The sequence below is a fragment of the Halorubrum sp. ARQ200 genome, assembly GCF_005435115.1.
In the GTDB taxonomy this organism is placed as follows: Archaea; Halobacteriota; Halobacteria; order Halobacteriales; family Haloferacaceae; genus Halorubrum; species Halorubrum tropicale.
In genome coordinates, this window is record NZ_SGTZ01000007.1 from 1 (window position 1) to 56,317 (window position 56,317).

General features: G+C 70.2%; 51 protein-coding genes, 3 tRNA genes and 2 pseudogenes (1 of these 56 cut by a window edge). 29 read left to right on the forward strand and 27 right to left on the reverse strand.

Annotation, left to right across the window (positions count from 1 at the left end):
- A pseudogene (locus EXE50_RS17755) lies at nt 1–120 on the forward strand (IS6 family transposase); the annotation flags it as partial.
- 126 nt (nt 121–246) lie between these two features.
- Here EXE50_RS17755 and pepF read toward each other — a convergent pair.
- The 3 genes from pepF to EXE50_RS09890 all read right to left on the reverse strand — a co-directional run bounded on the left by pepF (nt 247) and on the right by EXE50_RS09890 (nt 4,321).
- Nucleotides 247–2,046 carry an oligoendopeptidase F gene (gene pepF / locus EXE50_RS09880; RefSeq protein ID WP_137704986.1) on the reverse strand — a complete coding sequence of 600 codons (1,800 nt, stop codon included), beginning with the start codon at nt 2,044–2,046 and terminating at the stop codon, nt 247–249.
- 90 nt (nt 2,047–2,136) lie between these two features.
- Nucleotides 2,137–2,637: a ribosomal protein S18-alanine N-acetyltransferase gene (gene rimI, locus EXE50_RS09885; protein ID WP_053770375.1), complete on the reverse strand. Its 501-nt coding sequence runs from the start codon at nt 2,635–2,637 to the stop codon at nt 2,137–2,139.
- Nucleotides 2,638–2,704: 67 nt separating this feature from the next.
- Complete coding sequence (locus EXE50_RS09890) at nt 2,705–4,321, reverse strand: PAS domain-containing sensor histidine kinase (RefSeq protein WP_137704987.1); 1,617 nt, start codon at nt 4,319–4,321, stop codon at nt 2,705–2,707.
- A 188-nt stretch (nt 4,322–4,509) separates the two neighbouring features.
- Between EXE50_RS09890 and EXE50_RS17175 the strand changes: the two genes are divergently transcribed.
- Together EXE50_RS17175 and EXE50_RS09895 are read left to right on the forward strand one after the other, a co-directional pair.
- Nucleotides 4,510–4,677 carry a hypothetical protein gene (locus EXE50_RS17175; protein WP_158293541.1) on the forward strand — a complete coding sequence of 56 codons (168 nt, stop codon included), beginning with the start codon at nt 4,510–4,512 and terminating at the stop codon, nt 4,675–4,677.
- A gap of 27 nt (nt 4,678–4,704) precedes the next feature.
- A tRNA-Arg gene (locus tag EXE50_RS09895) sits at nt 4,705–4,777 on the forward strand.
- Nucleotides 4,778–5,321: 544 nt separating this feature from the next.
- On the opposite strand, the gene EXE50_RS09905 is transcribed toward EXE50_RS09895, so the two are convergent.
- A complete protein-coding gene (locus EXE50_RS09905; protein WP_199241339.1) occupies nt 5,322–5,765 on the reverse strand; it encodes a type IV pilin in 444 nt (147 codons plus the stop codon).
- Nucleotides 5,766–5,966: 201 nt separating this feature from the next.
- Between EXE50_RS09905 and EXE50_RS17760 the strand changes: the two are divergent.
- The 7 genes and pseudogenes from EXE50_RS17760 to EXE50_RS09940 all read left to right on the forward strand — a co-directional run.
- Nucleotides 5,967–6,182, forward strand: a pseudogene (locus EXE50_RS17760) (hypothetical protein); the annotation flags it as partial.
- A gap of 189 nt (nt 6,183–6,371) precedes the next feature.
- The gene (locus EXE50_RS09915) at nt 6,372–6,590 is read left to right on the forward strand and encodes a hypothetical protein (protein WP_053770377.1); all 219 of its coding nucleotides are present in this window, start codon (nt 6,372–6,374) and stop codon (nt 6,588–6,590) included.
- 139 nt (nt 6,591–6,729) lie between these two features.
- Nucleotides 6,730–7,608: a hypothetical protein gene (locus EXE50_RS09920; RefSeq protein WP_240471121.1), complete on the forward strand. Its 879-nt coding sequence runs from the start codon at nt 6,730–6,732 to the stop codon at nt 7,606–7,608.
- 202 nt (nt 7,609–7,810) lie between these two features.
- The gene (locus EXE50_RS09925) at nt 7,811–8,140 is read left to right on the forward strand and encodes a hypothetical protein (RefSeq protein WP_053770378.1); all 330 of its coding nucleotides are present in this window, start codon (nt 7,811–7,813) and stop codon (nt 8,138–8,140) included.
- 168 nt (nt 8,141–8,308) lie between these two features.
- Nucleotides 8,309–10,690 (forward strand): polyphosphate kinase 1, encoded by a 2,382-nt coding sequence (ppk1, locus tag EXE50_RS09930; RefSeq protein WP_077152241.1) that lies wholly within the window; start codon nt 8,309–8,311, stop codon nt 10,688–10,690.
- Between the two features lie 388 nt (nt 10,691–11,078).
- Entirely contained in the window at nt 11,079–11,651 is a 573-nt protein-coding gene (locus tag EXE50_RS09935; RefSeq protein ID WP_053770380.1) for a peroxidase-related enzyme, read from the forward strand.
- An 82-nt stretch (nt 11,652–11,733) separates the two neighbouring features.
- Nucleotides 11,734–12,738: a Gfo/Idh/MocA family protein gene (locus EXE50_RS09940; RefSeq protein WP_137704990.1), complete on the forward strand. Its 1,005-nt coding sequence runs from the start codon at nt 11,734–11,736 to the stop codon at nt 12,736–12,738.
- 86 nt (nt 12,739–12,824) lie between these two features.
- Here the strand turns inward: EXE50_RS09940 and kdgK1 are convergent, their stop codons facing one another.
- The 5 genes from kdgK1 to dgoD all read right to left on the reverse strand — a co-directional run bounded on the left by kdgK1 (nt 12,825) and on the right by dgoD (nt 16,909).
- Entirely contained in the window at nt 12,825–13,781 is a 957-nt protein-coding gene (kdgK1, locus tag EXE50_RS09945; RefSeq protein ID WP_053770977.1) for a bifunctional 2-dehydro-3-deoxygluconokinase/2-dehydro-3-deoxygalactonokinase, read from the reverse strand.
- 148 nt (nt 13,782–13,929) lie between these two features.
- Nucleotides 13,930–14,397 carry a PIN domain-containing protein gene (locus EXE50_RS09950; protein WP_241982670.1) on the reverse strand — a complete coding sequence of 156 codons (468 nt, stop codon included), beginning with the start codon at nt 14,395–14,397 and terminating at the stop codon, nt 13,930–13,932.
- Complete coding sequence (locus EXE50_RS09955; RefSeq protein WP_137704991.1) at nt 14,394–14,702, reverse strand: AbrB/MazE/SpoVT family DNA-binding domain-containing protein; 309 nt, start codon at nt 14,700–14,702, stop codon at nt 14,394–14,396. The genes EXE50_RS09950 and EXE50_RS09955 overlap by 4 nt, the downstream gene beginning before the upstream one ends.
- 184 nt (nt 14,703–14,886) lie before the next feature.
- Entirely contained in the window at nt 14,887–15,717 is an 831-nt protein-coding gene (locus EXE50_RS09960) for an SDR family NAD(P)-dependent oxidoreductase (protein ID WP_053770384.1), read from the reverse strand.
- Nucleotides 15,718–15,757: 40 nt separating this feature from the next.
- Nucleotides 15,758–16,909, reverse strand: a complete 1,152-nt coding sequence (dgoD, locus tag EXE50_RS09965) for a galactonate dehydratase (protein ID WP_053770385.1) — start codon at nt 16,907–16,909, stop codon at nt 15,758–15,760.
- 196 nt (nt 16,910–17,105) lie between these two features.
- Between dgoD and EXE50_RS09970 the strand changes: the two genes are divergently transcribed.
- Nucleotides 17,106–17,744, forward strand: coding sequence for a bifunctional 4-hydroxy-2-oxoglutarate aldolase/2-dehydro-3-deoxy-phosphogluconate aldolase (locus tag EXE50_RS09970; RefSeq protein ID WP_137704992.1), 639 nt, complete (start codon nt 17,106–17,108; stop codon nt 17,742–17,744).
- An 84-nt stretch (nt 17,745–17,828) separates the two neighbouring features.
- Here EXE50_RS09970 and EXE50_RS17180 read toward each other — a convergent pair whose 3' ends face one another.
- The 3 genes from EXE50_RS17180 to EXE50_RS09980 all read right to left on the reverse strand — a co-directional run bounded on the left by EXE50_RS17180 (nt 17,829) and on the right by EXE50_RS09980 (nt 21,393).
- Nucleotides 17,829–17,984, reverse strand: a complete 156-nt coding sequence (locus EXE50_RS17180) for a hypothetical protein (RefSeq protein WP_158293540.1) — start codon at nt 17,982–17,984, stop codon at nt 17,829–17,831.
- A gap of 119 nt (nt 17,985–18,103) precedes the next feature.
- Nucleotides 18,104–19,864 carry a phenylalanine--tRNA ligase subunit beta gene (gene pheT / locus EXE50_RS09975; protein WP_137704993.1) on the reverse strand — a complete coding sequence of 587 codons (1,761 nt, stop codon included), beginning with the start codon at nt 19,862–19,864 and terminating at the stop codon, nt 18,104–18,106.
- Nucleotides 19,864–21,393 (reverse strand): phenylalanine--tRNA ligase subunit alpha, encoded by a 1,530-nt coding sequence (locus tag EXE50_RS09980; RefSeq protein WP_137704994.1) that lies wholly within the window; start codon nt 21,391–21,393, stop codon nt 19,864–19,866. The genes pheT and EXE50_RS09980 overlap by 1 nt, the downstream gene beginning before the upstream one ends.
- A 123-nt stretch (nt 21,394–21,516) precedes the next feature.
- Here EXE50_RS09980 and EXE50_RS09985 point away from each other — a divergent pair, with 123 nt between their 5' ends.
- A complete protein-coding gene (locus tag EXE50_RS09985) occupies nt 21,517–21,822 on the forward strand; it encodes a HalOD1 output domain-containing protein (RefSeq protein WP_053770389.1) in 306 nt (101 codons plus the stop codon).
- 27 nt (nt 21,823–21,849) lie between these two features.
- On the opposite strand, the gene EXE50_RS09990 is transcribed toward EXE50_RS09985, so the two are convergent.
- The 8 genes from EXE50_RS09990 to EXE50_RS10025 form a co-directional block, all read right to left on the reverse strand.
- Nucleotides 21,850–22,545, reverse strand: coding sequence for a peptidase (locus EXE50_RS09990; RefSeq protein WP_137704995.1), 696 nt, complete (start codon nt 22,543–22,545; stop codon nt 21,850–21,852).
- 75 nt (nt 22,546–22,620) lie between these two features.
- Nucleotides 22,621–23,271 (reverse strand): chromosome partitioning protein ParA, encoded by a 651-nt coding sequence (locus EXE50_RS09995; protein WP_053770391.1) that lies wholly within the window; start codon nt 23,269–23,271, stop codon nt 22,621–22,623.
- Entirely contained in the window at nt 23,268–24,107 is an 840-nt protein-coding gene (locus tag EXE50_RS10000) for a hypothetical protein (RefSeq protein WP_137704996.1), read from the reverse strand. Before EXE50_RS10000 ends, EXE50_RS09995 begins: the two co-directional genes overlap by 4 nt.
- A gap of 24 nt (nt 24,108–24,131) precedes the next feature.
- Complete coding sequence (locus EXE50_RS10005; protein WP_137704997.1) at nt 24,132–24,941, reverse strand: hypothetical protein; 810 nt, start codon at nt 24,939–24,941, stop codon at nt 24,132–24,134.
- Nucleotides 24,938–25,276, reverse strand: a complete 339-nt coding sequence (locus tag EXE50_RS10010) for a hypothetical protein (protein WP_137704998.1) — start codon at nt 25,274–25,276, stop codon at nt 24,938–24,940. The genes EXE50_RS10005 and EXE50_RS10010 overlap by 4 nt, the downstream gene beginning before the upstream one ends.
- 106 nt (nt 25,277–25,382) lie before the next feature.
- Nucleotides 25,383–25,682 (reverse strand): hypothetical protein, encoded by a 300-nt coding sequence (locus EXE50_RS10015; RefSeq protein WP_053770395.1) that lies wholly within the window; start codon nt 25,680–25,682, stop codon nt 25,383–25,385.
- Nucleotides 25,683–31,322 (reverse strand): LAGLIDADG family homing endonuclease, encoded by a 5,640-nt coding sequence (locus tag EXE50_RS10020; protein WP_137704999.1) that lies wholly within the window; start codon nt 31,320–31,322, stop codon nt 25,683–25,685. It lies immediately after the preceding gene.
- Nucleotides 31,323–31,414: 92 nt separating this feature from the next.
- Complete coding sequence (locus tag EXE50_RS10025; RefSeq protein WP_053770397.1) at nt 31,415–31,777, reverse strand: TRAM domain-containing protein; 363 nt, start codon at nt 31,775–31,777, stop codon at nt 31,415–31,417.
- Between the two features lie 199 nt (nt 31,778–31,976).
- On the opposite strand from EXE50_RS10025, the gene EXE50_RS10030 reads away from it, so the two are divergent.
- Nucleotides 31,977–34,319 carry a DEAD/DEAH box helicase gene (locus tag EXE50_RS10030; RefSeq protein ID WP_137705000.1) on the forward strand — a complete coding sequence of 781 codons (2,343 nt, stop codon included), beginning with the start codon at nt 31,977–31,979 and terminating at the stop codon, nt 34,317–34,319.
- A gap of 88 nt (nt 34,320–34,407) precedes the next feature.
- Nucleotides 34,408–35,175, forward strand: a complete 768-nt coding sequence (locus EXE50_RS10035) for a topoisomerase DNA-binding C4 zinc finger domain-containing protein (protein WP_199241338.1) — start codon at nt 34,408–34,410, stop codon at nt 35,173–35,175.
- Nucleotides 35,176–35,196: 21 nt separating this feature from the next.
- Here the strand turns inward: EXE50_RS10035 and EXE50_RS10040 are convergent, their stop codons facing one another.
- The 3 genes from EXE50_RS10040 to EXE50_RS10050 form a co-directional block, all read right to left on the reverse strand.
- A complete protein-coding gene (locus EXE50_RS10040; protein ID WP_053770399.1) occupies nt 35,197–36,183 on the reverse strand; it encodes a tyrosine--tRNA ligase in 987 nt (328 codons plus the stop codon).
- 120 nt (nt 36,184–36,303) lie between these two features.
- Entirely contained in the window at nt 36,304–38,352 is a 2,049-nt protein-coding gene (locus EXE50_RS10045; protein WP_137705001.1) for a DUF460 domain-containing protein, read from the reverse strand.
- Between the two features lie 75 nt (nt 38,353–38,427).
- A complete protein-coding gene (locus tag EXE50_RS10050) occupies nt 38,428–39,612 on the reverse strand; it encodes a CBS domain-containing protein (protein ID WP_053770401.1) in 1,185 nt (394 codons plus the stop codon).
- Nucleotides 39,613–39,696: 84 nt separating this feature from the next.
- On the opposite strand from EXE50_RS10050, the gene EXE50_RS10055 reads away from it, so the two are divergent.
- Nucleotides 39,697–40,077: a cupin domain-containing protein gene (locus EXE50_RS10055; RefSeq protein ID WP_137705002.1), complete on the forward strand. Its 381-nt coding sequence runs from the start codon at nt 39,697–39,699 to the stop codon at nt 40,075–40,077.
- Nucleotide 40,078: 1 nt separating this feature from the next.
- On the opposite strand, the gene EXE50_RS10060 is transcribed toward EXE50_RS10055, so the two are convergent.
- Both EXE50_RS10060 and EXE50_RS10065 read right to left on the reverse strand, forming a co-directional pair.
- On the reverse strand, nt 40,079–40,882 hold the full coding sequence (locus EXE50_RS10060; protein ID WP_053770403.1) for a succinylglutamate desuccinylase/aspartoacylase family protein: 804 nt from the start codon (nt 40,880–40,882) through the stop codon (nt 40,079–40,081).
- 81 nt (nt 40,883–40,963) lie between these two features.
- On the reverse strand, nt 40,964–41,515 hold the full coding sequence (locus EXE50_RS10065) for a DUF309 domain-containing protein (RefSeq protein ID WP_137705003.1): 552 nt from the start codon (nt 41,513–41,515) through the stop codon (nt 40,964–40,966).
- A gap of 105 nt (nt 41,516–41,620) precedes the next feature.
- Between EXE50_RS10065 and EXE50_RS10070 the strand changes: the two genes are divergently transcribed.
- The 12 genes from EXE50_RS10070 (at nt 41,621) to EXE50_RS10125 (ending at nt 54,040) form a co-directional block, all read left to right on the forward strand.
- A complete protein-coding gene (locus tag EXE50_RS10070; RefSeq protein WP_053770405.1) occupies nt 41,621–42,502 on the forward strand; it encodes an EamA family transporter in 882 nt (293 codons plus the stop codon).
- A gap of 60 nt (nt 42,503–42,562) precedes the next feature.
- On the forward strand, nt 42,563–43,615 hold the full coding sequence (locus tag EXE50_RS10075) for a PAS domain-containing sensor histidine kinase (protein WP_137705004.1): 1,053 nt from the start codon (nt 42,563–42,565) through the stop codon (nt 43,613–43,615).
- 30 nt (nt 43,616–43,645) lie between these two features.
- Nucleotides 43,646–43,729, forward strand: a tRNA-Leu gene (locus tag EXE50_RS10080).
- Nucleotides 43,730–43,895: 166 nt separating this feature from the next.
- A complete protein-coding gene (locus EXE50_RS10085) occupies nt 43,896–45,221 on the forward strand; it encodes a PQQ-binding-like beta-propeller repeat protein (RefSeq protein ID WP_137705005.1) in 1,326 nt (441 codons plus the stop codon).
- Between the two features lie 111 nt (nt 45,222–45,332).
- A complete protein-coding gene (locus tag EXE50_RS10090; protein ID WP_137705006.1) occupies nt 45,333–46,988 on the forward strand; it encodes a CTP synthase in 1,656 nt (551 codons plus the stop codon).
- Nucleotides 46,989–47,906, forward strand: a complete 918-nt coding sequence (guaA, locus tag EXE50_RS10095; protein WP_137705007.1) for a glutamine-hydrolyzing GMP synthase — start codon at nt 46,989–46,991, stop codon at nt 47,904–47,906.
- Nucleotides 47,906–48,286: a CTP synthetase gene (locus EXE50_RS10100; protein WP_137705008.1), complete on the forward strand. Its 381-nt coding sequence runs from the start codon at nt 47,906–47,908 to the stop codon at nt 48,284–48,286. Before guaA ends, EXE50_RS10100 begins: the two co-directional genes overlap by 1 nt.
- On the forward strand, nt 48,283–48,591 hold the full coding sequence (locus EXE50_RS10105; RefSeq protein WP_053770411.1) for a glutaredoxin family protein: 309 nt from the start codon (nt 48,283–48,285) through the stop codon (nt 48,589–48,591). Before EXE50_RS10100 ends, EXE50_RS10105 begins: the two co-directional genes overlap by 4 nt.
- Nucleotides 48,592–48,671: 80 nt before the next feature.
- Entirely contained in the window at nt 48,672–49,871 is a 1,200-nt protein-coding gene (locus EXE50_RS10110) for an amidohydrolase family protein (RefSeq protein ID WP_137705009.1), read from the forward strand.
- Nucleotides 49,872–49,953: 82 nt separating this feature from the next.
- A complete protein-coding gene (ligA, locus tag EXE50_RS10115; protein ID WP_137705010.1) occupies nt 49,954–52,122 on the forward strand; it encodes an NAD-dependent DNA ligase LigA in 2,169 nt (722 codons plus the stop codon).
- A 71-nt stretch (nt 52,123–52,193) separates the two neighbouring features.
- Complete coding sequence (locus EXE50_RS10120; protein WP_137705011.1) at nt 52,194–53,228, forward strand: ABC transporter ATP-binding protein; 1,035 nt, start codon at nt 52,194–52,196, stop codon at nt 53,226–53,228.
- Nucleotides 53,225–54,040, forward strand: a complete 816-nt coding sequence (locus EXE50_RS10125) for an ABC transporter permease (RefSeq protein WP_137705012.1) — start codon at nt 53,225–53,227, stop codon at nt 54,038–54,040. The genes EXE50_RS10120 and EXE50_RS10125 overlap by 4 nt, the downstream gene beginning before the upstream one ends.
- A gap of 35 nt (nt 54,041–54,075) precedes the next feature.
- Here the strand turns inward: EXE50_RS10125 and EXE50_RS10130 are convergent.
- Nucleotides 54,076–54,149: transfer RNA gene (locus EXE50_RS10130), tRNA-Val, on the reverse strand.
- Nucleotides 54,150–54,210: 61 nt separating this feature from the next.
- On the opposite strand from EXE50_RS10130, the gene EXE50_RS10135 reads away from it, so the two are divergent.
- Nucleotides 54,211–54,690, forward strand: a complete 480-nt coding sequence (locus EXE50_RS10135; protein WP_053770416.1) for a DUF192 domain-containing protein — start codon at nt 54,211–54,213, stop codon at nt 54,688–54,690.
- Between the two features lie 64 nt (nt 54,691–54,754).
- On the forward strand, nt 54,755–55,168 hold the full coding sequence (locus EXE50_RS10140; RefSeq protein WP_137705013.1) for an SHOCT domain-containing protein: 414 nt from the start codon (nt 54,755–54,757) through the stop codon (nt 55,166–55,168).
- Nucleotides 55,169–55,216: 48 nt separating this feature from the next.
- On the opposite strand, the gene EXE50_RS10145 is transcribed toward EXE50_RS10140, so the two are convergent.
- Nucleotides 55,217–56,317 carry the 3' portion of an ABC transporter ATP-binding protein gene (locus tag EXE50_RS10145; RefSeq protein ID WP_053770418.1) on the reverse strand. It continues 18 nt past the right edge of the window, so the window shows 1,101 of its 1,119 coding nt (coding positions 19–1,119); the start codon falls outside the window, past its right edge — the gene reads right to left on this strand; its stop codon occupies nt 55,217–55,219.

Consider the following 56,317-nt stretch of genomic DNA (forward strand, 5'->3'; position numbering starts at 1 on the left):
TTTTGGGAGATAGAACGACGAACATCATCATTTGCGAATAGTTTCAGCAATGTCGCGCTAGAGACAGCTCAAAACTGGCTCGAAGCCTTCGCCGTCTACCACAATTCACGCCAAACTTAACGCGACCTGCTACACACGCAGTCCTCATCGACCGGTTGATTCAGACGAGAACACGTCTGACCAATGGGATTTCAACGGAGCCGTTTATTTATAAATGAGAGCGTCCGTCAGATCGCGCCGAGCCGACTATTCGAGGTCGAGCAGCGCCGCGATCTCGTCGAGGTAGTCGTCGTAGACGCCGACCGCGGACTCGATCGGGTCGGGCGAGGCCATGTCGATGCCGGCGAGTTCGACCACGTCGAGCGGGTACTCGGAGCCGCCCGCCTTCAGCATCTCGCGGTAGTCGGCGGCCGCGGACTCGCCCTCGTCGAGGACGCGCTCGACGATGGCGGCCGCGGCGGAGATGCCGGTCGCGTACTGGTAGACGTAGAAGTCGTAGTAGAAGTGCGGGATGCGCTGCCACTCGCGCTCGATGCCGCCGGTCAGCTCGGCGGGCGCGTAGTAGTCGCTCTTCAGGTCGCCGTACATCTCGTCGAAGGCGTCGGGCGTGAGCGCGTCGCCGGCCTCCACGCGCTCGTGGATCCGCTGTTCGAACGTCGCGAACATCGTCTGGCGGAAGAGGGTCGAGCGGAAGCGTTCGAGGTACTCGTCGAGGACGTGCGTCCGGAGTTCGTCGTCCTCGACGGTGTCGAGCAGGTGGTGGGTGAGCAGCGTCTCGTTGACCGTCGAGGCGATCTCCGCGACGAAGATCTCGTAGCTCGCGTCGTGCCACGGCTGCGCGTCGCCGGCGAGCTCGGAGTGCATCGAGTGGCCCAGCTCGTGGGCCAGCGTGTACATCGACGCGATGTCGTCCTGGTAGTTCATCATGATGTACGGCTGGGTGTCGTACGTGCCCGAGGAGAACGCGCCCGAGCGCTTCCCGCGGTTCTCGTACACGTCGACCCAGCGCGAGTCGAGCCCCTCGGCCAGCCGCTCTTGGTAGGCGTCGCCGAGCGGCGCGACCGCCTCGATCACCCACTCGCGGGCCTGCTCGTACTCCACGTCGGGGCCTTGGTCGCCCGTCAGCGACATGTAGAGGTCGTGGCTCTGGAGCTGGTCGACGCCGAGCGCCGCCGCCTTCAGCTCCGCGTGGCGGTGGAGCACGTCGAGGTTGTCGTCGACGGTGTCGACGAGGGTGTCGTACACCTCGACCGGGACGTTCGAGTCGTCGAGCGCGGCGGCCCGCGCCGAGTCGTAGTCGCGGATCTCGGCGCTCGTGACGTGCTCGCGGACGGCCTTCTCCAAGGAGGTGCCGACCGTGTTGCGCACGTCGGCCCACTCGTCGTAGAACGTCTCGTGGACGCGCTCGCGGAACCCGCGGTCCGGGTTCGTCTGGAGCTTCGTGAAGTTCGCCTGCGTGATCTCGACCTCCTCGCCGTCCGGGTCCTCGACGACGCCGTAGGTCATGTCGGCGTTCGTCAGCATCGAGTAGATCTCGCTCGGCGCGTCGGTGACCTCCGAGAGGTCCGCCAGCACCTCCTCGACCTCGCTCGACCGCGTGTGCGGCTTCTTTCGCAGGACGTCGTCGAGGTAGTGCTCGTACTCGGCGAGGGCGGGCTCGTCGTCGACGAACGCCTCGACGTCCGACTCCGTGAGCGACTGGATCTCCGGTTCGAGGTACGAGACCGCGCTCGACGCCTCGGAGCCGAGCGACGACGCCCGCGCGGACATCGCCTGGTACTCCTGGTTCCGCGTGTCCTCGGCGCTGCGCAGGCGGGCGTACGTCATCACCTGCTGGAGCTCGCGGAATATCTCCTCGCGCAGTTCGAGCAGTTCGAGGAGGGTGGCGGCGTCCTCGACCGCCCGCCCCTCGTAGGCGGCCAGCTCGTCGACCCGGTCGGCGACCGTCTCGTAGGCCGACTCCCACGCCTCGTCGTCGGCGTAGATGCCGTCGAGGTCCCACTTGTACTCGGTGTCGATCTCGGACCGCTCGGGAACCGAACTCATACCGTTCGGGTCGGCCTCCCGCACACTAAGCCTTGTCAAACCCCGCGCGGCGGACCGATATGCGTGCGAACCGGAACCACCCGTGGCGTGTCAACGCGGCTCGCCCCGTCCGCCGCTTTCATCGCCCTCGGCCCACGCCGCGAGGTCGACGACGAGCACGAGCGCGTCCTCGCCGTCGCGGTAGTAGCCGCCGACCCGGCGGATCGGCTCGAACCCCTCGTCGGCGTACAGCGACCGCGCCGGGTCGTTCCCCTCGCGCACTTCGAGCCGGACGACGGCCACGCCGGTCGCACGGAGGCGGGCCAGCGCCGACCGGAGGAGGGTTCGGCCGACCCCCTCGCCGCGGGCGTCGGGGTGAACGGCGAGGTCCTTGACGTGGCCGATGTCGCGGCCGTGGTTCGGGGTCCGGTCGGCGACGACGAACCCGACGACCGCGCCCGCCCGCTCCGCCACGAGGAACGCCGGCTCGTCGAGCAGCCGCTCGAAGGCGTCGTGCGGCCACGGGTCCGAGAAGCAGGCCCGCTCGATCCGGACCACCGCGAGGAGGTCGGCGGACTCGGCGCCTCGGATCGTGACGTCGGCGGCGCTCACGGGTCAGTTTGCGGCCCGCGGGGAATAAACGCGCCGGGTCGACCGGGGCGGCGGCGCGCCGCCTCGCTCACGCCTCGATCCAGGGCTCGCCCGGGTCGGCGTCGGCGGGGTCGGGCGCGCACACCTCGAAGCAGGCGCCGTCCGGCGGCCGGAGCCGACGGCCGTCGGCGAGGCCGACGGGGCCGTCCGCGGTCGTCCGAAGGTCGACGCGCCACCCGTGCGACTCGACCACCTCGCGGACGATGTCGAGCCCGTAGCCCGTCCCGTCCGCTCGCGTCGTGTACCCGGAGTCGAACACGGACTCCCGGTCGTCGGGGTCGATGCCGGTCCCGTCGTCGGCGACGAGGAACCCCTCGTCGGTGGCGGTGACGAGGACGGTGAGGTCGTCTGCGTCGCCGCCGGACTCGGGCACGTCTTCCCCCGATTCGGGTGCCTCAGACTCGTTTGCGTCCGGATTCGCGTGTTCGGTCGCGTTGCGGAACAGGTTCTCTAAGGCCTGTCGCACCCGACCGCGGTCGCCGTACACCCGGGCGTCGCGGGCGACGACCAACTCCGCGTTCTCCTCGCCCTCGGTGGCGGTCTCCCAGGCGTCGCGGGCGACGCTCGCGAGCGCGAACTCCGTCGGTTGGTCCATGCCGGTCCCCTGTCGCGCGAGGGTGAGCAGCTCCGAGACGAGCTGGTCGATCCGGTCGACGGCGCGCTCGCCGCGTTCGAGGGGCTCCGTCTCGCCGCGCAGCCGCGCCATCTCGATCGACCCCCGGATCACCGACAGCGGGTTCCGAAGGTCGTGCGAGACGATGCTCGCGAAGCGGTCGAGCCGCTCGTTCCGGTCCGTGAGCCGCCGCTCGCGCGCCTTCCGAGCGCTCACGTCCCGGGAGTTGATGAGCAGTTCGCCCACTGGGCTGTCGGCCGGCAGCGAGCGGGTCCGCGACTCCAGCCAGACCCAGTCGCCGTCGGCGGTGCGGTAGCGGTACTCCAGCGTCGGGGACGCGTCCGGCTCGTCGAGCGCGCGATAGAACCGCTCCGTCACGCGCTCGCGATCGTCCGGATGGACGTAGCCGAGCGGCGAGCGCCCGACGGTCGACCCCTGCTCGTAGCCGAGCACCTCCGCGACGGAGGGGCTCTCGTAGACGACGACCCCGTCTCCGTCGACGACTGTGACGAGGTCGCTGCCGTACTCCAGGAAGGCGCGGTAGCGCTCCGGGAAGGTGCGGTCGACGTCGACGCGCCGGACTGTGACGATCCGCCCGGCGAACTGCGGGGCGAGCTCCTCGTCGACGACGGACTCGACCCACGCGTACCCGCCGCTCGCGCGGCGGATGCGGTGGGTGACCGTCCGGCTCGTCGCGACCGCGGACAGCGCGTCGGCGACCGGCTCGCGGTCGCTCGGGTGGACGCGGTCGAGGAGGTCGCTGCCCACGAGTTCGCCGCGGTCCACGCCGACGACGTCCGGCGCCGACGGCCCCGCGAACAGGACTTCGCCGCCGACGGCCACGGCCAGCAGGAACCGGTCCGCCTCGGTGACCCGGGACCGGCTCTCGGCGGGCGTCGCGTCCGTGCCGGCCGACGCCGATGCGGTGTCGGTGCGGGGGGCGTCGACCGCCGATGCGGTGTCGGTGTTCGAAGCGTCGCCCTCGTCGGCGCCGCGGCCCGGCGTCGACGTGTCGGATGGCCGGAGGGTCACAGTCAGTTCTGCTAGATAGTACGACTACGATAGCATAAAACTGCGCGCCGTCGGAATCAGAATTGATAATTGACTGTCGCGCAGCCGATGGATCCCGGCCGCGTGCCACCGTTGGTGTCCGACGAAGCCTCGCGGATCGTGAGACGTCGCCGCTGCGAGGCCCACACCTCTCTGACGGCGGCGCGGACATGGTCGAACATACTTGGCGGGAGCGGCACCGAGACGTCGACGCCGAGGGCGACGCGACTGACCGCGCCCGGACCGACGGCGGTACTGACGCGGCGGTCGACGCCGACGCCTTCGAGTGGCAGACTGACCCGTGGCCGCCCGCCGAGGATCCGAGTCAGAAGGATTAAACGCGCGCCGCGGGTATCGCCTCGTGAGGGCGCGTAGCTCAGCGGACAGAGCACTTGGTTCCGGACCAAGATGCCGCGGGTTCAAATCCCGTCGCGCCCGCTTCCTCACGAACCGCTTCACGACTAACACCAATTCCGCCACAGCGACTCGCTAAGCCACTGAAGCAGACGAATCGCCTTCTTCGACACCCGGTCCTGAAATCGGGTTGAATGCGGCACCGATCGCGACCCCTTCGCGTCGGCCGATCGACCCGACCAACGTCGGGGCGATCTCCGGATGATGGACCTCCGGATCGAGTCGGACGAGTCCGGGGTCCGTCGGAAGTGCGGGTCGCACCTCCTGTCGCGGTTCGGTCGAGTTCACGGCGACGACAAGGACCGTGCTCACCGGTGTCCCGAGTACGACTCGTGGGTGCGGATCTGCGGGGGGAGCGCTCGTACCTGGTGCCCTTCCCCGAGAACGGTGAACTGCAGACGCTACTCGAACTCTTGGTGCGAGCGTGAAACCTCGCGGAAGTGGGTTCTTGACGCGACCCCGTGGGGTCCGACGCGGATGTATTCACGATCCAGAAGTTCAACACCGATGTACTCGGATTGCGGTATCGAACAATAATAGAAAGCCGATCGAGGGACTAACAGCCCGGTTACGTACTGAAGTCGGCTGTTGCTTCGAAGATCACGTTCCCACTCGGGTCGTGAACAATCTGAACCGTAGCTTCTCCGGACGGGAAGTCGTCTGCGCTGGCTTCAGTGTAGGTCCTTGTCTCACCAGTTTGCCAGTCGCCGCTACCACTGACCGTGGCATTATCATACCTTACCCCGTCAATCGACAAAACGAGATCACTGGTCGGAATATCCTGTCCTCCAGTTTTGGTAATGTTGAGTGTAGTATCGCCGGCAGCATTATCGCCGGCACTATCCACATCGAAACTCGCCTGCGGAGCGGTATCTCCTAACTGATCGCCGAGTCCGAGCACGAACGTCCCGATAACGGCCGCCAGGATGACAGTGATTGCGACCATGAGGATGACGCCGACGACGGGACTCACTGCCCTGTCGTCCGCGTTGGATTGGTTGCTTGGTTTCATTGTTTGAACCCAGCGGCCACCGACGAACGAGATCTCGGAGACGTAAGCGCCGCCGCCGACGCCTGTCTGTCTCTGTCTTCGTTCGGATCGGTTGCTGGTTGTACACCCATTCATCTAACTGCCTTATGTACTTATTGGCATGAGTATCAGCGCAGAAAATTGGACGGAGAGAGTCAAAATTGTTGATGTGTGTTAATTTCTCTGGACCCTACGGCGAAAGTTCCTGCTCGAACTCACGGCGATCGCGTGTATCCAGGGCCCGTGGGAGAAGGTTCTCCATTACCGCCGTGTTCGCGGGTACGCTGCCGAACACCGGACGCCGGACGGGCCCGCGTCGGTCGCGCGCTCGACCGCCCTCCCGAGCGCGTTCGCGGGTGGCTCAAGGACACCGTTCCGGACCACGTCCGAGACCGCGACATCGGCGTGTTACTTTGACCGAAGGCAGTCGTAGTTAACACTCAGAATGAGGTCGTCTTCGCCGAGCGAGACCGAGCGTAACGGACCGGTCACGACGAGTATATAGTCCACTGGTCAGATGCCGACGCGTTCGGTCACCTATTATAAGGGTTCAAGCACCGGCCGCCGAATCCCCCGACCGAGTAACGGATGACAACAGACACTAATCGGACGCCGACGACCCCCGAGACGACCGGACCGAAATCGACGACCCCCCCGTACACAGATCTGGTTCATCAGGTCGACAGGCGCTCGTCGGGCCCCGACCGGGTCACGGTGTTCCCGGCTGACGCGACTGACGACGAGCGGATGTCGGCGTGGGTGACGGTTGATCTCGACTCCGTCATCGAGCCCGAATGCTTCCGGTAACCGCCCGAACACACCCCGAGCGCGGCCGGAGAGAAGGGCGAGGGGTTCGACGCAGTTCGCCCGGGACAGGTCCACCGCCCCGGCCGACGAGTACCCAGGTGCCTTCCCCGGTAACGGGTGAGGTTGAGGTGATCCCTCGGTGGGTCTGAAACGACGGGAACTCCTTGGCTCCGCGCTGGATCGAGTCGCGTTCGGGGCCGTCGTCTCCTCTGTGGTCGACCCGTCCGATCTGCGGTCCGTGGCGTCGTCTCTCTTCTCTGCCGAACCGACGCGGCCAGCACCCGTCGACGAGGGCGGTGCGGCCTCCCGAGAACGGACTGCGGACGGCTACGCGATGACGTACGAGTGGACGGACCGGGCGGGGCGAGAGTGGCGTCTGGAGTTTCGACTCGAGCGGTCCGCGTACAGACAGGCGGTCGACGAGACGCACGGATACCTGAGCGGCTTCGAGGCGGCGAAGGCGAGCGGTCACGCCGAGCGGCTCACGGACCTGCTCGCGGACGCGAGCGTGACGGATGACCGCGCTCACCGGTCGCTCCCCGAGTCGGTTCGGTTTGAAGGAGCGATCGGACTCGTCCACTCGCTCGAGTACGTGACCGACGCGGAATCGACGGGACTGCCGGACTACATTCGAACCGTCGAGGAGACCCTAGTCGACGGCCGTGGTGACTGTGAGGACCTCACGTACCTGCTGGCCGGAATGCTCTCCCAGCCGGCGTTCGGCTATCGAACCGCGGTGGGGGTCCTCCCCGGTCACATGCTGGCGGCCGTTCACCAAGACGACCTCCCGGGAGCGTACGCTGACGCGCCGACGCTGCCGGGAGACACGTACGTCGCAGTGGAGTGTACCACGTCTCGCCCGATCGGCGACTTCCGAGACGAGCCGGTCCTGGCGGTGTATGGCGACGGCATCGAGTACATCGATCGGTCGGCGATCGCCGACGCAGGACGGGGGTTCCTCCGAGATCCGACGCAGTTTCAGACGATCGCCGACGCGTCGGAGCTCCGCCAGCATTAGCTATCAAGACATGGGTCCTCCAACGAGGCTACCAAGGCGAATATCGTCCGTAGCACTATCACACACGCACAGCGGTTCACACGAGGATCGTTTCGAACGTTGGGCCTCGACCGAGAGCTAGACCGTATATTGTTACATATGTCATATTTATATATAGACCTATTAATAGGGATTCTTATAGCTAGCAGTTCACCGATTGGCTATGAAACCGGCCGTGGTCCTTCGGTGTCCGATCTGTGACGCTGTCCGCGCGCTTGGAGGCCGACGAAACGAGTACTCGAAACAGAAACTGTCCTCGCAGGCGGAGACTCACTTGCGCGGCCACGATCTCGATGAACCCAAGGTGGCAATCCGGAAGTACGGGATCGTTTCGGACGCGACCGAAATTGTGGTGCCCTCGGAGAGCCACCGTCGACTCCCGACCAAAGAGTGGACCGGCCGCGACGACACATGGCTCCCGGACGGCGCACTGTCCGGCGGCGAACGGTCCCAGTCAGCGTCAACCTCTTCCGTCGAGGTTTCGTCTCTCTAGTTCGATGTTGAGGCGTAACCGTCCACGCTCAGGTGGATTCACCGACCGAGCGCCGCTCACTCGTCCAGATGGAGCCGCCGTCACCGTGTCAGCGGCGGCACGGCAGCTCACATCTCACACGTTCCGGAGTCGCTCCGCGGTATCGACGCTCTCCGCGCGGGTGATGCCGTGACCGAGAGAGACCTCACGGACTCGGAGTACTACCTCAACAGAGAACTCTCCGAGTTGGCGTTTCAAAAGCGAGTTCTCCGAGAGGGAATGGACGATCGGAATCCGCCGCTCGAACGGCTCCGGTTTCTCGCGTTCTTCACGAAGAACACTGACGAGTTTTTCATGAAGCGCGTCGGCGGACTCAAACAGCAGATCGACGCCGGCGTGACGAAGACGACGCCCGACGGACGCACACCGAAAGAGCAGTGGGTCGAGGTGCTCGACGCCGCGCGACCACTGTTCACACAACAGTCAGCGTACTGGCAGTCCGTTCTCAAGCCGACGCTCGCTGACAACGGGATCGAGATCTGTACCCCTGCCGAACTCTCCGACGAGAATCAAGCACAGCTACGGACGCACTTCGAGGAGTCCATCCTACCGACGCTGACGCCGCTCGCGTTCGACCCCGCTCACCCGTTCCCGTTCATCTCCAACCTCTCGCTTTCGCTCGCCGTTCTCTCGTCGACCGGGAGCGACGAGCCGACGTTCACTCGCATCAAGGTCCCGCCGAACCAACCCCGCTTCATCACCGTCCCCGGTGAGGCAGACCGGTACGTTCTCATCGAGGACCTCATCGAACGGAATCTCGATCTGCTACTTCCGGACCTCGACATCCGTGACGTCTCGAAGTTCAAGGTGACGAGGAACGCAGAGGTGCGGCGGAACGAAGAGGTCGCCGAAGACCTCGTCGATATGGTCGAAGACGTTATCGAACAGCGACGCTTCGCGACGGTGGTCCGGCTGGAGGTCGACGCCGACATGCCCGACGAGTCGCTGGCGATTCTCAAAGATCAACTCGAGGTCGCCGACCGGGAGGTGTTCCACCGCGAGGGGCCGATCGACTTCGAGGACTTCTTCGAACTCATCGACCACGACCGGCCCGACCTCAAACTCCCGGCGTGGTCACCCAAGCCGCATCCGCGACTGGGTTCGGTGACGAGCGAGGCCAGCGACGAGACGGCGCGGATATTCGACGAGATCAAGAACGGCGACATCCTGGCGCATCATCCGTATCACTCGTTCGAGGGTACCGTTCAGCGGTTCCTCAACGCGGCGGCGACCGACCCCGACGTGTTGGCGGTGAAGGCGGCAATCTATCGAACGGCGAGCGACTCGAAGGTCATTCAGAGTCTCATCAACGCCGCCGACAACGGGAAGCAGGTCGCGGTGATGGTCGAACTCAAGGCTCGCTTCGACGAGAAGAACAACCTCGAATGGGTACGGCAACTTGAGGAGGAAGGGATCCACGTCGCGTACGGCACTGTGGGACTGAAGACGCACACGAAGACGGCACTCGTCGTGCGCCAGGAAGACGACGGCGTTCAGCTCTACTCGCACATCGGGACCGGAAACTACCATTCCGGGACCGCGAAAGGGTACTCCGACTTGGGGCTGTTGACGGCCGACCGGGACATCGGGTTCGATCTCACGAAAGTGTTCAACTTCTTTACCGGACCGACGATCGACGATCGCTTCCGGAAGCTCCTGATCGCGCCCGTCACGATGCGTGAGCGGTTCACGGAGATGGTCAGACGCGAGGCCGAGCACGCTCGCGCCGGTCGACGGGCACGGATGGTGGTCAAGGTAAACGGGCTCGAGGACCCGTCGATGGTCGAGGAACTCTACCGTGCCTCGATGGCCGGCGTCGAGATCGACTTGATCGTCCGGGACATCTGCCGACTCCGTCCCGGTATCGACGGACTGAGTGAGAACATCACCGTCCACTCGATCGTCGGTCGATTCCTCGAACACGCGCGGATATTCTATTTCGAGAACGGGGGCAGCCCCGAGTGGTACATCGGGTCCGCCGATTGGATGACCCGGAATCTCGACTATCGAGTGGAAGCGGTCACGCCGGTCGAAGACACGCAACTGCGCGAACAGCTCCGGTTCATCTTGGAGGCGTCGCTAACGGACAACCGCCGTCGATGGCTGATGCAAAGCGACGGGACCTACGAGCCGGTCTCTTCCGACGACGAATCGGTGCGAGACATCCAAGAGATTCTGATGACGGCCACGGAAGCAGCGCTTGACAACGGCTACGGTCCGGGGATGATCGTCGATACGGATCTGGTCGAGGAGGAGCTCCTCGTCGAGGATGCGGCGGAGACCGAGACAGACGCTAGCCCCGAAGGGTCGAACGAAGCCTCCTCCGATACCGACGACGAACAGACCTACTCGGACGGCGGAGACGCGTCTGCGTTCGACGTGTACGCTGACCACTGGTACCGTCCTGATAGCGAGACGTACGATTGGGCTGTTCGAACGGCGGAGGGCGAACGGCGATACTTCAAAACGCGCGACGGAGCACGGAATCGGCTTCGGACAGAGTATGAGTGACCTCTGCCGGAGTTCCGTTTATCACGGTAGTGCATATTCACCGCCGGCAGACCTCCGACTACCGAGGCCGCCTGCGTGGAGTCGTTCGGGCCGGGTCGACGCTCTTCGAGCGAGCGCGCTCGATGACTCGTCGCCTCGACGGTGAGGGATTCGTCGGTTCGGCAGTCGTCGGCGGCGAGCGTTCCGCCGTAGGCGCGGCTGATAGCGAGGCCGACGGCGCGAGAACGCCCAGCCGGGGGGTCACCGGTGAACAAAAAGCGTGTCGTCGGGAACTGTCACGTCGCGCCCTCCCGGAGGTTCCGCGAGCGCAGGCGTTCGCGCTTCCGGACGGACGGGCGCGGAATCGGTAGGGGGAACGGCTATGTTGTCTCAGCGTGGCCCTGCGATCATGAACGATGACGCGATGCGACGGTTCCCAGTGCCTGAGTACGAGGACCTCCCGGAGGACCTCCGCAACAGGATTGACGAGGAGACCGAGGACGCTGGATTCACTCCCAACGTGTTCTCGGCGTTCGCTTACAAGCCCAGTCACTTCCGCGCGTTCTTCGCGTACTACGACGCGCTCGTGACAGACACGCCGCTCGCGCGTGAGGAAGTCGAGATGATCGTGGTGGCGGTGTCGGGCGCGAACGACTGTCTCTACTGCGTGGTCGGTCACGGGGCGCTCTGTCGTATCTACGCCGGAGCACCGAAACTCGCCGACCAGCTCGCGACGAACCACCGACAGGCGGACATCTCGGACCGCCACATGGCGATGGTGGACTTCGCCGTCACACTCACGAACTCCCCCGAGAGCGTGGCCGCCGAAGATATCCAGCGACTCCGCGACGCCGGATTCTCACAAGAGGAAGTGTGGGACGTGGCCGCTGTGGCTGCCTTCTTCAACCTCTCTAACCGCATGGCGACCGTGGCCGACATGCGCCCCAACGACGAGTTCTACGCGATGGGCCGAGGCGACTGACCGGCTCGATTGACTTGGGACCCGACCGCCGTCGCGCTCACCGACCCCAACCGACTTGCCCGGGGGGCGCGTCGCCCCGGCCATGTCCGATTCATCGGCCGGCTCGACGAGCCTCGAATTCGGCGTCCTCGGCACCGCGTCGATCGCCGGTAAAGCGGTGATCCCGGCGATCGCCGCCAGCGGCCACGCCGTCGGCGCGGTGGCGTCCCGCGACGCCGCCCGCGCGAAGCGGTTCGCGACCGAGAACGGAATCCCACGCAGCTACGGCTCCTACGGGGCTCTGCTCGACGACGACGCGCTCGACGCCGTGTACGTCCCGCTCCCGAACGGAAGCCACGCCGAGTGGACGAAACGCGCGGCCGACGCCGGGCTGGACGTCCTCTGCGAGAAGCCGCTGGCCGCAGACGCCGACGAGGCGCGCGACGTGGTCGCCCGCTGCGACGAGCGGGGCGTCACGCTGATGGAGGCGTTCATGTACCGCTATCACCCCCCCACCGAGCGCGCCGTCGCGCTCGCGGCGGACGACCTCGACGACGTGCGCACGGTGACGGCCACCTTCCGCTTCCCGCTGTACGACCGCCCGAACGACGTGCGGCTCGACGCCGACCTCGCGGGCGGGTCGCTGATGGACGTGGGCTGTTACCCCGTCTCGATCGCGCGGACGATACTCGGCGAGCCCGACCGCGCCTACGCCCACGCCGGCGACACCCGCGGCGCCGGGGTCGACACGGAGCTCGCGGGGGTGCTCTCGTACGACGACGGCCGCTCGGCGCGGGTCGCGTCCGGGTTCGACACGCAGCTGGTCCAGCGGTACCGCGTCGACGCGACGAACGGCTGGGTCGAAGTCGAGCGCGCGTTCGACGCGCCGACCGACGAGCCCGTCGAACTGACGTACGAGATCGACGGCCGGCACGGCGTCGAGACGTTCCCCGCCGTCGACCAGTACCGGCTCCAGGTCGAGCACTTCGCCGAGCGCGTCGCCGACGGGAGCGCCCCCCTGACCGGCGGCGAGGAGGCGGTCGCCAACATGGCGGTCATCGACGCGCTCGCCGAGAGCGCCGCCGACGGCGGCCCGGTCGACCTCTGACCGCCGGAACCGGGCCCGACCCGCCCTCGCCGGGCGCCGGCGCAGCGCCCCGAGAGTCCGTCAGTCTCCGCTCGGCGCCGCCCGGCTCACCGGTCGATCCCGCCCTCGCCGTCGATGACGCCGCGGACCTCCGCCCGGGTCGTCACCGCGAGGTCGCCGTCGGTGGTGCGTTTCAGCGCCGCGGTCGCCGACCCCCACCGGAGCGCCGCGGAGAGGTCGCCGCCGCGCAGCCGCTCGGCGACGAAGCCGGCGACGAACGCGTCGCCGGTGCCGATCGCGTCGAACGTCTCCGCCTCGTACACGTCCTGTTCGTACACCGAGCCGTCGTGGAGCGCGACCGCCCCCTCCAGCCCGCGGGTGACGACCACCGTGTCGAAGCCGAACTCCGTGGCGAGCCCGTGGGCTATCTCGACGGCGCCCCCCTCGCGGTCGAGCACCTCCCGGGCGTCTCGCCGCGGGACGAACAGCGTGTCGACGTCCTCGAACAGGTCTTCGTAGGCCGCCCGCGCGGTCTCCGGGTCCCAGAGCTTCGCCCGGTAGTTCAGGTCGAACGAGCGCGTCGTCCCCGCCTCGCCGGCGGTCCGCAACAGCGCGCCCGTCGTCTCGGCGGTCGCCTCGGAGAGCGCGGGCGTGATCCCCGTCGTGTGGAACCAGTCCGCTTCCGCGACCGCGTCGGTGGGGAGCTCGTCGGGCTCGACGGTCGTGATCGCCGCGTCGGCGCGGTCGTAGATCACGTTCGTCCCGCGCGGCTCGCCGCCGTGTTCGAGGTAGTAGGTCCCCACGCGGCTCTCGTCCGGGTCCGCCCACGCGACGCTCGGAGTGACGCCGTGGCTCTGCAGTTCGGTCGCGATCCGCCGGCCGAGCGGCGAGTCGGGGAGCTTCGAGAGCCAGCGGGCGTCGGCGCCGAGCCGCGCGGCCCCGACCGCGACGTTGCTCTCCGCCCCGCCGGCCTGGACGGTGAACTCGCGCGTCGTCTCCAGCCGCTCGCCGCGCGGCGGCGACAGCCGGAGCATCGTCTCGCCGAACGTGACGAGGTCGGTCATCGGCGCCACCCCGCGGCGCAGGTCTCGGACGGGTTCATATTGGGTGCTACTCTCGGCCGATTATAAGAGGGGGTGATCGCCGTCGACCGACGAGTGTCGGGTGCGTCAGTAGCCCTCACAGTATATGAGAAGTATCGGGCCCACGCTCTCAGTGGGTCTCCGGGTATGCGCTTCCGTGCCGGAATCGTTCGATGGACAGGCACGCGTCGGCATCACCAATTATCTCATTGTAATCGTCGTCCCCACCGATCAGTAGCGTCGCTCCAAGGCGGTCAGCAGTTGCGAGTGCGTATGCGTCACCGAGTGCGGGGTTGTAGTCGAGGATGTAGTCGGAAGCAGTCTCCCAAACGCGTTGCCCTTGAGTGGGATGGATACCGATCGTGCCGAGCCACTCGAAGTATTCGTCAGCGACGGATTCGCCGTATTTTCGGCCGAGGATGTAGCGTACTTCGGTCGCGTTCACCCGGTTCAAATACCCTTGTGAAACCCCGTCCGCAACAGCATCGAGGTATGCGGCAACCTTCTCATAGCCCGGTTCTTCATCCGCGTGCGCCACCAACGGCTCGGCGTCGAAGACGATCTCGGGCGGCGGCGAGTAGACTTCGCGACCGCTCACTCGGAATCACGCTCGGCTTTGTCGGCTTCTCGCTTCTCACGGAGCATTTCGCTCGCTGGATTGTCTGTCGACGGCTCACCAGAGCGAGCCGCGAATCCAGCCATCTCCTGCGCGGACCGGACGCGTTCGATCACCACCTCACCGTCATCGGTCTCGCGGAACGTCACCTGTCCCGGAGCGTCAATACCGAGCTTGTCACGGAACTTTTTCGGAATCGTTGCTTGTCCCGACGACGATACAGACACCGTCGCTGAGGTGTCCTCACCGCCTGATTCAGTCTCGTCTTTTGACCTTGATTCGCTCATACTCTTAATTTGCGAGCGTTAATAATATAGTTTGGGTATTAATTTTCGGGACGTACTAATTCTCCCGTTAGAGATTCGCGAGTCACTTCTGAGTGCCGGGCGGGGCACAATCATATACGAACAGTGAGTGTGACGGGAGCCCTCGCGGTGCCCAGCCTCCCAGTCTCAACCGCGCGGTCCCCGCCTACTCCGCGTCCTCTCGCGCCCGGTAGTCCGGGAGGGTGTCGTCCTGCATCACCGCGCCGCGGCCGCCGTCGACGAGCAGCGCCGCCCCAGTGACGAAGGCGGCGTCATCGCTCGCGAGGAAGGAGACGGCGCCGGCGACGTCGGCCGGCGTCCCGATCCGCCCGGCCGGGTGGATCGCCTCGACCTCCTCCAGCCGCCCCTCGGGGAGCTCCTCGCGCGTCCGCTCGACCTCCACCCAGCCGGGGACGACCGTGTTCACCCTAACCTGGGGGCCGAAGTCGACCGCGAGCGACCGCGTCATGCCGTTGATGCCCGCCTTGACCGCGTTGTACGGGAAGTGTGCCGGCATCGTCGCGTACGCGTGGTTCGACGAGACGTTCACGATCGCGCCGCGGTCCATGTGTTCGAGGGCGGCCCGCGCCGCCAGCCAGTACGCCCGGAAGTCAGTCTCGACGACGAACGCCCAGTCGTCGAGCGTCGCCTCGTCGGCGGCCGTCTCCGTCTGGACCCCGGCGTTGTTCACGAGCACGTCGACCGAGCCGTAGCGCTCGGCGGCCGCCTCCGCCAGCGCGGCCACGTCGTCCGGGTCGCGCATGTCGGCGCGGACGAACGTCGCGTCTCCTCGCTCGCCTCCCGCCGCGATCCGCTCGACGACGGCCTCGCCGGCCGCCTCCGAGCGCCCGCTGACCACGACGTTCGCCCCCTCGGCGGCCAGCCGCTCCGCGACGCCGGCGCCGATGCCCCGAGTCGACCCCGTCACGACCGCGGTCTCGCCGGCGAACCGGCCCGGGACCGCGCCCTCGGTCGGCGACTCCGGTCGACGGGTCATCGGCTCTCCCCCCGTCGCCGCGGGTCGATCGCCATCGGGATCACCACTCCGCGACCGACCCGTCGTCGTGGCGCCAGACGGGGTTGTGCCAGTCGACCGCCTCCTCGGCCTGCTCGCGCACGTGCGCCTCGTCGACCTCGATCCCGAGCCCGTCGCCGTCGGGGACCTCCACGAACCCGTCGCGGTACTCGAACACCGAGGGGTCGGCGAGGTAGTCCAAAACGTCGCTCGTCTCGTTGTAGTGGATGTCGAGCGACTGCTCCTGGATGAGCGCGTTCGGCGTGCAGGCGTCGACCTGGATGCAGGACGCGAGCGCGATCGGGCCGAGCGGGCAGTGCGGCGCGACCGACACGTCGTACGCCTCGGCCATCGAGGCGATCTTCTTCAGCTCGGTGATCCCCCCGGCGTGGGAGACGTCCGGCTGGATCAGGTCCACCGCGTCCGCCTCCAACACCTCCTTGAAGTCCCACCGCGAGTACATCCGCTCGCCGGTCGCGATCGGGATCGTCGTCGACGCCCGGATCGCCGGCAGCGCGTCGTTGTTCTCGGGCAGCACCGGCTCCTCGATGAACATCGGGTCGTACGGCTCCAGCGCGGCCGCGAGCCGGCGGGCCATCGGCTTCGCCACCCGGCCGTGGAAGTCGACGCCGACGTCGACCTCGTCGCCCACCGCCTCCCGGACGGCCGCGATCCGGTCGGCCGCGGCGTCGACCGCGGCCGGCGAGTCGATCGACTCCAGCTCCGGGGTGGCGTTCATCTTCAGCGCGGAGAAGCCGGCGTCGACCTTCTCGCGGGCGGCCTCGCCCACGTCCGCCGGCCGGTCGCCGCCGATCCACTGGTAGACGCGGACCCGGTCGCGCGCGCGACCGCCGAGCAGCTCGTGGACGGGCGCCCCGATCCCCTTCCCCTTGATGTCCCACAGCGCCTGGTCGACGCCGGCGATGGCGCTCATCAGGACCGGCCCGCCGCGGTAGAAGCCGCCGCGGTACATCGCCTGCCAGTGGTCCTCGATCCGCGCCGGGTCCTCGCCGAGCAGGTAGTCGTCGAGCAGCTCCTCGACGGCCGCGACGACCGTGTGGGACCGCCCCTCCACGATCGGTTCCCCCCAGCCGACGGTCCCGTCGCTCGTCGTGAGCTTCAGGAACAGCCAGCGGGGCGGCACTTCGAACAGCTCGTAGTCGGTGATGTGCATGGTGTGTTGGGGTCTCCGGACCGGTCCGACGGCCGCGGGACTCGGGCGTCGTCCGTCGCCGTCGCCGTCCGACGCGGACCGGTCTGTCGCCTCGGTCGTACTTGCCCGTCCGCCGGTTAAATAGCGGGCGGGTGCGGTCGTCCGCGCCCGATCCCCACACGGCCGATTTAAGCCCCCCCGCGGGCAGGTACCACGCATGCGAACCGACCGACTCGGCCGGATCACGGACGGCGGCGTGATCGCGATCCTCCGCGGCGTCGAGCGCGACGACGCCGTGCGAGTCGCGGACGCGGTCGTCGACGCCGGCGTGACGGCGCTGGAGGTGACGGCGGACACGCCGGACGCGACGGCGTCAATCGCGGCGATCGCCGACCGCGTCGACGACGCGGTCGTCGGCGCCGGCACCGTCCTCGACGCGGAGACCGCGCGCGCGGCGCAGTTCGCCGGCGCCGAGTTCCTCGTGACGCCGACGGTGAACCGCGGCGCGATCCGCACCGCGAACCGCTACGGGACGCCGATCGCGGTCGGGGCGTACACGCCGACCGAGGCGCTCGACGCCTTCGAGGCGGGCGCCGACCTCGTGAAGGTGTTCCCCGCGGCGACCGGCGGCCCGGACCACGTCGCGGCGATCGGCGGCCCGCTCGGTCAGATCCCGCTCGTGCCGACCGGCGGCGTCGGCGCGGACGACGCCGGCGAGTACATCGACGCGGGCGCGGCCGCGGTCGGCGTCGGCAGTTCGATCGCCGACGGCGAGGCGATCGCCGCCGGCGACTTCGACGCGGTCCGGGCGAACGCGCGCGCGGTGGTCGAAGCCGTCGCGGCGGCCCGCGAGTGACCGCTCCGCTCTCCGGCGCGCCGGGAGCGGCCGCTCCGCGCGCCGACGCTCCGGCTTCGGCGTCGCCGTCGCGGGCGACGCGCGCTACTGCGCGGTCGAGCGCGTCTCGTCGCCGGCCTCGGGCGACGAACCGCGGACCGCGTCCCACCCGTTGATACAGGCGTCACACAGGTAGTACGCGAAGCCGTCGACGTCCCGGTGCGCGAGCGAGGCGTCGACGCCGCATCTGTCGCAGTTCATGCCCGGCGAGTACGGCAAGACGAATATATGTCTTCTGCTCCGGATCGGACTCGTGATAATTCGTGACGGAACCGCCGAACCGGAAGTTCCGTCGTCCTCCGATCGAGCCTCCCGGCCGCTCAGCGCAGCGCGTCGAGGTCGAACTCGAAGGCCGCGACCGGGACCTCCAGGTCGTGCTCGACGAGCACCGCGGGGTGGAGCTCGCCGATGACGCCGACGCGCTCGCCGTCGATCGCGACGGCGGCGGCGCGCCCCTCGATGAACGAGGGGTGTTCGGTCCGCGGGGTCGCCAAGTCGGCGTCGAAGTCGTCACAGAGCGCCTGGAGCCGTCCCTTCGCGGCCTCGTAGGAGGCGTCGCGGCGGGCGACCGCGCCCGCGACGCGGCGCGACTCGGCGACGTTCGTGTCCGCGTCTTCGTCGCGCTCGGCGACGAAGCCGACCTCGGCGACGTCCTGCGGGTAGGCGTTGTGGGTGTTCCGCTCTAAGAGCATCACGAGCGACGGGAGCGCCCAGGTGCGGAGCTGGGTGTACTCCTCGCTGTACGGCTCCGTGATCTCGACCGGCTCGCCGCCGCCGAAGACGCCGTCCCCGTTGACCGCGGCGCCGCCGGTGCCCGGCTCGATCCGCATCCGGTCGTAGTTCTCGGTCCCGCTCGTCATGTGGAAGTTCAGCAGGTCCTCGAAGCCGAGCCCCACGAGGCTCGTTCGGACCGCGTCCTCCAGCCGGGAGCGCTCGTGGCGCCCGCCGACGGTGCCGACGTCGGGGTAGCGCGGCTCCAGCTCGTCGAAGCCGTACGCCCGCCCCACGTCGTCGACGAGGTCGAGCGGGTGGAGCACGTCGACGCGGTACGGCGGGATCTCCACGTCGTACCGGACGTCGTCGCCGAGCGTGTAGGAGGCGCCGAGGCCGGCGCGCTCGAAGCAGTCGACGACCTCCTCGGGCTCGAAGTCGACGCCGAGCAGCGTCTCGATCCGGTCGTGCGAGACGCTCTTCTCGTCGGTGTCGAGGTTCGGGCGGACCAGCTCGGCCCCGTACTCGCTCGGGTGCGTCGCGCCGTCGGCGTAGTTCACCTCGACCTCCTCGATCGTCGCGCCGCGAGCCGACAGCGCGTAACAGATGATGTTGCACATCCGGTCGATCGTCCACTGGTCGGTGCCGGTGAGCTCGACGAACAGCTCGCGCGAGCCGGTCGTCACCTCGGTCCGCTTCCCGTTGATGACGGGCGGGAACGAGAAGAGACCGAGCTCGTCGTAGATCGCCGGGTAGCGGTCGAGGTCCTCGACGAGGTCCGCGTAGGTCGTCCCCGTGTCGTGTTCCGCCAGGACCTCGGCGGGCGTCAGCTCGTCGTTCGCGTCGAGCGGGACGAACGCGTCGCCCTCGGGGTCGACGCCGCGGTAGGTGATCGACGGCTCCGCGCCCTCCTGGAGCGGCGCGCCCTTCACCATCGCGAGGTCGTGGATCCCGATGGCGCCCTTCGCGCGGCCGCGGCCCATCGTCGCGTGGAGCTTCTCCTGGAGCTGGATCAGCGACTCCAGCGCCGCCTCGTCGAGGTCGACGCCGCGGACCACGGCGCCGGTGACGAACGGCCGCTCGTCGGGCACCGACTCGTCGACCTCGATGGTCCACTCGGGGTCGTTCGCGCTCGGCACGTAGACGCCGCGCGCGTCGCCGTAGTGGTAGCGCAGCGAGCGCGCGACCCCCTCGACGGAGAGCCGGTCGAGGCGGTCGGGCGCGAACTCGAACTGGAACATGCCGTCGTCGGTCTCGCCCTCGAACTCTAAGCCGAGCCCGAACAGGTCGTCTTTCAGCTCCGCGTCGCCCTTCTCGTCGTGGCCGGTGAGCTCGCGCAGCTCGTCGGGGTCGACGTCGACGACGGGCATCAGTAGCTCACCTCCGCGTTCCGCAGGAAGTCGATGTCGGCGAGGGTGCCGTGGAGGTCGCGGATGTCCTCCGCGCCGGTGGTTAACATCGCGAGGCGTTCGAGGGCGAGCCCCCACGCCATCACGTCGCAGTCGACGCCGAGCGGGCCGGTGACCTCCTCGCGGAAGACGCCGGAGTTCCCGATCTCGATCTCCTCGCCCGTCTCCGGGTGCTCGCCGAACAGCTCGAAGGAGGGCTCGGTGTAGGGGTTGTAGTGCGGCTTGAACCGGATGTCGGTGATGCCGAACTGCCGGTAGAACTCCTCGAAGGTGCCCATCAGGTCGCGCACCGAGAGGTCCTCGGCCATCACCCACCCCTCGATCTGGAAGAACTCCAGGAGGTGCGTCGGGTCGAGCGTGTCGTTGCGGTACACCTTCTCGACGGAGAAGTAGCGCTGGGGGGGCTCCAGCTCGGCGCCCGCGACCCCGGAGAGGTAGCGCATCGACAGCGACGTGGTGTGGCCGCGGAGCGCCACCTCGCGGGCGAAGTCGGCCGACCACGGCGAGTGGTAGCCGTCGCCGTCGAGCCCCCACCCGTCGCGGTGGGCGGCCTCGACCCGGGCCATCAGCTCGTCCGGGATCGAGTCCATCGGGTCCACGTCGAGCGCGAACCGGTCCCAGTGGGTCCGCGCCGGGTGGTCCTGGGGCATGAACAGGCAGTCGTTGATCCAGAAGTCGGCGTCGGCGTGGGGGCCCTCCATCTCCTGGAACCCCATGCCGACCAGCACGTCCTTCACGCGGTCGGCGGTCCGGCGGAGGACGTGTTTGCGGCCGCCGCGGGCCGTCTCCGCCTCGGCCTCGACGTTGTACTCGGCGAACTCGGCGTCACGCCAGTCGCCGCTCGCGAGGAGCTCGGGCGTGAGCGCGCCGACCGTCTCGGTCGCCTCCACGCCGGTCATCAGCGCGTCGACGCCGTCGTCGGTCAGCGTCACCGTCCGGGTGACCGACTCGCCGACCGCCACGAGCCCGCGCGAGTCGAGCTGCTCGATCACGGCGCCGTCGACGCCGAGGGCGTCCGCGTCGAGCCCCTCGCCGCCGGTGTCCGCGAGCGCCGCGAGCGCCGCCGCCTCGGGGTCGGCGTCCGGGTCGGCGTCCGGGTCGACCGAGAGCTCGCCGCCGTCGACGCTCCCGAGGCCCTTCCGCGCGAAGTTCGCGAGCGCGATGTCGACCTCGGGACCGTCCAGGTCCGCCTCGCCGATGACCGCGCCCATCGCGGCCGGCTCGGCGTCGGCGCCCGCGTCGAGCCCGGCCCGGTAGAGCCGCGTCTCCGGCAGCCCCGCCTTGACGTAGCGCCGCCCCTCGTCGGTGAGATCGAGCGTCTCGTCGGTCGCCGAGCCGACCTCCACGAGCCCCTCGTCGGCCAGGTCGAAGGCGGCGCCGGCGACCGTCTCCGGCCTGAGGTCTGTCCCGTCGGCTATCTCCGCCACCGTTCGTTCGTCCGTCGCGCTCGCGGCCTCGAGGACCGCGAGCTGTCGTTCCGGGAGTCGCATTCGAGTTATCCCTACACGCGGGCGGCTGGTTGGTAACGGTTCCGGGACCGGACCGCGACCTTCGATAATCATTTCTGATAAGTTGAACGACTGAGTTATATAGTATATGCGAGTAGAGTGGGTATGAGCAGCGTAACGGCCGAATCGAGCGATTCCGGACCGGTCCCGGAGACGGCGCGCGTCAGTCACGGCGGCGACGGCCCCGCGCCGAGCCTCGCCGTCGTCGAGGCGATCGCCGAACTCGCCGGCGTCGACCCGACCGAACTCCCCGAGGAGGGCGTCGTGCTGTACGACCACGTCGATCCCGACGCGCTGAACGCGCTCGTCGCCGGTCGCTCCGGCGCGGACGTCGACGTCTCGCTCACGGTCGCGGGCTACGACGTCCGCGTCGGCCCCGACTCCGCGGTCGCTCGCCGGGCGCGGAACTAACTCGGGAATCGGTTCCGAACGCCGCCGTTACTCACCTTCCGCCGCCCGTTCGCGGAGCCGCGCGATCCGGTCCCCGAGCGGCGGCTGAACCTCGAACCACGTCGACCAGTCGCCGGTCTCAGGCTCGGCGCCGCGGCGCGCCGCGACCCGCTCGAACGCGTCCGCGACGCGCGCGGCGCCGACGGCGTCCGCGGCGCGGCCGTCCGCCGCGTACTGGACGCGCCGCCCGGCCCAGAAGGAGACGAGCCCGACGGCGACGAGGGCGGCGAAGCCGGACTCGAACGGGACGAGCGCCGTGACGACGGCCGAAAGCGCCGCCAGCACCGCCCCGACCGCGACCGCGCGGAACTCGGCGTAGTACGTCGCGACCCGCCCCGCCTCCGCCGCGAACAGGCCGATCGCGGCGTCCTCGCCGAGGTCGGTCAGCACGTCCTCCGTGAGGAACAACACTCGTCGGCCGGGCGGTCCCCGGACCGACACCTCCGCGGGGCCGGCGGCCGCCGAGGCGCCGTCGACGCCCGCCGCGTTTTCCTCGTCGACGGACTCGATCGCGATCCGGTCGACGCCGAGCCCGCCGGGGTCCGCAAGCGCCGCGATCTGCGCCCGCTCGGCGTCCGTCGGCTCCCGGAGGTCCCGGAAGCGGTCGGCCGCGTACAGCGGTCCGACGGCGACGGCGAGCGCGGCGACGACGGCGACGCCGACGACGAGCGCGACCCTGATCATCGCTCTCGCTGACGGGACGCCCGGAGTAAAAAGGCGCGGTGTCGCGACGTGCCGCCAGGTCACCGCCTCCGCCGGTCACTCCGGAACGCGGCGAGCGAGCGCCCGGACCGCCGCCGCGGCCTCGCTGTCGGGCGCGGCGCCGACGACCGGCCGCTCCCCGGCGACGGACCGGCCGACGCGGGGATCGGCCGGGATCACCTCGACCGGCGCGCCGAGCGCGTCGCCGATCGCTTCGACCGGCGGCGGCTCTGTCACGCGGTTGACCGCGCAGCCGACCAGCCCGGCGTCGAGTTCGCGGGCGAGCTCTCGGGTGCGGATCGCGTCGGCCAGCGCGAACGCCCGGGGCGAGACGACGAGGAGGCAGGCGTCCGCGACCGCGAGCGGCACGCCGGCGTCGGCGCGGCGCCCCGCGGGACAGTCGAGGACGACGGTCCCGAACTCCCGTTCGACCGCGGCGACCGCCCCCTCCAACCGCGTCAGGTCGGCCGCCCGCGCCCCTGCCAGCGTCCGGCCGCACGGGACGATGTCGACCGGTCCCGGCCGCACCGCATCGACAGGGTCCGCCGCGCCGCCCAGCACGTCGTGGAGGTCGGGGCCGCGGCCGTCCGGCAGGTCGGCCATCCCGAGGTCCGCGTCGACGACGATCCCGCCGAGCGCGGCGGCGACGTTGTACGCCAGCGTCGTCTTCCCCACGCCGCCCTTCCCGCCGGCGACCGCGAGGATCACGCCAGATCCTCCAGCGCAGCGGTCGGCACCTCGCTCGCTTCCGCCCGCTCGGCCAGCGCCGCGGCGCGGTCGCGGACCGCCCGCAGCCGCTCGGCGTCTGCCGCGACGCGCTCGTCGAGAGACGCGACCGCGTCGAGGCCGCCGGCCTCCTCGACGACCGCGGTCGCCGTTTCGAGGTCGGCGCCGCTCAGCCGCTCCGCCCGCTCGACCCGGTCCTCGACGGCCGCGAACCACGCGTCGACCCCGTCGGCCGCCGTCGCAGTCGGCGGTGATTCGGCTGTCGCCGACCGCTCCGCGTCGCCCTCGGCGGCCCCCCCGCTCGCGTCCGCGTCGTCGTCGGTTCCCGGGTCGCCCCCGCTTCGCGCCCGCTCGGTCTCGTCCGAGTCGCTCGCTCTCGCGCTCCCGGATTCGTCGCCGTCGCTCACGTTTCCGTCACCGTTGACCGCCCCCGCACCGTCGACCACCTGCCGCGGAGGACGATGGGAGTCGAGGTCGCGGACCGCTTCCCGCACGCGGACCGCGTCGCCTCCGGTCGCCGCGTCATCCCCGTTCGGCTCCGCGGTCGCGGGCTCGACCCCCGCGATTTCGACCGGCGGGTCGACCGGCTCCGCCACCGCCGCGAACCCGAACGCCGCGCGCTCGCCCGGGTCGATCACCGCGGTGACGCCGGTCGCGTCCCATCCGCGTTCGGGAACACCGCCGCGACGCGGCGGCAGGACGGGACCGTCCAGCCGGCTCTCGATCCGGACCCGCCGCGGGACCGCCCCGTCGTTGCGAACCCGGACACCCACGAGCGACGCCTCCCCCTCGCGGTCGACGGACCAGTCGAGTTCCATGCGCCGACTCCCGCGGAATCGTATTTAACCGTCGGGGTCGGACGCCGCGCGGACATCGGGGGTCCGGAGCAGCGACCTCGCCGCTCGGTCGGCGGCCGCGACCCTCCGGGCCGCGTCCCCTCGCAGTTCGACGGCGCCGTCGAGCGCCGCCACCCTAACCGCCGCGAGCGACGCCGCGACCGGGTCGCCGTCGTACGCGTCGGGGGCCGCGCCGGCGGCCCCGGGATCGCCGCCCGGGACGACCGCGAGCGCGCGCCGAAACGCCGGATAGATCCCCTCGGCGAGTTCGCGGCGGGCGGCGCGGCGGCGGTTCCGGAGCCGGTCGCGGAGCCGCAGGCGCCGTCGCCGCTCGTCGCGGTTCCGGGCCGCCTCCGCCCGCGCGCGTTCGAGCGCCTGCTCGGCGGCGATCGCCTCCGTCTGCGCGGCCGACAGCTCCGCCGCCGCCTCCAGGTCGTCGAGCGCGTCGTCCGCTTCGGCGTCGACCGCGCGGCGCGCCCGGGCGTCGCCGCGCAGCGCCGCCACCCGCTCTTTCAGGCGCTCTATCTCGCCGCTCGTCTCGGCGACCCGCCGCCGCGCCGCGGTCAGGTCCACCGGTTCGACTTCGATCGCCGCGAGCTCCGCCTCGATCTCGTCGATCTCCGCCGCGACCGACGCGGTCCGTCCCCGCGAGCGCGCGGCCGCCGCGAGCTGCCGACGGAGTCCCGCGTCGGTGGGGAGCCGCCGGAGCACCGCGCTCGGCTCCGACGGTCCCTCGACCGCGGCCGACTCGTCCTCGTTGCCGTCGGCCTCCCCTTTCCGGTCCGGCCCCCGCGGTGTCGGTCTCGTCTCGGTCACAGCTCTCTGCCGCGCATGGCGTCCGGGTCCGGGTGGTCCGTCCCCGCCGCGAACGCCGCGTACGGCGTCGACTCCGCGCTCCGGTCCGCGTAGGCCGCGGCGGCCTCTCGGACCGGCTCGTCGACGGCGACGAACTCGTTGAACGGCTCGGTGCGCTCGATCTGGACGTCCCCGCCGTGCGACTCGCGGAGCCGCAGCGCGAGGAACGCGGCGTACACCGTCTCGTCGAGCAGCGCGGCGCGACCGAACCGCCGGGCGACGACCCCCTCGTGGCGGCGACACAGGTTCCGGAGGCCGGTTCGGGCGGCCGCCGAATACGTCACGACCAGCAGCACGCCCGCGGGTGGTCGATTTTCCAATTTATCCGTTCCGGACCGGAACGTTTCAGTCGGCTTCAGCGACCGCCCTCCCGGCCGACGCTCCCGCCTTCGAGGCCGGTCCTCAGAAGCGCTCGACGTCGAACGCCGGCCCGTCCCCGCCGTCCGGGTCGCGCTCGCCGTCGACGCCGCTGGCGGCGAGGACGCGCTCCCGGGCCGCCGGCTCCGAGGGCGCGACGACGACGGTGCCGTCGACGGGCTCGTCGCCGACCGCGCGGAACACGTCGCCGTCGCCGTCGAACTCGGTTGCGTACGTGCGGAGGACGGCCGCGACGCGCCGCTCCGTGGCCGCGAGGTCGGCCTCGCCGTCCTCGAACTCGCGAAGCGCGTCCTCGACGTTCCGTATCGCTGAGATGCGGTCCATCTACGTTGTCCGGAGGTGGCCCTGCTTGGGCTCGTACACCTCGCCCTTCGTCCGGAGCTTCTCGATCTCCTGGTCGGCCTTCCCCGGGTCCATCCCGATCTCGTCGGCGCGGTCGAGCACCTCGTCGACCGGCGCGCCCTCCTCGTACTCCTCCTCGATGTCCGCGATGAGCCCCTTGATGTTCTTGATGCGGTCGCGCTGGCTCTTCGAGGTGCCCGTCTCGACCACGTCGGCGTCGAACTGCCCCGTCTCCGGGTCGACGCCGATGTCCTTGAGACACGACTCGACGATGTCGGTCGCGCGGTCGGCGTCCTCCCGCTCGACCGTGTCCGACAGGCGGACCCGCGCGCTCGCCTCCGAGAGGCGCACCAGCGCCTCCAGCTTTCGCGCGGTGACCGGCACCGGCGCGTCCTCGTCGGCGCCCTTCGACCGGAGGTCGACGTAGAACTCCTCGATGATGTCCTTCGCCTCGTCGGTCATCGTCGGGTAGCAGTTCCGCTTCGCGTGGGCGATGTACTTCCGTAACAGCTCCGCGTCGATCTCCGGCGCCACCTCCTCCGTGACGCTGTCGACCTCCTCGGCCGTGAACTCCGAGGAGGGCACCTCCGCCCGCTGGGTGTTCAACTCGCCCGCGTAGTTGGTCTTGAGGATGTGCTGGGCCAGCCGGGAGTCGTGCTCCGGGTCCGGGCTGTCCGTCACGGTGAAGATGAGGTCGAACCGCGAGATGAGCGCGGGCTCTAAGTCGATCTGCTCGCCGATCGGCTCGTACTGGTCGAACCGACCGTACTTGGGGTTCGCGGCGCCGAGCAGCGAACACCGCGCCTTGAGAGTGGCGTTGATCCCCGCCTTCGAGACCGAGATCTTCTGCTGTTCGAGGCCCTCGTGCATGGCGGAGCGGTCCGAGGAGTTGTGGACGACGAGCCCGTTCGCGACGAAGTTGTGCGTCCCCTCGACGGTCAGGTCGTACACCCTCGGTCGCTCGCCGTCGTCGATCCGGGAGAGGATCGACCGCAGTTCCGCCTTCACGGCGCCGACCTCCTCAACGACGGCCTCGCGCAGGTCGTCGAACCGGTCCGTCTCGACCGCGCCGGACAGCCAGCGCGACACGGTCGCCTGACTCACGTCGAGCCCCGACGCCACGTCCGCCTGACTGACGCCGTGAGCGTCGAGCGCCGCCGACAGCGCCGCTCGCGTCTCGCCGACCGGACCGCGGTCGAGCAGTTCGCGAGCGCGCGCTTCCGCCGTGTCGACCGGCCCGCCGATGACGTCGACGAGGCGCTGCCGGAGGACCTCGCCGCGGTGCTCGACCGACTCGGGCGGGACCGTCTCGACCGACTCGACCCGACGCCACTTCACCTCGCCGCGGACGAACTCCCGGAGGTCGTCGAGGTCGGTCTCCGCGACGTCGGTGAGTACCTCCCGGAGTCGCGCGGCCACCGTCCGACGGACCTCGTCGCTCTCCCCCCACTCGCGGGAGACCTGCTGCTGGGACAGCGTCGTCCCCTCGGCTAACTCGGACTGCGAGACGTGGTATCGACTCCGAAGCTCCGAGAGCGTCTCCCACGTCGGCGTCGCGTCGAGCGCGCCGCGGTCGTCGGCCGCGCGTTCGCGCCGCCCCTCGAACGCCGCGAGTATCCGCTCCGCGCGGTGGAGCGAGACGTTCGCGCTCCCGGTCTCGAAGTCGTGGTACGTGACGGCGCCGATGCCGCACTCGCTCTGGTGAAGTCGGAGCGACTCGCGACACCGCGCCAGCACGTCGTCGACCTCCGGGACCACGTCGAGAATCGTGCGGTCGCCGTCGGCGGCGTCGACGACGCGGTCGAGGGCTTCGGCCTTCCGCGTGGCCGTGAACCCGACGTACCGCCGGAACGCCGCGAGCGAGTCCGCGTCGGTCACCGTGAGGTAGTACACGTCGCGCCCGCCGTCTCGCTCGCGGTGCTGGAGCTGGCTCGACACGCCGAACTGTAAGAGGAGGTTCTTGGTGCCGCGGAGGAGGTCTCGGCTCGCCGACGCTATCCGAACGTTGCCCGCCGACTCGTCGACGTGGCCCTCGCTGTCGGCCAGCGCGCGGACGAACGCGGCCTTCGCCGCGCGGCTCCCCGCCGTCACGGCGGTCGGGAAGCACTTCTCGTCGTACCGACCGAGGTTCATCCCCGCGTCGAGGACGGCGTCGGCGTGCTCCTTCCCGGCGACCCGGACCGTCTCGACGCCGTCGTCGCGCCGTTCGCTCGGCGGCCGCACCGGCTCCGCGTCGAACGCCGCCCGCGCCGCGCGCTCGAAGTCGTCGAGGAGTCCGTCGTCCGTGTTCGTGAACCGGACGCCGTAGACGCCCTCGTCGCGGTCGTAGTAGACGTTGCCGTCGCCGGAGAGGTACCCGAGGACGCTCGCCGTGGCGGGGTCGACCCCGTCAGCGTCGACCGTCGGGCCGTCGCCGTGCTCGGTCGCCGGCCCCCCTCCCCCGCTCGCGGCCACCGCTCCGCCGTCCGCCGCCCTCGTCGGGATCTCGCGCGGGACGTACACCCAGTCGCCGTCGTTCAGCGCGGCCGCCTCGCGCTCGACGCGCTCGCCGTCGTCGAGGACGAAGAACGGGTGGTCGGCGGTCGCGGTCAGCGACTCGCCCGTCTCCGTCGTCACTCGGGTCAGTTCCGACGGCACGTCGTACTCGTGGACCGCCGAAACCGACCGCTCGACGAGGTTTCCGTCCTCGTTCATCGACCAGACATCGAGGTCGACGTCGCGGATACGTCGCCCGTTCGAAAGCTCCTTGACCTCGCCGTCCTCGGTCGCTTCCCGCGCCAGCTCTCCGATGCGCTCGACGCGCCCGTCGGCGAGAGAAACCAGCGCGTCGCCGGTGACGCAGTCCATCTTGTCCAGTTCGTCGACTGCCGCAATTCCCTTGTCCGCGAGCACGAGCGCGCCGGCCTCGAGCGACCACTGCTGGCCGTCGCCGAAGTCGTCGCGGACGGCCGCGGCCGTGAGGCCCGCCGCAGACGACCCCTTCCCGGAGGTGTATACCGAGCGGGGAGCGATGTTTTCTACGTACGAAATCATCTGTGAGTTGTGCGAGACGACGCCGTTTCCGAGATACGTGTGGGTGTCTGCGACCTCAAGATCGTAGACCCACTCATAACTTGGATCGACCGATTCGATCGACTCGATCCGGTCCCAGTGAACGTCGTTCGCACACAGACGATCGAGTTCGGAGACATCTTGCGCGACCGATAAGGCCTCATCGAGACGATCCAAAATCACGCCCTTTGCGTCCGCGACCTGTCCACCGTCGGGAGCAACGTCGTTCCGCTCGTAGTAGCTGATCGCCGTTTGAGAGACGTCCATTCCCTCTGAGAGCATCTTCTGAGAGATGTTCAGTTCCTCCCGCAGCGTCTCGACTGCCTGCCAGTTACCGTCCAGCAGTTCTCCACGCTTCTCGCGAAGCCAGTTCAGCCGAGTTTCGAACGCGTCGACAACCGCTCTCAGACTCGATCTACTCGGGTTTCTGTCGCCACGTTCGTAGTGTTGATACGTCGGACGCGGCAGTCCGATACCGAATTGCGACAACGCGAGCGCCTCTCGGATCCGCCGGAGGTCGTCACTCAGTCCGGGAATCACGTCGGTGTTTGTGTTCTCTGGAACGTCATCGAACGCGTTCGAGGCCGTCGCTTTACGATTGGTAACGAATCCAATTTCGTCGACGTACTTGACGAAATCCCGTCCACTGATGCGCAGTCGATAGCTATCGTTGTGTCGTTCTCGAAGATGGCTCCGGATCCCGAAGGCGAGGAGTAACGTCTGTACCCCGGCCAGCAGTTCTCTACTCATCGAAGAAACTGTGATCTCGCGTTCTTTGGCTGAGACCGTCCCCTCGCTGTCAACGTACGCCTGTAGGAATCCCTTCTTATTCTCGGGACTCGCCCGTTTGAGACAATCAGGGACGAGTTGATCCTCAGAGTTTTTGAGGATTGCCGGTTCGATTCCTCTGAGGAACCGGACGAACTCCAACGAGGAACAGCGGACGATTTCGGCAGTCTCGTGATCTCGCTTCTCTAGGCGGGACCATCGAACGCCCAACTCGCGGAAGCAGTTCTCCACGTCCGCTAGTATCTCGTCGTCGACGTTCGTAACCTCGGTAGCGGCACTCGATCCTGAGAGATAGGTGTGACCCTCAGCGATGATATAACCGAGGAGTCGAGCCAGAGTGGGATCGATTCGAGTGGGCGGCGTGAACGAATTCGCGTTGTAGGCTTCGACCTGCTGGAACGAAACGTCAAGCGAATCGTCCCAATCCGCGTCGATGTTACCGGGAACAGCAATGAGATCACCCTCGCTTAATTGGTCTGCCCGTTGGGGGGACAACCCTCTGTTCAACTGTTTGAACAACGGGTGCGACGGTGTTACCTCTACTTCGCGCCCCGATGCCATCGAAATTCTGTACATCCTATCCGGCGCTTCCCGTTTCCAGACTTTTGTCGCGGTCCCAGTCTCGACGGCTCCCGATTCCGTTACTGTTTGAACGTCGACATTTACCGGTTCGTACACCCCGTCGTCGACTTCTATCGGGTCTTCGAGATTTGACTCTACTATATCTCCGATGGCCCGTTCTGTCCCGTCAGCAAGTGTCACTTTAGTGTCGTATTTTTGACACTTCCCGGTACCAGGGTCGCCAATAAGGAGCATATGGAGGTCGCCGCGGATCCGCGAGCCGTCGGGGAGGTGCTTCGTGACGCCGGAGAACAGCTGGAGGATCATCGCGAGCTTCTCCTCCTCGTAGCCGTAGATGGCGGGCGCGATGGAGCCGACCATCGCCTCGTAGATGTCGTCGCGCTCGGAGAGCTCGATGATGTCGCGTTTGTCGGCGTCGGTGATGTCCATGTCCTCGAACTCCTCGTCCTCGATGGCGATGGAGACGCCGTCCATGTACAGGTCGAAGATGGCGGACTTCTCGTTGCCCTGCTCGACCTGTTCGATGTGGAGGACGCCGACGCAGGTGACGTGGTCGCCGGGGCTCACCTCGCCGGTGATGTCGTCGATGATGTCGACGTCGAGCGACTGGGGGGTCTCGCCGCCGCGGAGGCCCTCGGGCGACTCCTGGATGCGGAGCTTCTGGGAGTCGACGAACTCGGACTGGTCGAAGTTGACCCGGAACGGGCCCTGTCGCTCGCAGCCCTGACACTCGTGAGGCTCCTGGAAGCCACCGTCGGACTGGGGGATGTACGTCATCGTGCCGCAGCGCTGGCACTCGAAGGCGGCCTCGGTCACCTTGGGGCGGACGTCCGTGGCCTTGCGGACGATGCCCTGGATCGAGACGAGTTTGCCGATGTGGTCGTCGTGGACCCGAATGCCGCGGATGTCGACGCTCTCGGGGAGGTCCTCGATGCGGACGTGCGCGCGGCCGAGGCTCACGTCGGCGGGGAGGTCGTAGAGCCGCAGCGCCTCCTCGGCGTACTCGCGCATCTGTTCCGGCTTGTTCAGGAAGTCCTCGGCGAGGTCGCGGTCGAACTGGAAGAGGTCGTCGTAGGAGACGTACAGCGAGCGCTGCTCGTTGGGGTACCGCTGGGCGAGCTGTCCGATCTCCTCACGGTAGTAGTTGCGATAGAACTGGATGAACCGCTCCGTGAGGTCCTGGGTGCCGGCCTGAGCCATTGCGACACCACTTCGTCGGCATCACGTATGAACCTCCGGTTCGGAGCGGACGTGGTCTCGGCCGCCGTCTCGCTCTGCCGGTCCGCCCTCGGCTACGCGCGTTCGACGAACGTCGCGTCGGCGGAGGTGCGGCCCTCGTTGAAGGAGAGCACCTTCGCGCGGATCACGTCGCCCGGTTCGAGCCCGCTCGGGATCTCCTCGGTGAAGACGACGAACCCCTCGACCTTCCCGACGGCGACCTCGTCGCCGGAGTGGTGGTCGGTGAGCTCGGTGACGCCGAACTCGTAGGTCTCGCCGATCTCGACCGGCGGCTCGCGCTCCTGTGCCGCCTCGTGGGCGCGTTTCGACTCGCGCGCCTCGCTCGACGGCCCGCGGAGCCGGCGGGCGAGCACGAACAGCGCGAGCAGCGCGACCGCCACGGCGATACCGACGACGAGCGGCGACGTTGGAATCATACCCGGGCGGTCGGCCGCGGTCACCTAAACGGTGTGGGTACGCGGCGCCGCGGGACTGATCACCTCGCCTGTGTCTCCCTCGACCGCCTCGGCTTCCCCGCGGGCGCATGAGAAACGCCTTTGCCCTCGAAGCCCCCCTCTCGATCCGAATGCGACACAGCCGCGGATCCCGACGACTCGTGCACGGGTGTGGTGTGCCGTGAAGGTCGCGGACGCGGTGCCGGAGTTCGCCGACGCCTTCGGCTTCGACGAGTTCAACCGGATGCAGCGGGAGGCGCTGCCGGGCATCTTAGAGACCGACCACAACGTGGTCGCGTCGGCGCCGACGGCCTCCGGGAAGACGGCGCTCGCCGAGCTCGCCATCTGTAAGACGCTCGACGCGGGCGGGACGGCCCTCTTCGTCGCGCCGCTGCGCGCGCTCACCAACGAGAAGGAGAGCGAGTGGGAGCGCTTCGAGGAGCTGGGCTACTCCGTCTACGTCGTCTCCGGCGAGCGGAACCTCAACCCGCGCCGCGCCGAGCGCGCCGACGTGCTGGTGACGACGCCCGAGAAGGCCGACAGCGCGACCCGGAAGCACGACTCCGCGCGCTACTCCTTTATCACCGACGTGGACTGCGTCGTCATCGACGAGGTCCACCTGCTCGACTCCGAGAAGCGCGGCGCGGTGCTGGAGGTGACCGTCTCGCGGCTCCGCCGGCTCCAGGACCCCCGCGTCGTGGCGCTGTCGGCGACGATGCCGAACATCGACGACGTCGCCGAGTGGCTGGACGCGCCCGCGGAGACGACCTACGCCTTCGGCGACGAGTACCGCCCGGTCGACCTCGAAACGGGCGTGAAGACGTACTCGCACGGCTCGAACGCCTTCGCCGACAAGTACCGGCGGCTCTACCGCGCGCTCGACCTGGCCGAGCCGCACGTCCGCGAGGACGGGCAGGCGCTGGTGTTCGTCTCCTCTCGGCAGGACACGGTTCAGGCCGCCAAGAAGGCGCGCGACGAGATAACCGAGCGGGACATCCCGATCGACTCACGCGACGACTACGACTTCCACAACGAAGCCAAAGAGCTCACCAACGACACGCTCCGCCAGTCGGTCACGGACGGCGTCGGCTTCCATCACGCCGGCCTCGGGAAGGACGACCGCGACCGCGTCGAGGAGTGGTTCAAGCAGGGGAAGATCAAGGTCCTCTTCTCGACGTCGACGCTGGCGTGGGGGGTGAACCTCCCCGCGCGCTGCGTCGTGATCCGCGACACCAAGTACCACGACCCGCTGGAGGGTGAGACCGACATCTCGCCGCTGGACGTGCTCCAGATGCTCGGGCGCGCCGGCCGGCCGGAGTACGACGACGTGGGGTACGGCTGGGTGGTCTGCGACCGCGGGGACGCTGACAGGTACCGCAAACTGTTGCGCGACGGCAAGGAGATCGAGTCGCGGCTCGCCGCCGACCTCGAGTCGCACCTCAACGCCGAGATCGCGATGGGGACGATCCGCGGGCTCGAGGACGTGATGGCGTGGCTGGAGACCACCTTCTACTACGTCCGCGCGCGGTCGCAACCGGAGCAGTACGACTTCCCGACGCTCCGCGACCGCGTGCGCGACCACCTCGAATCGCTCGTCGACGACGGGTTCGTCGCGGCCGACGACGACCTCGCGATCGAGCCGACCGCCCTCGGACGGCTCGCCTCCAAGTACTACCTCCGGCTCGACACCGCCCGCCGCTTCCGCCGCCTCGCCGACCGCGAGACGCTGACGGTCGATTCCGTGCTGGAGACCGTCGCGTCGGCCGGCGAGTTCGACTCCGTCTCGGCGCGGTCCGCCGAGTCGGACGCGATCGACCGGGTCCTCGACGGGCGCGACACCGACCTGGAGGACGGCCACCGCAAGGTGTTCGCCATCCTGCTCGCCGGCATGGCGGACTCGATCCCCTCGGACCTCCGGTCCGACGCGTGGGTGATCCGGCAGAACGCGCTCCGCCTGCTCGCCGCCCTCGCGGAGTTCCTCGACCGCTTCGCCGGCCCGCGCGCCGCCAACCTCGCCCGTCGCGTCGAGGCGCGCGTCGAGCACGGCGTCTCCCGCGAGGCGGTCGCGCTCACGGCGATCGAGGGGGTCGGCTCCGGGCGCGCCGAGCGCCTCGCGGACGCCGGCCTCGCCTCCCCGGTCGACGTGGTCGACGCCGGCGCGGCGGACCTCGAACGCGCCGGCATGAGCGACTCCGTCGCGGAGCGGATCGTCGACGCCGCGCGCGACTGCCCCCGCGTCGACGTCGACTGGGGGGACTTCCCCGAGGCCATCGCGGTCGGCGACAACGAGATGTGCGAGGTCGCCGTCGAGGCCGTCTCCGGAAGCGCCCGCGCGGGGATCCGCGTCACGGTCAACGACGTGGAGATGACCGCGACGACGACGTACCTCGACGGGACGGCAACGGTCCCGGTCGGCGTGTTCGGCCCCCCAGACGCCGACGAGCTGGAGTTCGTCGTCGAGGTCGTCTTCCCCGACCTCCCGCTCCTCCCCGTCACCGCGACGCGGACGGTCCGGGTGGAGTGACGGCGTCGCCCCGCCCGCTACCGGCGCTCCGCATCCCGGATAAACCCCGTCACGAGCGCTTTTCAGCCATTCCGCGGCCAGTCGCCCCATGCCGCAGCGACTCCGCGTGCTGGCCGGCGACTGCGAGGTAACCGACCGCGGCGACCGCACCCGCACCCACCGGGGACGGGTCGTCGTCCTGATCAAACCCGACGACACGACGCTCGTCCACGACGCCGACGGCTACCAGCCCGTCGCGTGGCTCACCCGCCCCGAGAGCGTCGTCGTCGAGGGCGACGGCGACGGGTTCACCGTCACCGCCCGCGACGGCTCCCGGCGACTCCGCGTCGTCGCGGCGGAGGCGACCGCGAGCCGGGTCCTCCCCGTCACCGAGGCCGGCGTCCCGGTCGGGACCTGCCCGGACGACGGCGGGCCGCTCGTGCGCTCGCGCGGCGACGTGGTCTGCCTGGACTGCGAGGAGCGGCGGGGGCTGCCGGCGGGCGCCAGCGTCACGGACGCCACCTGCGACGACTGCGGGCTCCCGAAGATTCGCGTCGAGCGCGGCGAGCCGTTCCACCTCTGTCTCGACCCGGGCTGCGACCCCATGGCGGAGGCAGTCAGCGACCGCTTCGACGGCGTCTGGGACTGCCCGGACTGCGACGGCGACCTCCGGGTCCGCTCCGCGCCCGGCCGCGTCTACCTCGGCTGCGAGAACTACCCCGACTGCGAGACGACCTTCTCGTTCCCGGCCGGGGTCGTCGTCGACGAGTGCGACTGCGGGCTCCCCGTCTTCGAGACCGCGGCGGGGCTCGGCTGTCTGGACGGGACCTGCGCGCTCGACGGTCGCGCGGCGAGAAACGAGGCGGACGCCGAGTGAGGGCGCCGCGGAACGACCGACCTACTCCGCGAGCTGCTGGCGCCCCGGCGCGATGAGGCGGTCGAGGTACTCCGCGAGCGCGCCCTTCGCGTCCGCGGGGTGGAGTTCGCCGGACTCCAGGTCGCCCTCCAGGTCGTCGTAGGCGTCGTACTCCAGGTTCCCGCCGTACTCCTCGGGGCGCTCGACGGTCACCGCGTCGAACCGCGGGAAGACGTGGTACTCGAACACCTGGAGGACGGGGTTCTCGCGCTCGGCGCCGTCGTCGGTCGGCTCGGGGTCGGCCGTCGGCGGGCAGTAGGCGTCGTTCACCTTCGACTCGATGTCCTCGCGGGAGTCCTCCATCGAGATGGTGACGCCCTCGCTGGAGGACATCTTCCCGCGGCCGGTGCCGAGGTCGGCGATAAGCGGCGTGTGGAGGCTCGTCGGCGGCTCGCGGTCGATGCTCGGGAGCACGTCGCGCGCGAGCATGTGGACCTTGCGCTGCTCCATCCCGCCGACCGCGAGGTCGACGCCGAGGTACGGGATGTCGAGCGCCTGCATCAGCGGGTAGACGGCCTGCGACACCTTCACCGAGTCGCCCGAGCTGATCTCCGCCATCGCGCGCTCGGCGCGGGAGAGGGTGGTCTCCAGTTCGAGGGCGTGGAGGTCGAGCGTGTAGTCGTCGTCGAGCTGGAAGTCGGAGCCGAGCACGAACTGCGTGTTCGACTCGTCGAGCCCGTAGGCGATGAACTGGTCGCGCATGCGCTCGGCGGTGTGGCGGATCTCCTCGAACGATCCCTTGTCGTTGAGGTAGGCGTGTACGTCGGCCAGCAGCACGGTGACCTCGAAGCCCGCCTCCTGGAGGTCGATGAGCTTGTTCGCGGTGAGCATGTGACCGATGTGGAGCACGCCCGAGGGCTCGTAGCCGACGTACGCCCGCTTGCCCTCGGGGTCGTCGGCCAGCGCCTCGATCTCCGCCTCGGTGACCACCTCGGCCGCGTTCCGGGTGATCAGCTCGTGAGCGTCCATACCTCCGAGTGTGCGTTCCCGGACATATGACTTCTGGATGCGTGCCGACGACTCACGGGGAGCGCCGCCAGCGCGGCCGTCGACCGCCGGTTTCTCGGTTTCGAGGCGACCGGGTCGGGGTCACTCCTCGGTCTCGGGCAGCGTCCGCCCCGCGCGGTGCTCGGAGATGATCCGGTCGATCCGCTCGGCCTTCTCGTCGCGGCGGCGCTGCTCGGCGCGCTCCTCCCACTCGTCGACGGCCTCGACGAGGGCCTCCTCGCTCGCGACCGCCAGCTCGTCCACCTCGCGGACCGGCACCGCGTCCGCGGGCACCACCGGAACCGCCCGCTCGAACAGCACCTCGTCGGCCACGTCCGAGAGGTTCCCCTCGCCGCGGATCACCGCGCGGGGCTCCGCCTCGGCGAGCCGCTCCGCGGTCCGGCGGCCCGCCCCGGAGGCGTCCCGGAGGAACACCACGTCGCCGGCCACGAGCCCGTACGCCTCGTCGGCGGCGTCGAGCGCGTCGAGCGTGAACTGCTCGACGACCTTCACGCTCACGAGGCCCTGCCCCTCGGCGACGTCGCCGAAGTTCGAGTGGTCGAGCCGCCACAGCTCCTTTAACGTCTCCACCTTCCGTTCGAGGTCCTCGACGCGCTCGCGGGCCTCGTCGCGCTCGCGCTCCAGTCGGTCCGTCTCGCGTTCGAGCCGCGAGACCGCCCGCCGCGTGCGGGCCTCGATGCGCTCCTCGCGTTTCGCCTCCTCCAACTCGGACTCCAGCTCCGCGATCCGGTCGTCGCGCTCGTCGAGGTCTTCCTCCAGCGACTCGGCGTGGGACTCCAGCCGGTCGACGCGCTCGCGGAGCCGGCGGATCGTCTCCTCCTCCTCGGTGCGCTCCGGCTCCGTCGGGTCCGCCTCCGCCTCGTCGCCCCCGTCGTCGCCGTCGCCGTCGTCCTCGCTCAGGTCCTCGACGACGGCCTCGACCGACGAGCCGCCGGCGACGACGCCGGCGATCACCGTCTCGCGGTCGAGCCGCGGCGGCGTCTTCGCCGCGATCCGCTCGAACTGGTCCTCGTGGTCGTCGTAGGCGTACAGCGCGGCGGCGAGCGCGTCGCGCTCGTGGTCGTTGTCGTAGCTCGCCTCGCGGGTGCGGTGGAGCTTCTCGTCGACCGGGAGGTCCGTCGTGGGGCGCCACCCGGCCGCGTCGAACGAGCGCCGGAACTTCTCGACGGTCTCCGGCATCGGCTCCACGTCGGCGGCGACGATGATCGGTCGTCCCTGCTCGACGATCCACTCGGTCACCTCGGCCGTGTCGCCGGTACGCGAGGAGTAGAGCGCGTGGACGGTGCCGTCGAGGCCGACGACCGCGGCCGCGGTGGTGGTGCCGGGGTCGATGCCGACGATGACGCGGTCGCGCCGCTTCACCAGCGGCTCGTACTCGATGCCGTCGCGGCGCTCGCGCTCGACCTCGACGCGCACGTCGCCGGCCCGCGAGTCCGAGACGGGGATGTCCTCCGGGCGCGCCGCGACCGTGAACGTCGCGTTCGCGTAGCCGCCGTACTTCTCGGTCACGTCGCGCTCGAAGTCGAGGTTCGCCTCGTTCAGCTTCGACTGGACCTGCCGCGTCCGCTTCCGGACGTTGCCGTGGATCCGCCGGGTGTAGCGGTCCTGGCTCCACCCGCCCTTGCCCGTCGAGCGGCCGCGGGACACCTTCACCGTCGTCTCGTCGGTGAAGGCGGTCACCTCGTGGCCGACGTTGGCCGCGGCGAGCCGCGCGGCCGCCTCCGCCTCCTTCATCGGCTCCTTCCCGTAGGGGATCCCGTGCCGGGAAGCGACCCGCGAGAGCGGCTCCGGGCGCTCGGCGCCGGTCACCTGGACCAGCCGCGTCCCGTCCGGCAGCGACCGGAGGAAGCCGACCAGCTCGTTCTTGTCGGCCGCCAGCTCGTAGGCGTTGTCGGTGGCGACGTAGAGGGGCTCGCGGTCGTCGATCAGCCGGCAGAGCTTCCGGAAGGAGACCACGTCGCGGGTGACCCGAGCCATCGGCCCGTCCGCGTCCGGGGCGTCCGGGTCGTCCTCGTCGACGGGGTCGAGGATGACGAGCGCGTAGGAGGGGCTGTCGCCGCGGACGTCGCCGCTGTGGACGTCGACGCCGAACACCGGCCGGTCGCGGGCGCGGATGGTCCGGGTTGTCACGTACCGAGGTAGGTCGTTGCCGCGTATATACCCCACGCCGGGGGGTGCGGCCGGCCGTCGCCGGGGCGCGAGCGGTCAGAGGATCCGCGACTCGTCGCCGGCCCCCTGTCGTCGGCCGCTGATGACGCCCGGCGTGCCGCCGGTCTGGATGATGTTGAACGCGGTCATCAGGTCCGACCGCGAGATGAGCCCGACGAGCGCGCCGTCGGCGTCGACGACCGGGAGGCGCCCGACGCCGTGCTCCTGCATGGTCTGGAGCGCGGTCAGGGCGTCGGCGTTCGGGTCGGCGGCGACGAGGTCGGTCGCCATCACGTCGTCGACGCGGTAGGCGTCGCGCTCCACCTCGCGGACCGACCGCGCGTCTTCGAGCGTCACCATCCCGACGAGGTCGTCGCCGTCGAGGACCGGGTAGCCCGTGTGGCGCTCCTCGAACATCCGGCTCATCAGGTCGGCGACGGAGGTGTCTTCAGTCACCGTGTGGAGGTCCTCGCGGGGCGTCATCACGTCGGTGACGCTGACGCCCTCGAAGGCGGCCTTCAGGGTCGTCTGCTGGGCCTCGCCGGAGGCGGCGATGTAGACGAAGAAGGCGAGGACGATGAGCAGCAGCTGGAAGGTGAACAGGCCGATGATCCCCATCAGGAACGCGAACACCTTCCCCACGGCGGCGGCCCGCTGGGTCGCCTGCGCGTGCGGCTGGTTCCGCGCGAGCAGCGCCCGGAGGACGCGGCCGCCGTCCATCGGGAACGCGGGGAGCATGTTGAACACCGCGAGCACGACGTTCAACAGCGCGAGGTAGCCGAAGACGAAGAGGACCGCGTTCGAGCCCATCGGCGCGACGAGGACGACGGCGTAGCAGGCCGCCCCGACCGCGACGCTGACGAGCGGGCCGGCGATCGCGATCCAGAACTCGTGTCTCCAGTCCTCGGGGAACTCGGCGAAGCTGGCGAGGCCGCCGAGCAGCCACAGCGTGATCGACTCGATCTCGTAGCCGTACCGCATGGCGACGAGCGAGTGCCCGAACTCGTGGAGCAGCACGCCGGCGAACAGCCCCACCGCGGCCGACAGGCCGAGGATCCACGGCGTGGTCCCGGTCGCGACCGCGGCCGTGTCGATGCCGAGCCCGGCGACCTCGTTCATCACCTCCGCGATGGTGCTCACTTCTCCGCCGATGAGGTACGCGAACAGCGGCAAGACGAGCAAGAACGTCCAGTTGAGGCGGATCGGAATACCGAACGCGCTCCCGACCTTGATTCCACGCATACCCTCCGGTTCGGCCGGTGATCGGTTAAGTCACCGGGTCAGTGCGGTGATCGGTTAAGTACCTCCCGCCCGTCACGGACGCCTATGAGCGACACAGCCGATCCCGGAGCGGTCGTGAAACGCGCCGACGCGGTCGCGTCCGAGCCGGTCGACGCCGCCGAGGGGCTCTCGAAGGCCGTCCTCCTCGACGAGTCCGACGGCGCCCCGAACTTCGCGATGCGCCGGTTCGAACTCGCGCCGGGCGCCGAGGTCCCGCGCCACACCAACGCGGTCGAACACGAGCAGTACGTCCTTTCCGGCGAGTACGTCGTCGGCGTCGGCGACGAGGAGCATCGGGTGTCGCCGGGCAACGCCCTCCTCATCCCCGCGGGCGTCGAACACTGGTACCGGAACGCGGGCGACGAGCCGGGCGCGTTCATCTGCGCCGTGCCCAACGGCGACGACGCCATCGAGCTCGTCGAGTAGGCTACTCCAGCGTGCCGACCCGGTCGGCGACGTAGCCGAACTGGTCGCGGTAGCCGTTCGGCGACAGCAGCACGGGGTAGAAGGGCTCGTCGGCGAGCAGCGGCTCGCCGTCCGCGGCCGCGAACCGCTCGCCGGACTCGACGCGCTCGAAGTTGCGCGCGAACACCTCGTACGCCTCGGCGTCGGGCTTCGGGATCCGCTCGCGGAGCCGGAACACGGACACGTCCTCGCGGCCCCCGGCGTCGAGGACGTCGTCCGCGCCGGGCGCGGTGATTGCGCCGGTCGCCGCGAGGAACGCGCGGGCGAGCCAGTAGGCGTTGTCGGCGGCGCCCTCGGAGCCCTGGAGCCCGGCCTCCACTTCGAGCGTGTGCGGGTGCTCGATGAGCCGGCCCTCGGTGAACGCGTCGGTCTGGATCACGGCGTCGACGGGGAGGTGCGGCGCGACCGCGCGGGTCACCTCGTCCATCGAGTCGATGACGGCGAACGGCTCGGCGTACGACTGCGTCGAGTGGATCGCGAGGGTGGTACACCCCGCCAGCGCGTCGACGAGGTCGGCCGCCAGCCGCACCTCGTGGGCCGCCGCGTCGGGGTTGCCCGGAAACGCCCGGTTGAGGTCGGCGTCGAGGTACCGCTCGCCGGCGTCGAGCGCCGCCTCGTTGGCGACGATCAGCCGCACCGGACGCTCGGGGGCGAGGTCGGCGTCGAGCAGGCGCTCGACGGCGCGGGCGCCGCAGGGCTCGTCGCCGTGGATCGCGCCGACCACGGCGACCTCGGGCTCCCCGTCGCCAAGGTCGTGAATCTCCATACGACTTCCAGGCGGGCGGCTGATAAGTGGCGTTCGGATCGGCGGCGGCCGCGAGCCCTCGCCCGCGTCGTCGGCCCGCCCTCAGTGCCTCTCGTCGACCCGCTCCGCGTACTCGTAGTCCGCGGGGTACGCCGGGGGCCGCGCGCCGTCGAGCGTGATCTGCCAGCCGTCGACCGCGCTCGGGTCGTCGAGCGCGGCGCGGAGCGTCTCTCGGACGTCCGCGACGTCGACGCCGTAGAAGTCGCTCGGGACGCCGTCGAGGTACTGGAGGGCCGTCTCGAACAGCGACCGCATCCCGGCGTCGTTCTCGAAGTCGACGCGCTTGTACGCGCCGGCCGCGACCTGGACCATCCCGTGGAGGAAGGCGCTCTCCGCCGTGCCGCTCCCGTAGTTGTACCACTCGTCCTCGAAGCAGTCGTGGCTCTCGTGGTAGGCGCCGTCGTTGAACAGCCGGACCCCGTGTTCGGTCGCGCGCCGCAGCGTCGCGTGCTCCCAGTACCCCCCGACGGCCCCCGCGTCGGCCGCGCCCTCCGCCGACGCCTCCCCGTCGCCGGACGGCTCGCCGCCCGCGTGCCACCCGGTCGGGTTCCCGAGCGGCGGAGCGACGCCCGGGTCGCGGGTGTGGTCGTCCATGTGCGCGGCGTTCTCGCGGCAGCGACCTAACCGTTTCGCGAGGCCCGGCGCCCGGCGGCCCCGGATCGAACCACTCTTTCCGCCGGTCGCGCTCGGGGCGAACGAATGGACGCCGGGCTCCTCTTCGCCGTCGCCGCCGCCGTCGTCTGGGGGACGTACCTCTTCGTCCTGAAGCGCGCCTTCGCCGACTATCCCCCGGCGGCGCTGACGGTGGCGGTTAACGCCGCGGCGCTCGGGTGGTTCCTCGCGGGCACCGGGCTCACGGTCGGGTTCGGCGACGCCGCGGCCGGGCTGGCCGGGATCGCCGTCCCCCGGCGGTTCGCCGTCGTCGCCGGCACGTGCGTCGCGACGGCCGCGGCCTTCGTCCTCTTCCTGCGGGCCATCGAGGACGGGGCGGTCTCGTACGTCGCGCCGATCAACAAGGTGGTCCCGATGTTCGTCCTCCCGCTGGAGGTCGGGCTGCTCGGTCAGGTGTTGGCGCCGATCCAGGTCGCCGGCGTCGTCGTCACCACGCTCGCGGTGTACGTCGCGAACTACGAGCCGGGCAGCTTCTTCGCGCCGCTCGCGCGGGCCGCCCGCTCGCGGCCCGCCCAGCTGGCGCTCGCGAGCGCGGCCTGCTACGCCGTCGGCGACGTGGGCAAGCGGGTCGCGCTCCAGGAGCTCGCGATCCCCGGCACGCTCTGGGTGCCGCTGCTGCTCGCCGGCGTCGCCGTCGTGTTGCTCCCGGCGGCGGTGCGAACCCCGATCGACGCGAGCCGCGAAGACGTTCCGAAGTTCCTCGCGGCCGGCGCGCTCGTCGCCGTCGGCGAGCACCTGACCACGGTCGCGTTCGCGGCGCTGCCCGCGAGCGTCGCCTCGCCCGTGATCAACACGCAGGCTATCGTCGCGGTCGTCCTCGGCGGCGTGCTGCTCGGCGAGCGCCACTTCCGGCTCCGGCTCGTCGCGGCCGTCCTCGCGGTGGTCGGCGTCGCCATGATAGCCGGGTGACTCGCCGGGCGCGCCGTCGGTCACCCGAGAGGACTTTACGGCTCGCCCCGTAGCGACCGCATGGAACCCCCGTCGGAGTCGAGTCCGATCGACCACGCCGAGTCGATCGTGAACGCCCTCGGCGACGGGGCCTACGTCCTCGACGCCGACCGGACCCGGGTGTTCGTCAACGAGCGCCTCCGCGAGGTGACCGGGTTCGACGAGGCCGTCCTCCACGGGAGGCACCCGGAGCGGCTCGTGGAGGCGGGGTACTGGAGCGCGGAGACGGGGGGCCGCTACCGGGCGGCGGTCGAACGGGTCCTCGACGGCGAGGCGGACGACGAGCGCGTCCAGCTCACGACGACGCTCGCGGACGGCAGCGACGTCACCACCGAGACGCGGCTGACGCCGATCGAGAACGACGGGTCGATCGTCGGCGCGGTCGGGGTCATCCGCGACGTGACCGAGCGGGTCGAACGCGAGCGCGAGCTGAAGCGGCTCAACGAGCGGCTCGAACGCCTCGCCGGCTTCCTCTCGCACGACCTCCGGAACCCGCTGTCGGTCGCCCGCGGCTACGTCGACCTCGCGCGCGAGACCGACGAGACGGAGGGGCTGGCGGCGGCCGAGGACGCGCTCGACCGGATCGAGACGATGATCGACGAGGCGCTCGTGATGGCCCGCGAGCCCGAAGCGATCGAGACCGAGGACGCCGCGGTCGACCTCGCTGAGCTTGCGGCCGACTGCTTGGAGTCGGGCGACTTCGGCGACTGCCCCCCCGACGCCGACCTCGTCGTCGACGAGGCCGGTCCCGTCACCGGCGACCCGACGCTGCTCCGGCGCGCCATCGGCAACCTCATCGGCAACGCCTTCGAGTACGGCGGGGACGCCCCCACGGTCCGCGTCGGCGTCGACGACCGGGGGGTGTACGTGGCCGACGACGGCCCGGGGCTGCCGGACGACGAGCAGGCGCGCGCGGCGCTGACCGACTTCGGCGTCTCCCCCGGGGGCGGGACCGGGATCGGGCTCGCCATCGTCCAGCGCGTGGCGGCCGCGCACGACTGGACGCTCGAAATCGACGAGTCCGCCGCGGGCGGGTTCCGCGCGACGCTGGTCGGCGCGGAACCGACGGCGTAAAGGAGGCGCCCATCTAACGCCAGCCCGCGTGCGAGGGTAGCCAAGCCCGGAAACGGCGGCGGACTCAAGATCCGCTCCTGTAGAGGTCCGTGGGTTCAAATCCCTCCCCTCGCATCGCCGGGGTCCACCCCCCGTGATGCGGAAGACGCTCTCGGAGCGCTCTTCCCTCGCAAAACTTCACTCGGACCGCTGCCTCGACCAGCCGCGGCCGCGTCGCGTCCCGCGACCCACCTCGCTCCGAGCGAGGTGGATTTTTATCCTCACCCCCGAACCGGTCCCTATGAGAGATCGCACGCGCCGCGACTGGCTCCGCGTCGCCGGCGGCGTCGGCGTCGCCGGCCTCGCCGGGTGTAGCTCGATCGGCGGCGACTCGCCGGGCGACGGCGACTCGCCCGCCGCCGGCGCCGGGTCGGGATTCGACGGAGTCGACCTGCCCCTGGATCTTACCGCCCGGCCGCAGTCGTCGGACGGGCTCACGTCGCAGTTCCGACAGGGGCTCCGGAACCACGGCCACATCGACGCGACGATACCCGAGAGCGTCGAGGTGCGGTGGTCGGTGCCGGCGAACCGCGGCGAGCACTCCGCCTCGAAGGGCAGCCCGATGCCGACGCCGGCGGGCGACGTCCTCGTCGCCGACGACACGGGCCGGATCCAGTCGATCGCGGTCGACGGGACGACGAACTGGGCGACGGACCTCTCCGACGCTAAGTGGGGGAGCCACGGCACCCCCGCGGTCGCCGAGGGGTCGGCGTACGTCGGCACCTACGACGGCGTCGTCTCCGCGGTCTCGGTCGCGACCGGCGATATCGAGTGGCAGACCGACGTCGGCGACGCGGCCGCCGCCAGCCCGACGTACCACGACGGGACGCTGTACCTCGCCGTCGAGTTCACGCCGCCGAGCGGCGCCGCCGTCGCGCTGGACGCCGAGAGCGGCGAGGAGGTGTGGCGCGACGGCCGGCCGACCGACCACCCCCACTCGACGATCGCGGTCGACCTCGACCGCGACCGCTTCCTGTTCGGCGCCAACGACGGTCGCGTCTACGCGTGGTCCGTCTCCGACCGCGAGCGCGCGTGGACCTTCGACACCGGCGGCGACGTCAAGGCCCCGATCGCGGTCAGCCGCGGGATCGCGGTGGTGCCGTCGTGGGCCGGCACCGTCACCGCCGTCGACATCGCCGACGGCTCCGGGCTCTGGGCGTTCGAGACGGACGAGTCCGTGTCGCCGTCGGGCGATCCCGACCCGATCCGCACGGGCGGCGTCATGTGCGCGCCGGCGGTCCACGACGGGACGGTGTACGTCGGGAGCCACGACACGAACGTCTACGCGATCGACTTGGCGACCGGCGAGGAGCTGTGGTCGACCCCGACGGACGGGTGGATCACCGGGAACGTGACCGTGACGAACGGGCACGTCCTCGTCGGCTCGTACGACCACCACCTCTACGCGCTCGACCGCGGGGACGGCTCGGTGACCTGGGCGGTCGAGGGCAACGGCGAGGTGACCAGCGCCCCGTTCGTCACCGACGACGGGGTCTACTACACCGAGCGCGCGCCGGAGGACACCGACGAGCCCGGCATGTGCTACCGGCTCGCCGCGCCGGAGTGAGTCGGCCGCACCGCCGTCGAACGGTCGGGCGGAGCCTCGGCAGATAGCCACGAACGTCCAGCGAAACGCGGGGTCCGAAACGGTTTTGCCCCGGCCTGCCGGACGGTCGATATGCCAGCAGATCCCGACACGGGGTACGACCCCTCGCTGGGTCGGAAGTTCGTGTTCGTCACGGGCGGAGTGATGTCCGGGCTGGGCAAGGGCATCACGGCCGCCAGCACCGGGCGCCTTCTCGCCAACGCGGGCTTCGACGTGACCGCCGTCAAGGTGGACCCGTACCTCAACGTCGACGCCGGGACGATGAACCCGTACGAGCACGGCGAGGTGTACGTGCTCAAGGACGGCGGCGAGGTCGACCTCGACCTGGGCAACTACGAGCGCTTCCTCGGCACCGACATGACGTTCGACCACAACGTCACCACGGGGAAGACGTACGAGCACGTCATCGAGCGCGAGCGCGCCGGCGACTACCTCGGGAAGACGGTCCAGATCATCCCGCACGTCACCGACGACATCAAGCGGCGGATCCGCGAGGCCGCCGAGGGCTCCGACGTCTGCCTCGTCGAGATCGGCGGGACCGTCGGCGACATCGAGTCGATGCCGTTCCTCGAGGCGCTCCGTCAGTTCGCCCACGAGGAGGACGACGAGGACATCCTCTTCACGCACGTCACCCTGGTCCCGTACTCGAAGAACGGCGAGCAGAAGACGAAGCCGACCCAGCACTCCGTGAAGGAACTGCGCTCGATCGGGCTCCAGCCGGACGTCCTCGTCGGGCGCTCCGAGGACCGGCTCGACCCGGAGACCAAAGAGAAGATCGCCCTGTTCTGCGACGTGCCCACGGACGCCGTCTTCTCGAACCCCGACGTGGAGGACATCTATCACGTCCCGCTGATGGTCGAAGACGAGGGGTTAGACGAGTACGTGATGGAGCAGCTCGGCCTCGCCGACGAGGCGTTCCCGAAGGCGGAGCGCTCGACCGAGTGGCGGGACCTCGTCACCCGCGACCGCGACGAGGAGATCGACGTGGCGCTCGTCGGCAAGTACGCCCTCGAAGACGCCTACATGTCGATCCACGAGGCGCTGAAGCACGCCGGCATCCAGACCGGCACCGAGGTGAACGTGCTGTGGGTCGACGCCGACGAGACCCGGGCGGAACACGAGCAGCGGCTCGCGACGGCCGACGCGGTCGTCGTCCCCGGCGGGTTCGGCTCCCGCGGCACCGACGGGAAGATCGAGGCGGTCCGCTACGCACGCGAGAACGACGTGCCGTTCCTCGGGCTCTGCCTGGGCTTCCAGATGGCCGTCGTCGAACACGCGCGGCACGTCCTCGGGCTCGACGGCGCCCACTCCGCGGAGATCGACCCCGACACGCCCCACCCCGTCATCGACCTCCTCCCCGAGCAGTACGAGACGGAGGACATGGGCGGGACGATGCGGCTCGGCGCCCACGAGACCGACATCGAGCCCGACACCCTCGCGGCCGAGGTGTACGGCGCTGACGCCTGTACGGAGCGCCACCGCCACCGCTACGAGGTGAACCCCGAGTACATCGACGCCCTGGAGGCCGACGGCCTCGTCTTCTCCGGCCGCGCGGACAACCGGATGGAGATCCTCGAACGCGCCGACCACCCGTTCTTCTTCGGCACGCAGGCGCACCCCGAGTTCCGGTCGCGTCCGGACCGCGCGAGCCCGCCGTTCGTCTCCCTCGTCGAGGCGGCGCTGGGATCGACGGACACAACCGAGCGGAACGCGGACGTGAGGCTATAGATGGTCGAGACGGAGGACTTCATCGCGGAGGCGAAAGCGGAGATCCGGGAGGCGATCGGCGACGCGAACGCCGTGATCGCCCTGTCCGGCGGGGTCGACTCCTCGGTCGCGGCGACGCTCGCGTACGAGGCGGTCGGCGACCAGCTCACCCCCGTCTACGTCGACACGGGGCTGATGCGGAAGGGCGAGACCGACGAGATCCGCGACACGTTCGAGTTTATGGAGTCGCTGCGAGTGATCGAGGCGCAGGACCGCTTCTTCGACCGGCTCGCGGGCGTCACCGACCCCGAGGAGAAGCGCCACGTCATCGGCGAGGGGTTCATCGACGAGTTCGAGACGGTCGCGCGCGACGTGGACGCCGACTACCTCGTCCAGGGGACGATCTACCCCGACCGCATCGAGTCGGAGGGGAACATCAAGTCGCACCACAACGTCGGCGGGCTCCCCGAGGTCGTCGACTTCGAGGGGATCGTCGAGCCCGTGCGCGACCTCTACAAGGACGAGGTCCGCGAAGTCGCCCGCGCGCTCGGCCTCGAAGCGATCATCTCCGAGCGAATGCCGTTCCCCGGGCCCGGTCTCGCGGTCCGGATCGTCGGCGAGGTCACGCCCGAGAAGGCCGAGGTCGCCCGCGAGGCGACCCACGTCGTCGAGGAGGAACTGGCGGAGTACGACCCGTGGCAGGCGTTCGCCGCGGTCCTCGGCAAGGCGACGGGGGTCAAGGGCGACAATCGGGTCCACGGCTGGGTGGTCGCGGTGCGCTCCGTCGAGAGCCGCGACGGGATGACCGCCCGGGCACAGGAGCTGGACTGGAGCACGCTCCAGCGGATCCAGAGCCGGATCACCGGCGAGAACGAGAACGTGGCGCGCGTGGTGTACGACGTGACCCACAAGCCGCCCGCGACGATCGAGTACGAGTGATGGCGGGGACCCCCGCCCGCCCCGACGGCGGCCGCACAGAGGGCCGACTCGCGGTCGTCGCCGGCCCCGACCGGCACGGCCTCGGCGAGGAGCTCGCCGCGCTCGGCGTCGAGGTCCGTCGGGTCGAGGGGCTCGTCACGGCGCCGAAGCTCGAGGACGCCGGCGTCGCCGACGCCGCCTACTTCGTCCTCACCGACGTCGAGGAGGCGACCGGCATCCCGGTCGCCAAGGAGCTGAACCCCGAGGTCCGCGTCGTCACCTACGCGAGCCGGTCGCTGCCGGAGTTCGTCGCGACGGTCGCCGACCTCGCGGTCGACCCCGACCTGCTGGGCGCCGCGACGGTCGCCGAGGAGCTGCTCTCCGACGACGGCGAGCCGTGAGCGGGGACGACGCCGGCGACCCGGCCGGACGCGAGGACGCCGCGGACGCGACGACCGTCCCGGTCACCCTCTACACCCGCGAGGACTGCTCGCTGTGCGTCGTCGCCCGCGAGGCGATCGAGTCGGTCGCGGCCGACCTCGACGGCGTGACGGTCGCCCTCGACGTGGTCGACGTGGACGCCGACCCCGAGCTCGCCGACGAGTACGGCGAGCGCGTCCCGTACGTCCTCGTCGACGGCACCCCGGCGTTCAAGTACGAGGTCGACGAGCGCGACCTGCGGCTGAAGCTCTTGGCGGCGACCTGACGCGGTCGGCGTCCCGGGCACCGTCCGCCCCTCCTACCGCGACCCGACCCTTTACCTTCGCGTCTCCCTCTCTGATCGGCATGGCACACAGCGGCGCACACCTGTTCACCGGGGGTCGAGTCGCGGACGCAGAGGGAACGCGGCTGGCCGACGTGGCGGTCGTGGACGGCGATATCGCGGCGGTCGGCGACCCCGAGGCGGTCGAGCGCGCGGTCGACGACGTTCCGGACGCGGACCTCGAACGCGTCGACGCGAGCGGCCGCGTGGTCGCGCCCGGGCTGATCGACGCGCACGTCCACGTGATGATGGACGGCCGCCCGGACGTCTCGACCGCGGTCTCCGAGAGCGACTACACGGCGAGCTACCGGGCCGCGGGCAACCTCGACGCCGCCCTCTCGGCCGGCGTCACCACCGTCCGGGACCTCGGCAGCCGCGGGACGCTCGCGCTCGACGCGGGCGAGGCGGTCGCCGCGGGCGAGATCGACGGCCCGCGCGTCCTCGCGTGCGGCCGCAACGTGATCATGACCGGCGGCCACGGGAACTGGTTCGGCCGCGAGGCGGACGGCCCCGCCGAGGTGCGGAAGGCGGCCCGCGAGCAGCTGAAGGCCGGCGCGGACGTGCTCAAGTGTATGGCCACCGGCGGCGTCCTCACCGAGGGCGCGGTGACCGGCGCGCCGGAGCTGACCCCCGAGGAGCTGGCCGCGTTCACCGACGCGGCGGCGCCGACCGACACGCCGACCGCGGCCCACGCCCACGGCGAGGAGGGGATCAAAAACGCCGTCGAGGCCGGCATCTCCAGCGTCGAACACGGGACGTTCATGGACCGCGAGGCCGCCGAGATGATGGCCGAGCGCGGCACCTACTGGGTCCCGACCGCGAGCGCGCTCCGCGGCATCGCCGACCACGGCGTGGAGGCCGGCATCCCCGAGGACGCGGTCGCGAAGGCCGAGGACGCCGTGGACCGCTTCGACGACGCGTGGGACCACGCCCTGGCGGCCGACGTTCCCATCGCGATGGGGACCGACGCCGGCACGCCGTTCAACTTCTTCGCCGACATCCCGCAGGAATTGGCGTACATGGTCGACTACGGGCTCTCGCCGGAACGGGCGCTCGAAGCCGCCACGGTCAACGCGGCCGACCTGCTCGGCCTCGACGACGTCGGCCGCGTCGCGGAGGGGTACGCGGCGGACCTGGTCGTCCTCGACGCCGACCCGACCGAGGACGTGACGGCGTGGCAGGACCCCGCGGCCGTGTTCGCGCGCGGCGACCGCGTCGCCTGACCGAGGCCGACCCCGGACCGCCCGCTCACCCACCGCCGCCGGAACGGGCATTTTTACCCCGAGTCGGCCCCATCTCCGGTCGATGACGACTCCGTCGACCCGGCACGCGGACCCGGCCGAGAACCCGTACGTCGAGGACCCGCCGACCGACTTCGACCCGGTCGACGACCTCTCCGCCGACGAGGCGGCAGAGCAGGCCGAACTGCTCCGCGCGGCGGTGCGCGAGCACGACCACCGGTACTACGTCGCGGCCGACCCCCTGATCTCGGACGCGGCGTACGACGCGCTGTTCGCCCGGCTGGAGGAGCTCGAAGCCGCCTTCGACCTCCCGACGGAGGGCTCCCCGACCCGGCGGGTCGGCGGCGAGCCCCTCGAGGAACTGGCGACCGTCGAGCACGTCGCGCCGATGCGCTCCATCGACAACGCGACCGACGCGGCGGCCGTCCGCGAGTTCGACGAGCGCGTCCGCGGGGGGCTCGCGGACGCCGCCGAGGCCGGCGACCTCACCGATTTCGACCCCGCCGACCTCGCGTACGTCTGCGAGCCGAAGTTCGACGGGCTCTCGATCGAGGTGATCTACGAGGACGGCGAGTACGTCCGCGCGGCCACCCGCGGCGACGGCCGCGAGGGCGACGACGTCACCGAGCAGGTCCGGACGATCCCCTCCGTCCCCGGCCGCCTGCGCGGCGACGACCGCCCCGCCCGGCTCGCCGTTCGGGGGGAGGTCTACATGCCCCGCGACGCCTTCGAGGCGTACAACGAGGAGCTGATCGAGCGCGGCGAGGAGCCGTTCGCGAACCCGCGCAACGCCGCCGCCGGCACGCTCCGCCAGCTCGACCCCGCGGTCGTCGCCGAGCGCCCCCTCGACGTCTTCTTCTTCGACGTGCTCGCGTGGGAGGCGGGCGAGGACGGCCCGGAGCGCCCCGCGCGCCACCGCGACGCGCTCGACGCGTTCAGGTCGCTCGGGCTCCGCCGGAACGACCGGGTCGAGGTCGTCGACGACGTCGAGGCCGCGATCGAGTACCGCGACGAGATCCTCGCCGCGCGCGACGACCTGAACTACGCGGTCGACGGCGTCGTGATCAAGGTCGACGCCCTCGCGCACCGCGAGGCGCTCGGGAGCACGTCGCGCGCGCCGCGCTGGGCGTTCGCGCACAAGTTCCCGCCGCGGACCGCGACGACGGCCGTCGAAGGGGTGACGGTCCAGGTGGGCCGAACCGGCCGGCTCACGCCCGTCGCCGAGCTGGACCCCGTCGACGTCGGCGGCGTCACCGTCTCGCGCGCGACGCTCCACAACCCCGCCGAGATCGAGGCCCTCGGCGTGAACGTCGGCGACCGCGTCCGGATCTACCGCGCCGGCGACGTGATCCCCTACGTCCCGGAGGTCGTCGAGAAGCGCAGCGAGGGGACCTACGAGTTCCCCGACGAGTGTCCGGTCTGCGGGGCCGCGGTCGAGCGCGACGGCCCGCTCGCGTTCTGTACCGGCGGGCTCGGCTGTCCGGCGCAGCTGGAGCGCGCGGTCGAGCACTGGGCGCGCCGCGACGCGCTCGACGTGGAGGGGCTCGGCCCGGAGCGCGTCGAGCAGCTCCGCGAGGCCGGCCTCGTCGAGTCGCTGCCGGACCTGTACGACCTGACCGCCGCGGAGCTCGCCGAACTGGAGGGGTGGGGTTCGAGGAGCGCAGAGAACCTGATCGCCGAACTGGACGCGACGCGGAACCCGCCCCTCGACGACTTCCTCGCCGGGCTCGGGATCCCGGACGTGGGCGCGACGACGGCCCGGGCGCTCGCCGCGCACTTCGGGACGCTCGACGCGCTCCTCGACGCGGACGAGGACGCGCTCCGCGAGGTGGACGACGTCGGCCCCGAGGTGGCCGCCTCGATCCGGTCTTTCCTCGACCGCGAGGAGAACCGCGCGGCGATCGCGGGGCTCCGCGAGCGCGGGGTCGACCCCGAGCCGTTCGAGACCGACGCGGCCTCCGGCCCGACCGACGCGCTCGACGGGCTCACCTTCGTGTTCACCGGGTCGCTGTCGGTGCCCCGCGGCGACGCGCAGGCGCACGTCGAGGCGCACGGCGCGAACGCCACGTCCAGCGTCTCCGGGAACACCGACTACCTCGTCGCGGGCGAGAGCCCGGGTCGGTCGAAGCGCGACGACGCCGACGCCGAGGGCGTCCCCGTCCTCGACGAGGACGCGTTCGCCGACCTGCTCGCCGAGCGCGGCGTGGCGTGGCCGCCCGCAGGCGACGCGTGAGCGCCGCGACGCCCGCGCGACGCTCGCCCCGACCCGCAACCCTTTATCAACTCACGCCGGAACCGGAAGGCATGACCGCCATCGAGCTACGGGGCGTGACCAAGCGGTTCGACGAGGTCACGGCCGTTCGCGACCTCGATCTCACCGTCGAAGACGGCGAGGTGTACGGGTTCCTCGGGCCGAACGGCGCGGGCAAGTCCACGACGATCGACATGCTCCTCGACCTCGTCCGCCCGACCGCGGGGACGGTCCGCGTGCTCGGCGCCGAGGTCGCGACGGACGGCGTCGAGATCCGGCGGCGGACGGGCGTGCTCCCGGACGGCTTCTCGGTGTACGACCGGCTCTCCGGGCGAAAACACGTCGAGTTCGCCGTCGAGTCGAAGGACGCCGCCGACGACCCGGACGCGCTGCTCGACCGCGTCGGCCTCGCGGACGCCGCCGACCGCGCCGCCGGCGAGTACTCGAAGGGGATGCGCCAGCGGCTCGCCCTCGCGATGGCGCTCGTCGGCGATCCAGACCTGCTGATCCTCGACGAGCCATCGTCCGGCCTCGACCCGGCCGGCGCGAAGGAGATGCGCGAGATCGTCCGCGCCGAGGCCGAGCGCGGCGCCACCGTCTTCTTCTCCTCGCACATCCTCGAACAGGTCGACGCCGTCTGCGACCGCGTCGGCATCCTCCGCGACGGCGAACTCGTCGCCGAGGACTCCGTCGAGGGGCTCCGCGAGGCCGTCGGCGGCGAGGAGACGCTCGAAGTCGCGGCCGCGGGCGCCGACGGGGACGCGGTCGCGGCGGTCCGCGCCGTCGCCGGCGTCTCCGGGGTCTCCCGCGACGGCGACGAACTGGTGGTGAACTGCGCCAGCGAGGCGAAGACGGGGGTCATCGCGGCGCTGGAAGACGCTGGGGTCGCGGTCGACGACTTCCACACCCGCGAGGCCTCGCTGGAGGACCTCTTCTTGGCGTACACCGAGGGCGACGCGGCCGGTTCGGCGCCCGACGGGACCGACTCGGGACCCGCCGCCGCCGACTCGGCGGCCGATTCCGACTCGACGGCCGATCCCGACCCGACGCCCAAGGACGGTCCGGCGACCGAGGAGGTGGACCGATGAGCCTCGCCGCCGTCGCTCGGAAGGACTTCCGCGAGACCGTCCGGTCCCGCGGCATGATCGCGCTGGTGGTGCTGTTCTCGCTGCTCGTCGCGGCGTTCGCGTACGCGGTGCGGCCCACCGGCGAGAGCGAGCAGTTCGCCACGGAGCTACTGTTGAGCGCCTTCGTCGGCCGCTTCCTCGTCACGACGCTGATCCCGCTCGTCGGGGTCGTCGTCGGCTACAACGCCGTGAGCGGCGAGCGCGAGTCCGGCTCGCTGAAGCTGCTCCTGTCGCTGCCGCACTCGCGGGCCGACGTGGTCTTAGGTAAGGTCGCCGGGCGCGGCGCGGCGCTCGCGCTCGCGGTGTTCGCCGGGTTCCTGCTGCCTGCGCTGGTGTTGATCGCGGCGCCGGTCGTGTTCAACGCCGGCGCGTTCCTCGGTTACACCGTGTTCGCGGCCGCGCTCGGCGTCGTGTTCATCGCCATCTCCGTCGGCTGTTCGGCTGCGTTCTCGACCCAGCGGCGGGCGCTCATCGGCGGCGTCGGGGTCTACGTCCTCTTCGTCCTGCTGTGGGGCCCGCTCACCGGCCAGCTCGTCGGCGCCGTCGGGCCCGCCCTCGACGCCCTGCCAGTGTCCGCGACGCAGGTCGACGTGTTCCTCCGGGCCTCGAACCCGACGACCGCCGTCGAGGCGCTGTCGAGGGCCTTCCTCGCTGAGCGGCTGTTCAGCGGCGAGACCGCCAACCAGCAGCTGTCGGCGGCCGCGATGTTGGTGTTCTGGACGCTCGCCCCGCCGCTCGCCGGACTCCTGAAGTTCGACGCGGCCGACCTGTGACGGACCGGCTCGGGCGCTGTCCGCGGCGCCGATAGTGGGCTCGGGCGGGTTCGAACCGCCGATCTCAGCCTTGTAAAGGCCGCGTCATAACCAGCTAGACCACGAGCCCTCACCCGTCTGAACCCGCCGGGAGCGGAAAACGGTTTCTTTCTCGGGCGCGAGGATCGACCGTGAATCGCCGCCTCGTCGGTGTCGCGGCCGCGCTCGCGCTGATCGCCCTCGCCGCCGTCGGCGCCGCCGCCGCGAACCCGGCCCTCCTGATCACCGGGTACGACACCGCCACGGTCGAGGCCGTCGACGGCGAGACGGGCGAGACGCTCGCGACCGTCGAGGTCCGCGTCGCCGACGGCTTCGTGAAACGCTACGTCGGGCTCTCCGCGACCGACGACCTCCCCGCCGGCGAGGGGATGCTGTTCGTCCACGGCGAGACGGCCGAGCGCGCCTACGTGATGCGCGACATGGCGTTCGCGCTCGACATCGTCTTCGCCGACGCCGACGGGACCGTCACGACGGTCCACGAGGCGGCGCCGGAGTCGCCGCCGCTCACCCGCTACGAGGGGCCGGGGCGGTACGTCCTCGAAGTGCCGCGCGGGTGGAGCGAGCGCCACGGCGTCGGTCCCGGCGACCGACTCGTGATCGACCGGGAGTGACCCCGCCGCGGCCGCCAGGTCGGTCGACGAAACCGCTTTGGGCCTCGCCGGCGTCGCCTCGACCATGACCGGACTCCCCGGCCGGATCGCGTGGAACCTCCGCCACCGCTGGCGGCGGGTGTTCGCCCTCTGCGTCGTCGGCGCCGGCGTCGCCGCCCCGCTCCTCACCGGCGTCTGGTGGTGGCTCCCGCTCGTGTGGTTCTTCGGGCTCGTCATCGTCCTGCCCGTCTTCCACGTCCTCACGAAGCCGGTCCCCGAGGACGACGCCGACGACCGCGCGGACGCCACCGGCGACCCCGCACTCGACGCCCTCCGCGAGCGCTACGCGCGCGGCGACATCGACGAACGGGAGTTCGAGCGCAAGCTTGACCGCCTCCTGGAGACCGAAGACGCCGAGACCGTCACCGACTCGGGCGGCGACGTCGCCGACCGAGTGCGAGAGAGCGTCCGGCGAGAAGTGGACCGCATCCGGGAGTGACGGCGCCGGGACAGCTGTCGACGCCGACGCGGAGGGAGACCTCCGGAACTACTCGTCGATCTCGCGGTTGTGGACCGCGTCGCCGGTGGTCCCGTCGAAGAGGTGGATCGTCTCCTCGGGGATCTCCACGTGGACCTCGTCGCCGACCGAGATCTGCTGGAGGCCGCCGACGGTCGCGATGAACGTCTCGCCCTCCGGCGCGTCCTCGAACCGCAGGTAGACGGTGTTCTCGTCGCCCATCGGCTCGACGACCTCGACCACCGTCGAGAAGGTGTGCTCGCCGGTCGGGTCGTCGGCCAGCGAGATGTCCTCGGGCCGGATCCCGAGCGTGAGGTCGGTGATGTCGCCGACGTCGCCGAGGGTGGGCTCGGAGAGCGGGTAGTCGAAGGCGTCGCCGAGGAGGGTGTCGGCGTCGCGCTCGACATCGAAGAAGTTCATCGACGGCTCCCCGATGAACCCGGCGACGAACCGGTTGGCCGGCTCATGGTAACACTCCAGCGGCGTCGCGACCTGCTGGAGCTCGCCGGCGTTGAGGATCGCGATCCGGTCGCCCATGGTCATCGCTTCGGTCTGGTCGTGCGTGACGTACATCGTCGTCACGTCCAGTTCGGCCTGGAGCCGCTGGAGCTCCGTCCGCATCTCCGAGCGGAGCTTGGCGTCGAGGTTGCTGAGCGGCTCGTCCATGAGGAACACCTCGGGGTCGCGGACGATCGCCCGCCCGAGCGCGACCCGCTGCTGCTGGCCGCCGGAGAGGTCCGACGGTTTCCGGTCCAGCAGCTCGCCGATCCCCATCGTCCCCGCGGCGTCGGTGACGCGCGTCTCGATCTCGTCGTCCGAGAGGTCCGTCGACTCCTCCAGTCCGAACGCCATGTTCTCCTGTACCGTCATGTGCGGGTACAGCGCGTACGACTGGAACACCATCGCGATGTCGCGGTGCTGGGGTTTCACGTCGTTGATGACGCTCCCGGCGAGTCGGATCTCGCCGTTGGTCACCGTCTCCAGCCCCGCGACCATCCGGAGGGTGGTCGACTTCCCGCAGCCCGAGGGGCCGACCACGACGAGGAACTCGCCGTCGCGCATCTCGATGTCGACGTCGTCGACGGCGACGACCTCGCCGTCCCCGTCCGGGAACACCTTGCTCACGCCGTC

Excerpts from the sequence above, each read along its gene's own strand:
- pepF (WP_137704986.1), bottom strand. The coding sequence starts at position 2,046 with ATGAGTTCGGTTCCCGAGCGGTCCGAGATCGACACCGAGTACAAGTGG.
- EXE50_RS17175 (WP_158293541.1), top strand. The coding sequence starts at position 4,510 with ATGGTCGAACATACTTGGCGGGAGCGGCACCGAGACGTCGACGCCGAG.
- EXE50_RS09905 (WP_199241339.1), bottom strand. The coding sequence starts at position 5,765 with ATGAAACCAAGCAACCAATCCAACGCGGACGACAGGGCAGTGAGTCCC.
- EXE50_RS09915 (WP_053770377.1), top strand. The coding sequence starts at position 6,372 with ATGACAACAGACACTAATCGGACGCCGACGACCCCCGAGACGACCGGA.
- EXE50_RS09925 (WP_053770378.1), top strand. The coding sequence starts at position 7,811 with ATGAAACCGGCCGTGGTCCTTCGGTGTCCGATCTGTGACGCTGTCCGC.
- EXE50_RS09935 (WP_053770380.1), top strand. The coding sequence starts at position 11,079 with ATGAACGATGACGCGATGCGACGGTTCCCAGTGCCTGAGTACGAGGAC.
- EXE50_RS09940 (WP_137704990.1), top strand. The coding sequence starts at position 11,734 with ATGTCCGATTCATCGGCCGGCTCGACGAGCCTCGAATTCGGCGTCCTC.
- kdgK1 (WP_053770977.1), bottom strand. The coding sequence starts at position 13,781 with ATGACCGACCTCGTCACGTTCGGCGAGACGATGCTCCGGCTGTCGCCG.
- EXE50_RS09955 (WP_137704991.1), bottom strand. The coding sequence starts at position 14,702 with ATGAGCGAATCAAGGTCAAAAGACGAGACTGAATCAGGCGGTGAGGAC.
- EXE50_RS09960 (WP_053770384.1), bottom strand. The coding sequence starts at position 15,717 with ATGACCCGTCGACCGGAGTCGCCGACCGAGGGCGCGGTCCCGGGCCGG.
- dgoD (WP_053770385.1), bottom strand. The coding sequence starts at position 16,909 with ATGCACATCACCGACTACGAGCTGTTCGAAGTGCCGCCCCGCTGGCTG.
- EXE50_RS09970 (WP_137704992.1), top strand. The coding sequence starts at position 17,106 with ATGCGAACCGACCGACTCGGCCGGATCACGGACGGCGGCGTGATCGCG.
- EXE50_RS17180 (WP_158293540.1), bottom strand. The coding sequence starts at position 17,984 with ATGAACTGCGACAGATGCGGCGTCGACGCCTCGCTCGCGCACCGGGAC.
- pheT (WP_137704993.1), bottom strand. The coding sequence starts at position 19,864 with ATGCCCGTCGTCGACGTCGACCCCGACGAGCTGCGCGAGCTCACCGGC.
- EXE50_RS09980 (WP_137704994.1), bottom strand. The coding sequence starts at position 21,393 with ATGCGACTCCCGGAACGACAGCTCGCGGTCCTCGAGGCCGCGAGCGCG.
- EXE50_RS09985 (WP_053770389.1), top strand. The coding sequence starts at position 21,517 with ATGAGCAGCGTAACGGCCGAATCGAGCGATTCCGGACCGGTCCCGGAG.
- EXE50_RS09990 (WP_137704995.1), bottom strand. The coding sequence starts at position 22,545 with ATGATCAGGGTCGCGCTCGTCGTCGGCGTCGCCGTCGTCGCCGCGCTC.
- EXE50_RS10000 (WP_137704996.1), bottom strand. The coding sequence starts at position 24,107 with ATGGAACTCGACTGGTCCGTCGACCGCGAGGGGGAGGCGTCGCTCGTG.
- EXE50_RS10015 (WP_053770395.1), bottom strand. The coding sequence starts at position 25,682 with ATGGACCGCATCTCAGCGATACGGAACGTCGAGGACGCGCTTCGCGAG.
- EXE50_RS10020 (WP_137704999.1), bottom strand. The coding sequence starts at position 31,322 with ATGGCTCAGGCCGGCACCCAGGACCTCACGGAGCGGTTCATCCAGTTC.
- EXE50_RS10025 (WP_053770397.1), bottom strand. The coding sequence starts at position 31,777 with ATGATTCCAACGTCGCCGCTCGTCGTCGGTATCGCCGTGGCGGTCGCG.
- EXE50_RS10035 (WP_199241338.1), top strand. The coding sequence starts at position 34,408 with ATGCCGCAGCGACTCCGCGTGCTGGCCGGCGACTGCGAGGTAACCGAC.
- EXE50_RS10040 (WP_053770399.1), bottom strand. The coding sequence starts at position 36,183 with ATGGACGCTCACGAGCTGATCACCCGGAACGCGGCCGAGGTGGTCACC.
- EXE50_RS10050 (WP_053770401.1), bottom strand. The coding sequence starts at position 39,612 with ATGCGTGGAATCAAGGTCGGGAGCGCGTTCGGTATTCCGATCCGCCTC.
- EXE50_RS10055 (WP_137705002.1), top strand. The coding sequence starts at position 39,697 with ATGAGCGACACAGCCGATCCCGGAGCGGTCGTGAAACGCGCCGACGCG.
- EXE50_RS10060 (WP_053770403.1), bottom strand. The coding sequence starts at position 40,882 with ATGGAGATTCACGACCTTGGCGACGGGGAGCCCGAGGTCGCCGTGGTC.
- EXE50_RS10065 (WP_137705003.1), bottom strand. The coding sequence starts at position 41,515 with ATGGACGACCACACCCGCGACCCGGGCGTCGCTCCGCCGCTCGGGAAC.
- EXE50_RS10070 (WP_053770405.1), top strand. The coding sequence starts at position 41,621 with ATGGACGCCGGGCTCCTCTTCGCCGTCGCCGCCGCCGTCGTCTGGGGG.
- EXE50_RS10075 (WP_137705004.1), top strand. The coding sequence starts at position 42,563 with ATGGAACCCCCGTCGGAGTCGAGTCCGATCGACCACGCCGAGTCGATC.
- EXE50_RS10085 (WP_137705005.1), top strand. The coding sequence starts at position 43,896 with ATGAGAGATCGCACGCGCCGCGACTGGCTCCGCGTCGCCGGCGGCGTC.
- EXE50_RS10090 (WP_137705006.1), top strand. The coding sequence starts at position 45,333 with ATGCCAGCAGATCCCGACACGGGGTACGACCCCTCGCTGGGTCGGAAG.
- guaA (WP_137705007.1), top strand. The coding sequence starts at position 46,989 with ATGGTCGAGACGGAGGACTTCATCGCGGAGGCGAAAGCGGAGATCCGG.
- EXE50_RS10100 (WP_137705008.1), top strand. The coding sequence starts at position 47,906 with ATGGCGGGGACCCCCGCCCGCCCCGACGGCGGCCGCACAGAGGGCCGA.
- EXE50_RS10110 (WP_137705009.1), top strand. The coding sequence starts at position 48,672 with ATGGCACACAGCGGCGCACACCTGTTCACCGGGGGTCGAGTCGCGGAC.
- ligA (WP_137705010.1), top strand. The coding sequence starts at position 49,954 with ATGACGACTCCGTCGACCCGGCACGCGGACCCGGCCGAGAACCCGTAC.
- EXE50_RS10120 (WP_137705011.1), top strand. The coding sequence starts at position 52,194 with ATGACCGCCATCGAGCTACGGGGCGTGACCAAGCGGTTCGACGAGGTC.
- EXE50_RS10125 (WP_137705012.1), top strand. The coding sequence starts at position 53,225 with ATGAGCCTCGCCGCCGTCGCTCGGAAGGACTTCCGCGAGACCGTCCGG.
- EXE50_RS10140 (WP_137705013.1), top strand. The coding sequence starts at position 54,755 with ATGACCGGACTCCCCGGCCGGATCGCGTGGAACCTCCGCCACCGCTGG.